The sequence below is a fragment of the Nostoc sp. NMS2 genome (assembly GCF_017115105.1).
In the GTDB taxonomy this organism is placed as follows: domain Bacteria; phylum Cyanobacteriota; class Cyanobacteriia; order Cyanobacteriales; family Nostocaceae; genus Nostoc.
This window is the reverse complement of the sequence record NZ_JABXKH010000035.1, coordinates 1-50,659: the sequence shown is the minus strand read 5'-3', so window position 1 is coordinate 50,659 and position 50,659 is coordinate 1. Positions and strand designations below refer to the sequence as shown.

Genomic DNA, 50,659 nt, shown 5'->3' with positions numbered 1-50,659 from the left:
TCCCACCACCAAACTGAGTACAGTTTTGGTGGGGTCTCCTGGAGGTTTAGGATGAGTGTTGAGCAAAAACGACGCGCCCTGATTACTGGGGCCAGTAGTGGAATTGGGAAAGCAACGGCTTTAGCCTTTGCGAAAGCGGGAATAGATGTCGCCTTAGTCAGCCGTTCTTTGAATAAGTTAGAGGCGGTGGCAGAAGCTGTACAGCATACTGGGGTGGAAGCAAAAGCTTACGCTGTAGATTTAGCGCGGATCTTGGAAGTAAAAGAAAAGATCCAAGCGATCGCCCTTGACTTTGGTGATATAGACATTCTGGTAAACAGTGCGGGCCTTGCCTATACAGCCACTTTGAGCGAAACTCCCCTAGAAGGTTGGCAGCAGGTAATTGACTTGAATCTGACCAGCGTGTTTCAGTGCATTTTAGGAATTTTACCCTCAATGCGCGATCGGGGCACAGGCACAATTATCAACATCGCTTCAATTGCCGCCAAGCAACCGTTTGCCGGTTGGGGAGCATACAGCGTCAGCAAAGCTGGTTTGATAGCCCTCTCTCAAACCCTGGCACAAGAAGAGCGCACCCACGGCATTCGTGTCACAGCCATCTCCCCCGGTGCAGTCAATACCGAACTTTGGGACACAGAAACAGTCCATGTCAACTTAGACCGTTCCAAGATGTTAACCCCGGAAATAGTGGCTCAGTCAATTCTCCACACAGTTCTGTTACCACAACAGGCAGTTATTGACGAATTGACCCTAATGCCCAGTGCTGGCGCACTTTAATTTATCCTTTGTCATTAGTCCTTTGCAAATGACCAATGACTAATGACTAATGACCAATGACTAAACCATAACCAAGACTGAATCATGACTATTGCTAGTTCCAACGGTTCCAATTACTCTCAATCGCCTCTGATTACCGACTTGGCAGAAGCCATAATTCCTAGACCCGATCGCAATACAAATAACGGGCGACAAGCTGATGTGTTCCCACCAAAAGAGGAACAGATAGAGGAAATGAAGGATGCAGTGCGGAAAATAATATTGGGCGTTGGCGAAGATCCTGAACGCGAAGGACTCCTCAAAACACCAAAGCGAGTGGCCGAGGCAATGCAGTTTCTTACCAGTGGCTACAACCAATCCCTTGAAGAACTCGTTAACGATGCCATCTTTGATGAAGGACATAACGAGATGGTACTAGTGCGAGATATTAATTTTTTTAGTCTGTGCGAACACCACATGCTGCCATTTATGGGTAGAGCGCACGTTGCTTATATCCCCAACCAAAAAGTTGTAGGACTGAGCAAACTGGCCCGCATTGTTGAGATGTATTCCCGTCGCTTGCAAGTCCAGGAAAGGTTAACCCGCCAAATTGCCGAAGCAATTCAGACCATTCTAGAACCTCGAGGCGTAGCCGTTGTGATGGAAGCTAGCCACATGTGTATGGTAATGCGGGGCGTACAGAAACCAGGTTCTTGGACTGTCACTAGCGCAATGGTTGGCGTATTCCAAGAGGAGCATAAAACCCGCGAAGAATTTTTTAACTTGATTCGCCACCAAGCAGCGTTCTTTTAACAAGTGGGGAGTGGGGAATGGGGCATTGGGCACTTGTACTGAGCGACTTGTGCCGAGCGAAGTCGAGGTAAGTCGAAGTATTGGGCATTGGGCATTGGGCATGAAGAAAAGACAAGGGGGACAAGGATGAGGGGGGAGACAAGGAAGAGACTTATTCAATAATTCCCCCTTGTCCCCCTTGTCCCCCTTGTCCCCCTCATCTCCCTCGTCTCCTCTGCTTCCCCTGCTTCCCCTGCTCCCCCTGCTTCCCCTACTCCCTCATGCCCCTCATCTCCCCAATTTCTCAAACAACTTGGTTACTTTATCTAAATCCTTATCTCCAGGTGCGCGTTCCACACCACTAGATAAATCAACGCCACTAGGACTAACCTGACTTAAAGCTTCCACAATATTATCTGCTGTTAATCCCCCAGCTAAAAACCAAGGGCAATTGGGGTTAAATTGCTCTAATATTTTCCAATCTAAGGTTTTACCTGTACCACCAAGTTGTTCGGGATGGTAGGCATCCAGTAGTAAAGTATCTACGTATTTTGTATAATCAGCCGCCGTGTCCAGATGCTCAAGACTACGAATTCTAAGTGCTTTAATAATCTCGACATTTGGTAAAGCTTCACGTAATTGGTAGCAAAAATCTGGTAACTCGTCTCCGTGTAACTGAACACCCGTCAACCCAGAATCAACAACTATCTGGCTGATTTCAGAGATACTAGCGTTGGCAAAAACTCCAATTGTGTCAACATTTGCCGGGAGTTCTGCCACGGCTGCCCGAATTTGAGATGTAGTCACGTAGCGAGGTGAGTTTCGTACACAAATAAATCCTAGTGCCGTTGCGCCCAGAGAAGCGATCGCTATAGACTGCTGTGGTTGAGTGATACCGCAAATTTTAACGCGCATGAAAATATAACAAAAAATTTAGAATAATCATTTGAAAAGTCTAAACTATCTCAAAAACTTTTGGGCCGTGTAATTTTATAATCTTGAGGTCTACGTTAACTTTTCCATTCAGGAGACAAAAGCTTGATTTCCTCTATTTTACTAGCAGTAGCTGCATCTGTTCCCGCCACCCCTGCGTGGAATCCTACAGTAGGAATCATCATCAGCATTAGCAGCTTAGTAATGGTTTTACTAAGTACTAGGATTGAAAAACCCCTAGTTGGACCCAAGTTCCCTATCCTGCCGATTAGTATTCCAACATTCGTTGGTGCGATGGCTTTTGGTCATATTATTGGCGTTGGCATCGTTTTAGGACTGACTAACATCGGTCGTCTATAACTTTGTATTTATCACGGCGTTACAAATAACGCCGTGATAAATACAAAATTAGTGAATTTGGTTTTTTCCATTTCACACACTCAAAAGGGGGAGTAGGGAGTAAAAGAGGAAATAAGGGAGACGTGGTTCGACTTCGCTCACCAACCGGGAGATGAGGGAGATGAGGGGGACAAGGGGGACAAAGGGGACAAGGGGGACAAGGGGGAATTATTGAATAAGTCTCTTCCTTGTCTCCCCCCTCATCCTTGTCCCCCTTGTCTTTTCTTCATGCCCAATGCCCAATGCCCAATACTTCGACTTACCTCGACTTCGCTCGGCACAAGTCGCTCAGTACTAGTGCCCAATTCCCAATTCCCAATTTCAGAGTTTTGCTCGCAGGCATTAATTGTCTATTCTAGAAATAAGAGCATTTCGGAACTCGGCACTACCGAATTGATGCTCAGAAATATACGTATAAGTATATACGCAAGTATTTCTGTATAGGAACTACTAGCGATATCTAGTTTTAGGACAATGTGATGCAAACAAATTGGAAAATTGGGTCTTTATTTGGAATTCCCCTGTTTTTAGACCCGTTATGGTTTGTGATTTTAGGGTTGGCAACCCTTAACTTTGGGGTAGCTTACCAGGAATGGGGGACTGCTATAGCTTGGAGTGCTGGAATAATTATGGCACTGCTGTTATTTGGTTCGGTGTTGCTACATGAATTGGGGCATAGCTTGGTAGCCCGATCGCAAGGTATTAAAGTTAATTCAATTACTCTGTTTCTGTTTGGCGGGATTGCTGCTATTGAAGAAGAATCTAAAACTCCTTTCAAAGCTTTTCAAGTAGCGATCGCTGGCCCATTGGTGAGTATCATCCTATTTTTCCTGCTCAGTCTCGGAGTTCTCGTAATCCCTGATACTAGCCCACTCAGTGTCATGGTTGGAGATTTGGCGAGAATTAACTTAGTGGTGGCACTATTTAACCTGATTCCTGGCTTACCTCTAGATGGAGGGCAAGTGTTAAAAGCAGCACTATGGCAAATAACAGGTAATCGTTTTCAAGCCGTACACTGGGCTGCTAGGGCTGGGCAAATTTTGGGTTATAGTGCGATCGCTTTAGGATTTGTTGTAGATTTCTTGACAAGGGAGTTAGCACTTGGTTTGTGGATTGCGCTGTTAGGTTGGTTTGCTGTCCGCAACGCTAACACTTATGACAACATGACTACGTTGCAAGAAAGCCTACTTAAAGTGGTGGCGGCTGATGCCATGACTCGTGATTTTCGGGTTATCGATGCTGACCAGACACTGCGCTCCTTTGCCGATTTATACTTGTTGGAAACCGCACCCTTACAGGTTTATTTTGCTGCTTCTGATGGACGTTACCGGGGTTTGGTTTCCATTGACGATTTTCGTGTAACCCAAAGAAGTGAATGGGAAACCCAAACCTTACACAGCATTGTGCATCCCCTAACAGAAATACCCACTGTTACTGAAGCAACAACCATAGCTGAGGTCATTAACAAGCTGGAAAATGAGCAGTTACCTCGAATTACCGTACTTTCTCCTGCTGGTGCTGTAGCGGGTGTAATTGACCGGGGTGATATTGTGCGAACATTGGCACAAAAGTTAAATTTGCGGCTCACAGACGCAGAAATCAAGCGGATAAAAGAAGAAGGTAGCTATCCGCCTGGGTTGCAACTGGGAGTAATCGCGAAGTCAATTGCAAATTAAACGTCATATCCTCGTCATAGTTTTGCAATAGATTTGTCAAAAGCTTGTGTGATATTGAATTTGGTATTTGGTTACAAAATGCTTTTTTTGGGTAAGAGGTAGGATTTCCTACCTTTTTTATTTTTTAAAATATGGCGTTATATTTGACATCCTCCTCAGCCTGAAGGCGTGAGGATTCCAATCTAATCAATTAGTTAAAATAACACATTCATTATTGTCGGGTCTTTTTGGTAGATTTACGTAAAGTTTTGCAAAAAAATCAAATTTATCGTGGGAATATTGTAGTTAACCTGTATTACTACGGAATAAATGACGGTTGAAGAAGCGATCGCACTCGTTGAGCAATTATTGGAACGAGGACGCTTAACAAAAGCCCAAGAGCTTGTATTTCGCCACAGTTGGCAAGGGAAAACTTACCTAGAAATGGCCGATGAAGTCATATACGACCCCGGACACATCAAAGATGTTGGTTCGCAACTATGGCGATCGCTTTCTCAAGCTTTGGGTGAAAAAGTTACCAAGAATAATCTCCACGGTGTCCTGAAACGAACTGTACAGCAGCACAATGGTGCAAACAAATCTCCAACCTCCACGCCTCACATCGATTGGGGAGAAGCGATCGACGTTTCCCGTTTCTATGGACGTAGCACTGAATTAGAAACCTTGAGTGAATGGATTGTGGGCAATCGCACTCGTATAGTCACACTGTTAGGTATGGGTGGCATGGGTAAAACCGCGCTTTCGGTGAAGTTAGCAGAACAATTGCAGGGAGAATTTCAGTATGTCATTTGGCGATCGCTCCGGCACGCACCTTTTTTTGATGACAAGCTGACGGACTGCATAAAAATCCTTTCCAATCAACAAGCGATCGCATTGCCCCCTGACCCTCACGAGCAAATCACCTGTTTAATCGAGTACCTTCGGAAATTTCGCTGCTTACTGATTTTGGATAATTTTGACACGCTGCTGCAACATGGCAAGCAGACAGGTTGTTACCGTGAGGGTTATGAATCCTATGGTGAACTTTTGTGGCGATTAGGAGAAACTCAACATCAAAGCTGTATTCTGCTCACCAGTCGGGAAAAACCTACCCAAGTCGCTGCTCTCGAAGGTGATGGTTTGCCAGTTCGGACTCTTGCTCTATCAGGATTAGAAGTTGCAGCCGGAGAAACAATTCTCTCCCTCAAAGGGCTATTAAGTACAAACAACGAAACTCACCAACTAATTGAATGTTACCGTGGTAATCCCCTAGCGTTGAAAATTGCTGCAACTTCAATTCGGGACTTGTATGAAGGCAGCATTTCCCGCTTTTTTAGCGAAGGGACAACGGTCTTTAATGGTATTGGCAATCTCATAAAGCAGCAATTCCAACGACTCTCTGCGTTGGAGCAACAAGTCATGTACTGGCTGGCGATTCATCGGGAAAGTGTTTCTGTGGTAGAATTGCAAACCAATCTTGCAGCACCACTATCTAAACCTAAGTTAATAGAAGTTCTAGAGTCTTTATCCTGGCGTAGCTTGATTGAAAATAACACAGGCGGATTCACACAGCAACCCGTCGTCATGGAATACTTAACAGATTGTTTGATTGAGCAAGTCTGTCAGGAAATTGTCACGGAATCGCCGCGATATCTGCTGAGTCATGCCTTGATGAAAGCCCAGGCAAAAGACTATATCCGCGATAGTCAAATTCACCTGATTGTGCGGCCGATCTTGGAGCAACTGCAAATAACCCTTGGTTCTACTCGTCAGCTTCAGGATAAACTTGGCAGACTGATTAATAAATTACAAGATGAAATTGTAGATACAGTTGGATATGGTGGCGGCAACCTGCTGAATTTGTTGGTTCAATTAGAAACCGATTTGACAAGGTATGATTTTTCTCGTCTCAACATTCGTGACTGCGATTTGCGTAGGCGTAGCCCAACCCAGGCATCGCTCAACTTACATCAAGTTAACTTTACTCAAACAACATTTCGAGAATGTGTTTTTGCTGCGACCTTTAGCGGTATTACTAGCGTTGTCTTTAGTCCAGATGGGTGTTGTCTTGCTACCAGTGATACCAACGGTGAAATTTATATTTGGGATGCCAACAACGGCAAACAACTCTTTAGCTGTAAAGAACATAACAGTTGGGTGTGGAGTGTTGCTTTTAGCCCTGTGCATCCGGTCTTAGCGAGTTGCGGTCAAGATCATACTATCAAGCTTTGGGACACTACCACAGGAAAATATCTTAAAACTCTGTATGGACACACCAGCATCGTCATAGCCTTGGCTTTTAGTCCTGATGGACAATTTCTGGCCAGTGCTAGCGACGATCGCACAGTTAAAATCTGGGATATGACAACAGCAGAATGCGTGCAAACTCTAGAAGGACATGACAAGTGTGTGTGGAGTGTCGCATTTCATCCCACAGGAAAAACCCTAGCAACAGCTGGTGAAGATAACACAATCAAGTTGTGGAATCTAGAAACTGGATACTGCGTACAAACCCTTAAGGGACATCAGCATTGGGTAAAAGCGATCGCTTTTAGTCCAGAAGGGCAAAGGTTAGTTAGTGGCAGTTTTGATCAAACGGTGAAACTTTGGGATCTGCGGACTGGGGTGTGGATGTGTGTGATGACGTTGCTAGGACATACAGGATTTGTCACATCAGTAGCATTCAGCCCCAAAAAAGATCAAGTGGCAAGTAGTAGCTATGACCAAACTGTGAAGATTTGGGATATACATACCGGAAAATGTCTGGATACCCTAAAAAAGCATACAAACCGGATTTGGTCAATTGCTTTTCATCCCCAAGGACACTTAATCGCTAGCGGTGGGGATGACCATGCAGCTAGAGTCTGGGAAGTTTCAACTGGACAGTGTACCAAAACCATCCAAGGACACAGAAATGCGATTTATGGCATCGCCCACAGTTGCCAGCAAAACCTTCTTGCCAGTGGACATGAAGACCAGACAATCAAACTCTGGGATGTCAACCTCAATGCCTCGCAACAGTTAAAGCATGGCCTCCAGCCTTTTCGTGTATTATACGGACACAGCAATCGGGTCTTTTGTGTTGCCTTTAGTCCCAACGGACAATTTCTCGCCAGTGGCAGCGCCGACCGTACTATTAAACTTTGGAGTCCTCATACAGGAAAATGTCAGAATACCTTGCACGGTCACGGGAGTTGGGTTTGGGCAGTTGCTTTCAGTCCAGACAATAACTTACTTGCTAGTGCCAGCCACGACCATACAATCAAGATTTGGGATGTGCATTCTGGCGAATGTTGGCAAACATTGCAGGGGCATCCTGGATCTGTGCTAGCGATCGCTTTTAACCCTGACGGCAAAACTCTCTTCAGTAGTGGCCATGAAAAGATAGTTAAACGGTGGGATGTTGAAACAGGAAAATGTCTGAATACTTGGGAGGCAGACTCAAACCGCGTTTGGGCAATTGCCGTCAGTCCAGATGGTCAATACATTGCCACTGCTGGTGATGAACAGATAGTGAAATTGTGGGACATTCACACCGGAACTTGTCACCGGATATTCCAGGGACATACTGGCCAAATTGTTTGTATTCTCTTCACCGCCGATGGTAGTCGCATGATTAGCGGTAGTAGCGATCGCACCATCAAGATTTGGGATATGGCTACTGGAGACTGCCTTGCTACACTAGAGAATCACCAAAATTGGATATGGTCACTCAGTCTGAGCCACGACGAGCAAACTCTTCTCAGCAGTAGCCTGGATGAAACAATCAACTGTTGGGATATTACTACGGGGCAATGTTGGCAAACTTTCAGACCCGCCCGCCCGTATGAAGGGATGATTATTACTGAAGTGATGGGGTTGACTGAAGCAGAGGTAGCAACTTTAAAAGTTTTGGGGGCGTTAGAAGTGAATTGATGCACGACTACGACACATATCTTAACCTCCAAAATCAAAACGCATGATTTTTTGGGTATTCCCCTATTCAACTTGTTGCCTAAGCGATGGAGTTTGAATCACTAGTACAGCGCGGCGTAAATAAACCACCCATTCCAAATCAATGAAACCCTTACGGTACAGCAATTACGAATTACGAATTACGAATTACGAATTACGAATTACGCCCTGCGGTACTAGTCCTCTAACAATTTCTTCAGGTTGGGAAATTATTAAAACTTTAAGTTTAAAGTGAGTAAAATGTAAGGACGTGATATACTACGTCTCTCACTTACCCTGGTTTTATGGCACTGCCAATTGTTGCAATTATCGGACGCCCAAATGTGGGCAAATCCACCCTGGTTAATCGACTCGCCGGGGAACAAACGGCGATTGTCCATGATGAACCGGGAGTGACACGCGATCGCACTTATCTACCAGCTTTCTGGAATGGTCGCGAATTTTTAGTCGTAGACACTGGTGGTTTAGTCTTTAATGATGATACCGAATTTTTACCACTAATTCGCCAGCAGGCAATGACAGCCCTGGCAGAAGCCTGTGCTGCAATTTTTGTCGTAGATGGTCAAACAGGCCCCACATCGGCAGACCAAGAAATCGCCGAATGGATGCGCCAACAACGCGTACCTGTGCTACTAACTGTAAATAAATGTGAATCCCCAGACCAAGGCTTAATGCAAGCTGCCGAGTTTTGGGAATTGGGTTTGGGCGAACCATACCCCATCTCCGCGATTCATGGCAGTGGCACAGGAGAGTTACTCGACGAGTTAGTTAATCACATCCCTGCTGTTGAAGACATCCCCGAAACTAATGAAATCAAAGTGGCAATTGTGGGCCGCCCCAATGTAGGCAAATCGAGCTTACTCAATTCTTTTGTTGGCGAAGAAAGGGCAATTGTCAGCCCAATTTCCGGCACAACCCGCGATGCTATTGATACCGTCATTGAACGAGACGGACAAACCTATCGCTTAATTGACACCGCCGGGATTCGCAAAAAGAAACACATCGAATACGGCACAGAATTCTTTAGTATTAACCGTGCTTTCAAAGCGATTCGCCGCGCTGATGTGGTTTTATTAGTACTAGATGCTGTAGATGGAGTCACAGAGCAAGACCAAAAATTAGCCGGGCGGATTATCGAAGAAGGCCGAGCTTGCATCATCGTCGTTAATAAGTGGGATGCTGTCGAAAAAGACTCTTACACAATCTACGACTACGAAAAAACTCTGCAATCACGGTTACATTTTACCGAATGGGCAGAAACAATTTTTGTGAGTGCCTTATCAGGACAACGGGTAGAAAAGATTCTTGAATTAGTGAAAACGGCGGCTGAATCACACAAACGGCGTGTCAGCACATCAGTTATTAACGAAGTCTTAACAGATGCCGTAAGTTGGCATTCACCGCCAGCATCCCGTGGTGGTCGTCAGGGCAAGATTTATTATGGTACACAAGTAAGTAGCCAACCACCAACGATCGCACTATTCGTCAATGATTCCAAACGCTTCAACGACAACTACCGTCGCTACATTGAACGCCAATTCCGCCAACAGCTAGGATTTAAAGGCACGCCAATTATATTATTGTGGCGGAGTAAGAAAGTCCGTGATGCCGAAATTGGTAATGTTAATAGAGCAACTCGCGTCAAAATAAGTTAGGAGACGCGATGAATCGCCTCTCTTAACTCTTTGTACAGACGCGATTAATCGCGTCTCAACTCTTAACTCTAAAATGGATTTATTGCGATCGCTGCCACTTGGACTTTATTTAGAACAACCCCAAACTTGGCTGCATAAAATCGATCCGCGAGTCAAGTTCGCCTGGTTGATGAGCTTTTTAACAAGCTATGTTTTCGCTAACAACTTTTGGCGGGTGCTGCTGGTGGTACTATTGATTATTGCCACCTTGATTGCCAGAATTCCCCGGCGAGTATGGCAGCAACAAATGGGCTGGCTATTAATGCTATCGTTTTTTGTCTTAGCGATCGGAGCCATCAGTCCTGATGGAATGGGTGTAGATTATCAGCCACGCCTACCAGCTAATGAACAAATATTAACCCAGCCAGCATTCTCCAAGAATATTGTTCCAGAGCAAGCAAGTAATAACAAAAAATACAGCTATGTCCTATTTCAGAAAGGCCCGGTCAAAGTAACTCGCCGTTCCTTGGATTTGGCAGTACGACTGAGTACAATTATATTTACCGTAATTTATAGCACCAACCTCTATCTGCTAACAACCGCACCAGAAGAAATCACATCTGGTATAGAAAGCTTAATGCAACCCCTACGACGCTTCAAGTTGCCTGTCACAGAAATTGCTTTAACTTTAACTTTGTCCTTGCGCTTTATTCCTCTAGTTTTAGAAGAAGTACAAAACTTATTTCGCTCTGTGATGACAAGAGCAATTAATTGGAAAAAGCTGGGATTGAAAGGAGGGTTCAAAGTTTGGATGACAGTCGCAGAGAGATTGTTAGAAAATCTGCTCTTACGAGCCGATCAAATGGCGAATGCAATGATGGTGCGGGGTTTTACCAGTCCCAACGAGCATCGAGTCCAGTGGCACGACTTACGATTCAAAGGGCGTGACTGGCTTGCTATTGCAACTTTAATTGTATTCTGGGGAATACGGCTAGCTATAGGAACTCAGGTCTAATTTTGCATAGGGAATGGGGAGATGAGGGAGATGTGGTTCGACTTCGCTCACCAACCGGGAGATGAGGGGGACAAGGGGGACAAGGGGGAATTATTGAATAGTCTCTTCCTTGTCTCCCCCCTCTTCCTTGTCTCCCTTGTCTCTTCTTCATGTCCTGTTTGGCCAATTCCCAATGCCCACTTAAGTTAGCTATTTTGTGCCATTTAGCCACAGTTGTGGCAGTATGGAAAGAAGTTGAAAAGTTCGCTGTTGCCGTTGGGAACTTCAAAGGGTGTTTTCCCTTGCCACGTCGAACTTTTAACAACAGGATCGGGACTATCTTGTACCTTATCCCCACAGATTGGTAAATTGAAGTCACCAAAGCAGATGGTGATGTTTCTCAAACAGCCTCTACTCTCTAAATCCACGCTTTGCGGCTTCTGTTGTACCATTTCGCTTCACTACCACTAGCTTCATCTGCCAATTAAAAACTAGATCAAGGTCTTCGTAACCGCAGTTTTGCATTTTAAGCAAATATTCTGACGAATGTTGGTATTATCGTCTGAATGTTTGGAATTCACTGCGAAAAGATATATATACTCCCACCTTGACTACACCTTGACTCTTAAATGAATCCAGAAAACGCAGAAACTTACATAAACCATCCAACTTGGGGTTTACTCTACAAAATCTGTATGGTTGATGAAACCCAGGATTTGTTCACCACACTTTATGCCCAGCGCCTGTTTTTTTTGGTCGCAAATGACGTTAAAGGTGTCAAATTCCAGCCTATAGGACGGACTGAGGCTAGAATGATGTTGGAAAATCGCTTACGTACCCTGCGGCGCAGTGGGCATTCTCAGGAGTACGATCAGCTTCAAAGGGTTTTCCAACGCACCTTCCAATGAACAGTTCGATTTCCGAACGTATTCTTTCCATTCGTTCCTCTCTGCCAACTTCAGTCAAATTGATTGCTGTTAGCAAACAAGTTTCTGCTCAGGCCATTCGGTCTGCATACTCCGCAGGAATTCGTGATTTTGCAGAGAGTCGCATCCAAGAAGCCGCCAGCAAACAAGCCGAGTTGCAAGACTTACCGGATATTACCTGGCACTTTATTGGACATTTGCAAAGCAATAAAGCCAAAAAAGCCATCGAACAATTCCCTTGGATTCACTCTGTGGACAATTTGAAGCTGGCACAGCGCTTAGATCAATTAGCCCAACAGCTAGGAGTGAGTCCCCAGGTTTGCCTGCAAGTGAAAATCCTCCCCGATCCTAACAAGTCTGGTTGGAGTGTGTCAGAACTTTTGGCTGATTTACCCACACTCGATCAATACAAAAGTTTACAAATTCAAGGTTTGATGACAATCCCGCCATCAGGATTAAATGATCCCGAAATTTTGAATGTGTTTAATCTCAATCGTGAGCTAGCAAAGAAAATCCAGGAACAAAACTGGTCGCACATTAAAATGCAGCACCTATCTATGGGTATGTCAGGCGACTACGAACTAGCAGTGCAAGCAGGCGCAACGATGGTACGATTAGGAACAATATTGTTTGGCGATCGCTCTTAGCCCTCGATCGTCAGCTTTGCAGGTCAGTATTAATAAAGATCAGGATTTGATGACAAGAATTTTGTCAGAGACTGGTGCAATTAGAAACAAAGGATATAGTATTGACAAGAGCAATCGCCAAGGGAAAATGGGGTAAAAAGAACTTTCCTTCGGATAAACCTTAGGATATAATCTTGACTCATTATTATGTTTAGGCGATGCACAGACCTTTCCAATAAGTGTCGGTTCATCGCCAAAACCCGTAGTATGGGCTACAAATAGCAATATACTTGCTGAAGTATCCACCGATGTAGCGTATTTTACCACCGTAGGCATCGCTCTTATCTCAATAAATCCTAAGCCAAGTCAATACAGGCTATTCGCACCAGGAGAGTACACAGACAATGAACAACATCTTTTCCAAACTCAGAGACTTTGTAGGTCTAAATGAGCAAGTGGAATACGAATATTACGAAGAAGAACCAGAAACAGATAATAATAATTATCAAAATCTGTATCAGCAAGAAAATCCTCAACCCCCAGCCCCACAAGAGAGCGCAACCGCTCAGAATCGACGCTGGCGGGAACCAGTGCCTACAATGGGAGATGATATCGCAGCAGGTTCAAAGCCAATGGGGAATGTGATTGGTATGCCAGGAGCAATTAACGGAATTTCGGAAGTTTTAGTCCTCGAACCACGCACCTTTGAAGAAATGCCCCAGGCAATTCAAGCGTTGAGAGAACGGAAGTCAGTGGTATTAAATCTGACAATCATGGACCCAGACCAAGCTCAACGAGCAGTAGATTTTGTTGCAGGTGGTACTTACGCACTAGATGGACATCAAGAGCGCATCGGTGAGAGCATCTTCTTGTTTACACCAAGCTGTGTCCAAGTTAGCACCCAAGGTGGCGTTCTTCATGAAGTACCACAACCCCCAGCACGTCCCTCTCGTCCTACAGGTACTCCAAATCAAACCTGGGGCAACGAAACTAACCGGATGGCACAATAAAGTTAAATTAGTAGTTAGTCCTTTGTCCTTTGTCCTTTGTCATTTGTCCTGGGTTTTGCTCATGGTGACAAATGACAAACGACTAATGACCAATGGCTAATAATTAATGACTAATGACTAATGACTATAAAATTTGGGTTAATTGGTGGTGGGGTAATGGGAGAAGCGCTCTTATCCCGCCTTATCGCGCGTGGAATTTATCAATCATCAGAAGTCATAGTTAGCGAACCGCTACCTTCACGGCTAGATTTTTTGAAACAGCAATACGATGTTGCTGTGACGACAGATAATAGTGAGGTTTTCACTCAAGCCAAAGAAGTTGTCTTTTTGGCAGTGAAACCACAGGTGTTTAGCGCGATCGCTCAAGAATTAGCAGATATTGATATTATTAATAGAGAAAACTCACCCCTGATTATTTCCATCTTGGCGGGTGTGCCCTTAAGTCAGCTAGAAGCTGCATTTGTGCAATTGCCAGTTATCAGAGCAATGCCCAACACCCCCGCAACAGTGGGAGCAGGAATTACCGCCATTTGTTCCGGTGCATATACCAATGCCAAGCATCACCAAATAGCACAGCAAGTTTTTTCGGCCGTGGGTGAAGTTGTAGAAGTATCAGAAGGGCTGATGGATGCAGTCACAGGGCTATCTGGTAGCGGCCCAGCTTACGTTGCGCTGTTAGTAGAATCACTTGCTGATGGCGGAGTATCCGCAGGTTTACCTAGAGCAATTGCCAATCAACTAGCATTGCAAACCGTACTGGGAACAGCGAAACTGTTACATGAAACCAAAATGCACCCAGCCGAACTGAAAGATCGCGTTACTAGTCCTGGTGGTACAACCATTGCCGGGATTGCCAAACTAGAACAGGCAGGATTTCGTTCAGCTTTGATTGAAGCAGTAAAAGCTGCCACAGAGCGATCGCAAGAACTGGGAAAATAAAAAAGAGTCATTGGTCATTTGTGAAAAACTAATGACAAATGACAAATGACTAATGACTAATACCCAACGTTAGTATAGTAAACAATCTGGTTGCAAATGTGATTGAGTGAATTATCCTGCGCCGTCTCCAGAACTTGACTTAGGGTCTATATTTCCCTTTGATCTGGATCAGTTTCAAAAAGAAGCGATCGCGTCCCTAAACGCTGGACGCTCAGTAGTCGTGTGTGCGCCCACAGGTTCGGGCAAAACATTAGTCGGGGAATACGCTATTTATCGCGCCCTAGCGAGAGGAAAACGTGTATTTTACACCACTCCCCTAAAAGCACTATCGAATCAAAAATTACGTGACTTTCGAGAAAAATTCGGGTTTGATCAAGTCGGACTGTTAACTGGAGATGCCTCCATTCACAGGGATGCACCGATTTTGGTGATGACCACAGAAATTTTCCGAAATATGCTATACGGCACACCCATCGGGCAAGTCGGCATCTCATTAGTAGACGTGGAAGCAGTCATCCTTGATGAGTGCCACTACATGAACGATCGCCAGCGCGGTACTGTTTGGGAAGAATCCATTATCTATTGTCCCCGGGAAGTGCAACTGGCAGCCCTCTCAGCAACGGTTGCAAATAGCGATCAACTAACCGATTGGTTAAATCGCGTTCACGGCCCAACCGACCTGATTTACTCCGATTTTCGCCCAGTTCCCTTAGAATTTCACTTTTGCAATCCCAAAGGGTTATTTCCCCTGTTGAATGATAGCAAAACCAAAATTAACCCCCGCCTTCAGAAGAAGAAGGGGAAAGGGGGAGAAAGGGACAGGGGAAGAAGTGGTAGACCGGAAGCTCCTGGTATAATTTTTACCTTGAGCCAGTTAGAACAACGGGATATGCTACCAGCCATTTACTTTATCTTCAGTCGCCGGGGATGTGATAAAGCGGTGGCAGAAGTGGGTGATTTATGGCTGGTAAATAATGAAGAATCCCAAATTTTGCGGCAACAAATTGATGAATTTTTAGCCCGCAATCCCGAAGCTGGGCGTTCTGGACAAATTGCCCCCCTATACCGGGGAATTGCTGCCCACCACGCCGGAATTTTGCCTGCTTGGAAAGCACTGGTAGAAGAACTATTTCAGCAAGGGCTGATTAAAGTAGTATTCGCCACGGAAACACTGGCCGCGGGAATTAATATGCCCGCCCGGACAACGGTAATTTCTACCCTTTCCAAGCGGACTGACACCGGACACCGCCTGTTAAATGCTTCCGAATTCTTGCAAATGGCGGGACGAGCAGGCCGCCGGGGCATGGATAAACAAGGTCATGTGGTGACAGTCCAAACTCCCTTTGAAGGAGCCAAAGAAGCGGCGTATTTGGGAACATCCAAGCCAGACCCACTTGTAAGCCAGTTTACGCCCAGTTATGGCATGGTACTCAACTTGCTGCAAACGCATACCCTAGAGCAAACTAGGGAACTGATAGAGCGCAGTTTTGGGCAGTACATGGCGACATTGCATTTAAGACCAGAATACGATGAGATTGCCGAACTGGAAAAACAATTAGCTCAACTACATGAGCAAATCGCCGCAGTTGATGAAAATGAACTGGCTATTTATGAGAAATTGCGGCAACGTCTGAAAGTCGAACGCCAGATATTGAAAACTCTGCAAGAGCAAGCGCAGTCAGATAGACAACAAGAATTGGGGATGATGTTGGACTTTGCAGTGTCAGGAACTCTGTTGAGTCTCAAAGGCAAAAACATCACAGTGTCTTCACCCGTAACCGCAGTATTGGTGGGAAAATCGCCTGGTTCTGGTCAAGCTCCTTATTTGGTATGCTTGGGGCATGATAATCGCTGGTATGTGGCAACCGCAGGGGATGTAGTCGATTTATATGCAGAATTGCCGCGAATTGAGGTGTCACCGGATATACTACCACCGCCAGAGATGCCCTTAAAACCAGGACAGTCACGTCGTGGTAACGAAGAAAGCTTTGCGATCGCAGTGCGTATTCCCAATCCGGTAGAATCTTTGCATCTGGCACCAGAAGTAGCAGAACAACTCAGTCGTACTACTGCTGTCCAAGAGCAATTAGAAGCTCATCCCCTACATCAATCAGGCAATGCTGCCACGCTTTTCAAACGCCGGGCCCGCTATGTCGAACTAGAAGCCGAACTCGAACAGTTGCAAGGGCAAGTAGAGCAACATTCACAACGTCATTGGGAAGAATTTCTCAATTTAATCTTAATTCTGCAACACTTTGGCGCTTTAGATAACTTAGTGCCTACACAATTAGGGCGAATTGCTGCCGCCATTCGGGGTGAGAATGAATTGTGGTTGGGTTTAGTATTCGCTAGTGGTGAATTGGATAACTTAGATCCCCACCATTTAGCCGCCGCCGCCGCCGGTTTGGTGATGGAAACACCCCGTCCAGATAGCAAGGTTAACTTTGAGCTTAGTAATGAAGTTGCAGAAGCCTTAGCAAAATTGCGGGGAATTCGTCGCCAAATGTTTCAACTACAACGGCGGTATAACGTAGCGCTGCCTATATGGTTGGAGTTTGAGTTAATTGCCATAGTAGAACAATGGGCGCTAGGAATGGAGTGGACAGAACTCTGCGAAAACACCACCTTGGATGAAGGCGATGTAGTGAGAATTCTCCGCCGGACGTTGGATTTATTATCACAAATACCCCACGTTCCCCATCTGCCAGACTCTTTCCAGCGTAATGCTTATCGGGCGATGCAGTTGATTGATAGATTCCCTGTAAATGAGGTGGTTGAATAAACAGGACACTTTTAGCTACAGAGTTCTGTGCGTCTTTTTTTTCGGGACTTACGCAAAATTAGACATTGTAGGGGAAATTTATGAATTGCCCCTACAAACTGTGCTGACAATTCAGGTTATGTGGAAAAGTCCACCAAAAACCTAACCCCCTTCCCGACGCGGGAAGCTACGGTGTACACACATCTTTATAGAAAACCAAAATCGTTGGAGATCCCCTTAAATCGATGCCACCTGCTCATGGGGGAAACCACGCCAGATGCTCCACTACAGCGCTTCGCGCATCCTGCGGCGGTGGAGACCCCTGTTCCCGCAGTGGCTCCCCGATAAATTGGGGGACTTTGATTCTAGTTCCCCCTTTTTTTAAGGGGGGTTAGGGGGGATCAAAACGATATGGAATCAGGTGAGCAGACTTATGTGTACACCGTAGGACGCGGGAAGGGGGAAATTCAAAGTCTCTCTCCTTTTAGGAGAGAGATTTAGAGAGAGGTTTTCCAGATGACCTGAATTGCCCTACAAACCGCCCCAAGAATGAATTTAGATTTAATAGTAGTGGTACGTAGTTAAAAATGCTTTTTTGGTTTCGTATATCTTCTATACGTAATTAATCACATCTATTTAACAGAAGTTGTAGTCGCTATAAGCGCTATTCAACCCTAATACACCAAGTTTCCAGTACCGCGCAACTGACGCAAAGAGTTTATGCACAATGGACAGTCGCAGCCAAATGTCTTAATTGCAGCATCACTTTCTTCGTCAGTAAAATTCAACATGGCAATATTCTGATCTGATACTGATGTGACAATGGTCGAGGAACGTGCAGATGATGTATACGGTTGCTTTCTCTCTGAATCTCGAATGCACACAAAGTCTTTTCCACCATGTGGGTTAGTGATACAGGTACGACCATCTTCTGTGTGCATCAATCGCTGTGTAATACTACCACTAGCATGGGCAGGATGAAATGCCACCAGCGTAGACATCATCGACACAAAGATTGAGGAAGTGGAAAGCAAATTCAGAAGAATTTTTTTGTTCATAGATTTCCTTGAGAAAATTGTCTACTAGCTTAGGGTATTCGATTCACTTTCAAACTTCAAGTGGGTTTCACTAAGAATAGCTAGCTTGACACTTGTTATTCAAGAAAGTTCCATATACTACCCAGTTTGATCGCAAAGTAGTTGTCATAGCAGAATTAAGCAGTCAAACAGGTTTGAAGTTTGTAGATCAAGACCTTTGAAATCTTATGCAGAGTGATAAATTGCTCACTACGAACAAAAATTATATCTTAGATTATTCTACAAAATTGATAACTGCCATATAGCAATCTTAAATGAGTTATGAAAATGTGCGATGTCCAGATCCCCGACTTCTCGAAGAAGTCGGGGATCTAATTTTTCATGAATGATTTAGGATTGCTATAGCTATCCTGACAAAATTATAAATCTTAATTTGAACCAAAAGATAGCATAAGTATTTAACAAAAAATCTGATATAGATTCTCATTCTTAAATGTTCAACTTGTAAAAAGCTCTTTTTTTTATTACATTTGTAAAAAGGCTCATACACGAATTAATTTACTAGCCTCAACACAAAAGATGAAGCAAAAAATACATTCCGAATCTTCAGGTTGTTGCAACTGTGAACACGAGCGTCATGAGACTCATAACCATACTCATGATGAGAATCATAACCATAACCACAATCACGATCGCGGTGGAGAATTCAATCTAAAAAATGAGGTATTGCCTTTAATAGCAATTTTAAGTTTATATGTGCCTGGTGTAATTTTTGAAAATCAATTACACAATACATTCTACTCAATAGGTGAATATCTGCTTTTCATCCCTGCCTATTTATTGAGCGGATGGAGTGTTTTAAAAACTGCTGGACGCAATATACTTAGAGGTAGAGTATTTGATGAAACTTTTTTGATGACAGTAGCGACAGTAGGGGCGATCGCAATTCATAAATTACCCGAAGCTGTCGGAGTCATGCTATTTTATAAAATTGGCGAATTGTTCCAGGATATTGCTGTTAGTCGTTCCCGTAGTTCCATCAAAGCCTTATTGGAAGTCCGTCCAGACTATGCAAATATCCAAATAGAGGGGGAACTAAAAAAAGTCAGCCCAGAAACAGTAAATATTGGAGATATTATCGTCGTCAAACCTGGGGAAAAGATTCCCTTAGATGGTGAAATTATAGATGGAAATTCGCAAGTTGATACATCTGCATTAACTGGAGAATCTGTACCGCGAACAGTGAGGCTGGGTGAAATAGTTTTGGCTGGAACGATCAATAAAATGGGTGTTCTCAGCATTAGAGTAACAAAACGATTTGATGAATCTTCTATTGCCAAGATTTTAGACTTAGTGCAAAATGCCAAAAGCAAAAAAGCAGAGACAGAAAAATTTATTACTAAATTTGCCCGATATTATACGCCAATAGTAGTTTTTACATCTCTAGCAGTGGCAATATTACCGCCTTTATTAATTTCTGGTGCAAGTACTTCAGAATGGGTTTATCGTGCCTTAATTTTGCTAGTTATCTCCTGTCCATGTGGACTTGTTATCAGTATTCCATTAGGTTACTTTGGAGGTGTGGGAGGTGCAGCTAGAAGGGGTATTTTAGTTAAAGGCTCTACTTTTTTAGATACTCTAAATGCAGTCAATACAGTTGTGTTTGATAAAACTGGAACGTTAACTCAAGGCGTATTTAAAGTAGTAAGAATAGTAGCACATAATGGCTATAATGAAGCAGAATTGCTGCAATTAGCGGCCAAAGTAGAATCACACTCCAATCATCCCATCGCTCAATCTATCCTTAAGGCTTATGGTGGGAAGATTGATGAATTTGAGGTGAGAGATTATGAAGAGATTGCAGGCTATGGAATTAAAGCCAAGGTTGAAAATAGGTTAGTGATAGCGGGAAGCGATCGCCTACTCCACAGAGAGAATATTGCTTATGATAATTGCCAGCTACAGGGAACAGTTGTTCATTTAGCAGTGGATAATATTTACGCTGGTTATATTGTCATTGCTGATGAACTGAAAGAAGATGCGAGACACGCTATTCAAGCACTCAAGCGAATGGGTGTAGAGAGAACAGTAATGTTGACAGGAGATAATCAAGCGATCGCTTCCCAGATTGCCCAACAGATAGGCATAGATGCTTACGAAGCAGAGTTATTACCAGAAGAAAAAGTCAATGCCATTGAGAAATTACTCAGCACCGCCGGCAAGCATGGTAAAGTTATCTTTGTTGGGGATGGTATTAATGATGCGCCAGTGATTGCTAGAGCCGATGTTGGGATGGCAATGGGTGGTTTAGGTTCAGATGCAGCCATCGAAACTGCTGATGTTGTCATCATGACAGATGCGCCATCAAAAGTAGCAGAAGCAATACAAATTGCCAGAAAAACCCGCAAAATTGTTTGGCAAAATATTGGCTTTGCTTTAGCAATTAAAGCTGTGTTTATTGGATTGGGCATTTTAGGTATAGCGACAATGTGGGAAGCTGTCTTTGCTGATGTTGGAGTAGCATTGCTGGCAATTTTAAATGCAACTAGAGCGATGAAATAAAAATTTTGGAAAATCGGGAATCGGGAAATTGTATTGGAAAACCCGATCGCATTCTTAGGAACGAAACTTAACCTTCGTCAGGGTTTGTAGTTATAGCGTAGAAAATGCGATCGCATTCTTCACCCACCGGATGACGAACCAAAGGTTTACCAACGGTTACACATACTCATTGGCGTAAGTGCAGATTTAGCTGTCACAGTCAAAAATGCAACGTCTATAGGAAATATACTGATTGATAGCGATCGCGCTGCCTATCCACCAGAAAAAGTTACACTTAAGTCTGCATTGTAATCATGAGACTTATGTAAATATACAGTTATTTGGCGCATCGAAATCACAATTTCCTCACCCAGAAAACAAGGAAAATACAGATATTCAGCTAATTGGTGTTTATTTATACTATTTCAAATTTTTGTAGTCGTTATACTCATAACTTAGGTTCTACCTGGGAATTAGGAAGTGGCTTTGCCACTTCTTTTTATTAATAGCTAACTGGCTAAGGCTGTCATTGGTCATTGGTAAGAGTTTTAAGCCATTTACGTTTCGTAAGATATTTGGGTTTTTTCGCGCAAACTTACTTATCATGTCCGTTTTATTAACCATAAAATAATCATCCTGTCAAGCTACGGCTTTATAAGCTTCAACATAATTTTGGTCAATTTATAGACACACATGATACTAACCCAAGTTGCTAGTTATAGATTCAAGCGATCGCAACGGGGTCATTTAAGCAATAAAATTCTCCCCAGAGTCAAAAGAGGAGGGATATCTGCTAAACGAAATAATTACGATCTCTTAAAATGAGTATCTCAGTTTTGGGAAAATATCTCTTAAAGAATCCGAAAAGCAGCAAAATCAGTTTGGAGATTAAGTATACACCTAGCAAAATGAGATGAACTCATTGATAAGTCATGGTAAATACAAATTTAAAACTGAGATTTAAACCCGTTTCTCACAGTTGGGTTGCTCTGCATCCACAGCCTAAAGGGGTAATTCAATTTATTGCAGGGGCTTTCTTTGGTACATTTGGCCCCATGCTTTTTTATCGCTATCTACTTCAATCTTTATTTAATCAGGGATACACGATTATTCTTCTACCGTTTAATTTTACTTTTAACCATTATGTAGAAGCTGGTTTTCTGATGAGAGAGCAGTATGAGATTTTGCCAGAGCTTGTGAGGATGGCAAGTGTTGAGGGATATGATTATGAAGCCTATCTAGATGATAAAAACTTTTCTTGGATTGGACATAGCCTTGGCTGTAAATATATTTCCCTGTTAGAAGGATTTACTGCTCTGCCAGATGATCTTCCAAATAGGGAAAAGTTTATTCGGAATCTCTTATCTCATACTTCGGATAAGTCACAAATAGAAAGTATCATTAAAGATATTAACATTCTTGTTGAGGAACTTAAACGCAAAATTGTCGAAGTTCGGAAACTAATTTACACTTACGTAGGTCGGGAAATTAAAATTAATAGTGTCTTTATTAGAGGGCAAGTTTCTATCCTATTAGCACCTGATATTAGCGATACAGCCAGCGCAATTCGCCCTCAATTTTTAGCCGATATCATCGATAATATTGGTTGGGGTGTGAAACCAAACCCTGAAGAAACCAAGAATTTAATCAAGGATAGTGGGTTATTTAATATCATGGGTTTAGTCTGTTTTCAGTCTGATAAGATTGCTAAATTAACCTGTGAATGGTTTACTAATATTTTGAAAAGACCGCCCCAAGAATTTGTGGAGACTTTAGATGGTGGGCATTTAAAACCTTTAGGTATTCAATTAGGTAATAATGTCATTAATCTTTTTGATAAACCGTTGATTGAATCAGTTCAAGATCGAAATAGAGGCTTTGAGCATCATGTAATTCAATTGCTTGAGGCGCTGAAAGAAGAATCAAGATAATGGGCATTGGGAAGAGGCAGAGGGGCGGGGGGCAAGGGGAAAACTCTTAAAACTCTTCTCCCTTGCTCCCTGCTCCCTGCTCCCCCTCATCTCCCGGTTGGTGAGCGAAGTCGAACCACATCTCCCTCATCCCCATTCCCTAATGCTTTTCATGACAATCCCAATTCTTCTGGAAAGCCCAGCATGATGTTTAGGTTTTGGATGGCTGCTCCTGATGCGCCTTTGCCCAAGTTGTCGAGACGAGCAACTAGCAATGCTTCTTTGCTGGTGTCATTGGCGAATACAAAAACCTGAACAACATTGGTACCGTTCATGGCGATCGCATCCAAAAATATTCCGTCTCGCAGCAGAGTAGAATCTTGGAATGGAGCAACCTGCACAAATTTTTCATCTTGGTAGTAATCAGCGATCGCTTCATAGATTACCTCACCTGATGGTGGATTATCCAAAGTTCCTAACAGCAAAGGCACTTGAACTAGCATCCCTTGCTCAAAATCTCCTACTGAAGGTACGAATAGTGGCGGCGATGCTAACCCTGAATAATAATGCATTTCCTTAACGTGCTTATGCCCAAACTGCAAACCGTAGATGCCGTATGGATGTAGTGACTCGGCCCCGGTTTGCTGTTCATGAAATGTATGGTATTCTTTGATGAGATTCTTTCCGCCACCAGAGTAACCTGATACTGCATTAACAGTGATGGGAAAATTACTTTTTAAAAGTCCCTTAGCAATCAAAGGACGGATACAGGCTAAAAATCCTGTGGGATAACAGCCTGGATTGCTAACAAACTGGGCGCTGGCGATTTTCTCTCGCTGTCCTGGATTTAGTTCAGGAAAACCATATACCCAGCTATCAGCTGTGCGATGGGCACTACTAGCATCAAGGATCTTAACCCTAGTATTACTAACTAAGCTAACAGCTTCGCGGGCTGCATCATCAGGTAGACAGAGAATAACAACATCGACGGCATTAATTAGTTTAGCTCGCTCACTTGCATCCCTACGTTTAGATGCCTCAATGCTAACTAACTCGATATCATCCCGTTGATTAAGGCGTGAGTAAATTTGTAAGCCTGTGGTTCCCGATTCTCCATCAATAAAAATCTTCGGTTTAGTAGTCATGCGGTTTTTATATGTGAATGATATTTTGACTGATTAATACTTACAAGTTTCTGTCTCCTGCCTTCTGCCTCCTGCCTCCTTCACCCTGCTTTCACCATCCACACCAAAAAGCTCAGAATTGGTTCGATAGGAGGAAGATAATAATCCATTAAATCAATTGTGACTGTTTGCCCCTCTAGTCTGAGAAAGCGCCATTGGGTTCCACTGCTGACAGTGCCATAGACAGCTGTTAAGGGTTGTTCCCTGGCTTGATTGAATCGCTGTGCAGCTACCATTTCTGCAATGCATTGTCCCAATCCAGATTTTAAATCTGATTTTTTCGCTTCAACAATGACAATTGCAGGTGCTTCCACCGTTAATTGTTCAGATGAACGGCAAAGCAGGAAGTCACACACACCGTTGAGTCCAATACTCGCATCAACGTTAAACTCTTCCCCTGAAAACACACTAATTGAGGAATTGAAGATGCGTCGTACTTCTAGCAATACAGGATTAATTATCGCCTCTGAACGAGCTTTTTCTGTATCAACTGCGATCGCCCACGGTAAATCCTCTAAAATACCTTGTAGTCTGAAACTTGGAGTAATGGGTTCAATCGAGTCTGGGAAAAAGCGGACTCCTTCTACAGTAGTCAGGTGAAAATCTTGTTTCACTTTGTCAATGGTGAATTGACTGTAAGGCATGATAATTAACACTCTCTATCAATTTGCTTGATTGTAATAAATTGTTATTTTTTTCTTTGCTTTCCCCCTCTTATGCTAAAGTCCTTTACTTCAATGGCTAATCTTCCCAAGTGAGAGTGCGTTTCACTGCTTTTTGCCAAGTACCAAAGTTAGATAATGGCCTATCGCTCCTCGGCTCAAACACACGCTCAATTTGCCGTTGCTGCACCAGTGCTTCATAGCTCTCCCAAAATCCTACAGCTAAACCTGCTGCAAATGCTGCACCCTGAACGGTCGTATGGCGCATTATCGGTCGTTCAACTGGAATACCTAATACATCAGCCTGGAACTGCATCAAAAAATTATTCTCACAAGCTCCGCCATCCACGGTTAATCGACCAACTGGATTACTGCTAGATGAATTAATTGCTTGCACTACTTCCAAAACTTGATATGCGATCGCTTCCAACACGGCACGGACTAGATGCTCTGCTTGGACACTGGCGGTAATGCCGAAAAAGGCTCCCCTAGCGCTCATATCCCAATAAGGTGCGCCTAACCCACTAAATGCAGGCACAAAGTAGACTCCGCCATTATCTGTTACCTGATTTGCCATCATTTCACTTTCAGCAGCAGTTTTAATCAGCTTCAGGCGATCGCGCAACCATTGAATACAAGCTCCACTAGTAAACATACTACCTTCTAAGGCATAGCCTACATCTAATTCTCCGCTTGGATTTGCTTTTGTCCATGCCACCGTAGAAATAAGTTGATGGTGCGATCGCACAATTCGATCGCCTGTGTGAGCCACCAAAAAGCTACCAGTTCCGTAAGTACATTTCATCAAACCTGGGCGATCGCAGCCATGACCAAATAAAGCCGCTTGTTGATCCCCCAATATCGCAGTAATGGGAATTTCAGCGCCCAACAAAGTAGCATCAGTAACTCCAAATACTCCTAAACTAGACTGAATTTGGGGCAGAATATGAGCCGGAATTTGAAACAAATTTAGTAAATTCTCATCCCACTCACAGGTTTTGAGATTCATCAACATTGTCCGGCTGGCGTTGCTGTGGTCAGTAGCATGGACTTTTCCACCTGTGAGATTCCACAGCACCCAGGTATCAATAGTGCCTGCTAAGACATTCTTCAGGTCAACATCTGTAAACTGATCTAATAGCCACCTGAGTTTGGTAGCAGAAAAATAGGCATCAATAATTAATCCGGTGCGATCGTAAATTTCATCAGCATAGCCTTGCTCTTGTAACTGGTGGCAAAGGGGAGCAGTGCGGCGATCTTGCCAGACGATCGCTCTATGGAGTGGCTTACCAGTAGTTTTGTCCCAAATCAAGCAGGTTTCACGCTGTACAGTTAGTCCCAAAGCTGCGATCGTAGATGGAACAATCTGGGCATTCTTAATGGCGGTTTCTATCACCCAACACGTATCCTGCCAAATTTGTTGAGGATCATGTTCTAACCAACCGGGCTGAGGATAATACTGAGTTAGTTCTTTGTATGCCTGCCCAACAATCTTACCATCTGCGTTAAACACAAAAGCGCGGTTGCCTGTTGTACCTAAGTCCAGTGCTAAGATGTAGCCCGATGATAGAGTTGTGTTGCCAAGTGTATGCATAGCTCCTTTGACATACTGCGTAGGTGTAGCCCAAACTAGGCATCGCAATTTTAGCAATACGCATTAAATCACATATACATTATTTTGTGTACATTTAGGTCATATTTCCTCACCAGATACCCATCTGTAATTAATGGAAATCTTTCAAAATAATGTGTTTCTTTGAGTCAAAACTGATAATACCTTCTTCTTGTAATTTGCCCATCAATCGTGTAATTGTTACCCTGGTAGTACAACAGGCGCTAGCAATATCTTCGTGAGTAAAGCGAACACTGAGGCGAGTTCCTTCCGGCACAGTTTCACCCACTTCTCGTTTCAAAAGTTCTAATAGATAGTGCAAGCGCTCTTGTACTCGTCGCCTTCCAGAAATAACTAAAAAAGATTCTGTTTGCCGTAACCTCTGATTGATTTTTGGTAAAAGCGTGTGGCTCAGATTTGGAGAAGCCTCTATCTCTGCCGCATAAATTGATACCAACTTAACATCAGAGAAGGCTGTTGCTTGGTAGATATTTAGAGAAGTCAAACTAGAACCAAAAACCATTCCTGCCGTTGCCAATCCTATCAACACTTCTTCACCCGTTTCACAGTAGGTACTGAGTTTGACCAAACCCTGAGAAACATACCAAATTACTAATGGATTGAGGAGAATAGTCTCTCCTTTAGAATGTTGATGCACGTGACGATCGTTGAATAAGTCGCCGTCATTCTTAACTATTCCTGATTCTAAGTACTGACGCTCACTAATATTACGCACCATCCAACGCAGAGAGATTGCCTTACCCTGCTGATTGCGAACAACTGTCACTGTCAAAGCTGCATCAAAGGACTCACCATAACGTTTTTGCAAGCGTAGCAATAACTCTCTAACTCTGTCTGATTGAGATAACTGGATAAGTTCGCTGCCAACCTGTTGACGTTCTTCTAGAGGAACAAAGTTAATCATTGGTTTGCCCACCAAAAAATGCTTTGAAACATTGAGCAACTTCGCTGCGGTATGGTTAGCTTCTTGAATGATTCCTTCTGTATTAGTCACTAAATAGCCGTCTGGCGCAAACTCAAATAAATCCTGGTAGTGTTGGCGTTCTGCTTCTATCCAATTCCGTGTTTGTAATAGTTCTTCATTTTGCTGATACAGTTCTTGTGCCGCTAACTGTACTATCTTTAAGGTATTATAGAGTTCCTTTAAAGCTTGCGGCAGTAGATCCGGTGGAATCCAAGGTAATACACTAGCAGTTTGGTATAAATCTGCTAAACGCTTGTGCAATATTTCTGCGCGTTGGATAAATTGTTCTATGTTCACCTTAAATTCCCGCTACTTGTTTGCAGAGGTTGAGCAAAAAAAATCTATTAGTAGGAAATTACAGAGTGTCCATTAATGACTGTAGCCACCCAGATGCTTTGTTACAATAAAGCCTACGGTATTTTGCTAATTATTACTTCTACCTTTGGTGGGACAATTTGGTAAACTCAGCCAATACGAGAGCCAAATTTGCTGACCTAAGATTATGCTCATTTATAACCAAACTAATAAGCCAGTAAAAATTATTACTAGGAAACAAATTAGATAGGACAGCATAACCTGAAAAACCCCGATCTCAAACTTAATTTCTCACTATTTTTAACCCACTTTGTCATTCCCCCAATGAATGATTTAGCACTAATGATAATTATTTTCAATACTATCTAGAATAACTGATAATATTTTCTCCAACTTCCATCACAGGAATCAAGCGACTACTACCAAAGATATATAATCTAAGTTAACTTTCTTTGTGATTATGAACACATTAATTAGTAATAAATTTCACAATAACATTCCCAACTTCTTTAAAAAGTAGTAAATCAGAGCCTTTCAATTTTCAAATCCATTATGGAACTCTCTAACAGAGGCAACAATAAAACTTAAGTCTGCCAGTGGTACAAAATACCAAACAGAATTCTGGTTACTGAATTCTGTTTGGTAAGTTAAAAATATTTGTATAGAAAACAACATAACAACTTAACAATTATCCGCCTCTTTAGTTAGAGGATAAATGAAGCAGTAAGCTGATGTAATTTAACAATGCGTAACAGCTAATCAACGCGCAAATTATAAGGAGTGATGGGTGAGGTGTCAATACTATAAAATCTCGTCACTCCCTTTTATTTACTTCAATTTACAGCGCTTTTAAAGTAATTGAACTGCACTGTGCTACTCAGTGTAAATATTTAAACTCTGCTGTATTAACTTAACGGATGCCATCATTATCAATAGCGCTGTAGCTATCGCTGGGGAAAAGCCCCAACCAAGGGTCAGAACTAGGAGTTAAAAATAGTTGGGCGTATACTTGCTCATTGAGCGCTTCCACACTGCTTGTTTGCTTCCCTTGCATAAACCATTGATGAATTTGGCTGTGTAGCATATATTCATTTCTGACTGTATCTAAAGCCATTGTGGTTTCAAATTTTTTCACTATGATCGGCAAATTATCTTCTTTAGTGTTGACAGACTGAGACTTTTTAGCTCTGATTAAAGAGATGCTATTTTGATCTAGCTTGACATCGGCAGCATAGAGTTGAGCGATTTTGTTCCAAACTTCCTGGTCGGTAATTTCAGTTAAAGCGTTTTGATTCCGTTCAGCATCAGATTGAAAAGCACTTAGCATTGGCGTTTCAACTCTCATCTTAGAAACTGCTAGAGAACTTGCTCTTTCTGCTGTAGGTGGCTGACTGGGATTGCTCGGAACTTTCACCAACTTAGGGGGAGACTGGATACCCAGGCGGGATAAATCTGCAACCCATTGGGCTTGGATAGAATTTAGGCGATCGCTGTGGTATTTTATTAAAAAAGCCTTGCGATCGCTTTTTGCAAGTTTGCTATAATTTTTTACCGCTACTTCAGCCTGCTGTAACTGACGTAAAAATGCCTTGGGACTATATAACCCTGGAATTGCATCAATTGGACGACCCGACCCATCTAATATATAATGAATGCTATTGCCTGTAATTGTCCGCTCCAACTTGCGTCCATCGCCAAAATCAATAGTTACTTTGGGTACAGGGCGTACTGATTGCCAGTGCAAAATAAAGTGGTCTTGAAGCAGCTTAGAAATTTCACCGTTCGGATACAGCGCTACCCTGAAAAACCTACTATTGGCACAACTCAAATCCTGATCCAGTCTACCCAGCAACCGCAGAGATAAAATAGGTTTACCACTGGTTCTAGCAGCAGCCTTGGCTTGTTCTATGTCAGTGTACCAGTACAGACCAGAGGCATAACAATCTCGTTGTTGACAGAGTTCGTCTAAAGCTACCCGGAGTGCAGGGGAAGGTAGAACTGCATCTGAAGAATTAATATTTAGCGTATTCGCATGAGATTTGAGAAATAGTTGTAACCCGCTTGGGCCTTGTTTCCGAAGTACAGAAACTTCTTGAGATAGCTTGGAGATTTCAGCTACAGTAGTTTGAGCATCAGCTGTCTGCAAAAAACTGAAGCTGACTAGCATGAGTGCGAAAGGATATTTGAAGGTTCTAAATTTCATATATTTTCAGAAAAATAGGGCGTGGATGTCGCCATTCCTAACTAGAGAAGTCTAGTCTAACTTGTAAGAATCCCCAGATGCTCTGAAAGTTTCAGGTGGTGATTGTAAAGCTTAAAATATCGACATAAGATCAAAAAATTATCACTTGATTGCTGGCTGGTTCGTCTGATAAAAACGGGATGCTGCTTTAGGATGTCTAGAAATAAACCAATAGTATGTATAGCGGTTCCCAGTTGAGTGAGGTACAAAAACCCCACCCCAACCCCCTCCCCGCTCTTCGATAGCAGGGTGGTTTCATACAACCAGAGAAAAACTGAAACTAGCTTTCAAAGCCTCTCTCCGCTTCGGGGAGAGGTTTGGAGAGGGGTCAAAATCTATGGTTATACATGAAAAATCAAGACTTATGTATTTTTCTTTTTTCGTATGAAACCACCCTGCTCCCCGCTCTTCGATAGGGGCCTATGATGTACCTTGTATGATTAGGAAACGCCATATATTTATTTACAGAAGCTACTTCATAAAGCTCAGGTTTTATTAAAAATTTATATACTTTCTACTTTAGTTACTTAAATATGCGAGTTAAGAGTTGATTCTCTATAAACTAACTTTATCAAAAAATCCGTAGTATTCCTATTTTAATAATAAGTGAAAAACAACTAAAGTATGAATAGTTGTGCTGGCTTAGTTGATAAAAAAACGTCAGCTTTTCAGGTGTATCTATTTGCTAACTATCTACCAGACTGATTCAGCAGTCTTGAAATAACCACTCTCTTTTTATTAAAGAGAAATTTACATTACCCTTAAATTATAGGGTATTTGATTTGGTACGCTTAAGCTTTTTCAGCTAATTAATGTACTAGCAAGTGCTAGTATCCATTTACTTATAAAACCCGAAAAGCAGGTTTTATAGGCTAACATTGCCATGCTTTACAACATACTAAAGCTACGGTTTATTTATAACTAAGAATAAGCACAACTACTTGAAAGTTTGAATATTTACCAACCCATTTTGTAAATCTTTATGCAACAATATTTTTCTCATTTGCTTATACTGGCATTAGGAACAACTTCGATTTTCATCATTACTCCATGTCAAGGTCAAACTTCGGTAAAGCCCAACAGTCAAAATACTGATAATATTAGTTCCGTATCTTCAAATTCACCTTCGGCTATTCCATTGAGTGATTCTGCCAATTCTACTAATAACAAACAAACTATCGTGTCTGAGGCAAGTAATAACTCTTCTGCTGCTAATGCCAATATAACTGCAACGAAGCCAGAGCCACGGCTTCCTATATTCAGCAGAATTTTTCCCACACCTTCGATGCAGCAATAATCAATGGCTAATATTTACAGGATGTTCAACTTTATTTAGTGAAAATATCACTCCAGCAACAGAGACTCTAATTGTTCTCTTTTGCTGGGGTGAGAAGAATATAAACTTTTAGGCGTTGCTGAATTCAGCTATTGTGGAAGGTAGTGATAATTTTTGGGAAAGTACCAAATACCTTCCTTGATGCGGTAAAGTTGGCTTTACAGATAGTTTGGCTGCCACGGAATGATCTGGAAATGGGGCTTTAGACTATTAATTTTATTATTGGGGCTGTGGCTACTGTTGGATCTCGCTTCCCGCATGGGAGCAGATATTTTTTGGTTTCAGGAAGTCGGCTACCTCCAAGTATTTCTGTTAAAGGTAGTGACTCGTGGTGTTTTGTGGGTAGTGGTGGCTGGGGTAACTGCTGCCTATCTACTGCTAAACCTGGCTTTAGCACAACGGCTCAAATATTCTCAGTCTCTGAAGATTGAGGAAGTCAGGCGTGAGGAAGCAGAACTCACCAGTGAATTAACAAATTTTCTCAGTCCTCATTATCCAAGACGCAACGAAACCCGGACATTTGCGCCGCAATTTAAAAAATTGAGATTGCGCGGGTTATTACCCCTAATTCTGATACTGAGCTTGTTGATCGGGTTAATGCTGGCTCACTATGGCCAAATTGCTCTTTCTTACTGGCATTCTCCAGTTAATCAGGGTATTTTACCCATTCCTGCCCTATTTCGACTAGAGACAATCTGGCAACTCTTGAGGCAAATTGTCTCTCAAGTCTGGTATATCGGCTTAATTGTGGGAATAGCGATCGCAATTTTAATCTATCCTCAATTTTTATTAACTGCGATCGCGGTTATATTCAGTCCCATTTTTGCATTCATCCTATTCCAACACTGGCCAAAGGTGCTGCAATATTTCCACCCCACCCCTTTCAACAGCACTGACCCTTTATTTGGTCGAGATATCAGCTTTTATGTATTTTCCTTACCCGTTTGGGAATTGCTAGAACTCTGGCTGATGGGATTATGTTTATATGGTTTCGTCGCCGTTACCCTCACTTATCTTTTGTCGGCTGACAGTTTGAGTCAGGGGATTTTCCCTGGTTTTTCGCCCCAGCAGCAGCGTCATTTATTCGGTATGGGTGGTTTATTGATGTTGGTAGTGGCTTTGAGTTATTGGCAAAGCCGCTATGAACTCGTGTATTCTAGCCGTGGTGTAAGTTATGGTGCTAGCTATACAGATGTGACAGCCCAGTTGCCAGCTTATACTGTCTTGTGCGTTGTGGCTGTAGCGATCGCCTTTTACCTACTTTGGCGAACGTTTTTCTGGAAACCCAAATCTCAGTATCGTCACTTGGTATTTTCCGGGTTGGGGATTTATTTAGTATTAGTTGTAGCGGCTGACGTTGTTTTACCTACGGTGGTGCAATATTTAATTGTCGAACCTAATGAGTTGCAGCGAGAGCAACCCTACATTCAACGGACTATCGCCTTGACTCGTCAAGCGTTCGATTTAGAAGCAATCGATGCCAGAGGCTTCAATCCTCAAGGAAGACTGACTGAAGCTGATATTCAAAAGAATGACTTGACAATTCGGAATATTCGCCTTTGGGATCAGCGACCACTTTTAGAAACTAACCGTCAGCTACAACAAATTCGGCCATATTATCGGTTTCCCGATGCTGATATCGATCGATATACCCTAAAAACAGATGTAACTTCACCCCAAGCATCAGCCCCCCAAAAGCCATCAGAACCTAAGCAGGAAGCAACAGAACGGCAGCAAGTACTGATTGCCGCGCGAGAATTAGACTACAATGCTGTACCACAAGAAGCTCAAACATGGGTTAACCGCCATTTAATTTATACCCACGGTTTCGGGTTTACTGTTAGCCCAGTTAATAAAGTTGGGCCTGGTGGACTACCAGAATATTTTGTCAAAGATATTAGTGATGATAGTAGCGCCCTCACAACTTCTAGTGCAGCCATTCGTAAAAGCATTCCCATTGGTCAACCCCGAATTTATTACGGTGAAATAGCCAATACCTACGTCATGACTGGCACAAGAGTTAGAGAGTTAGACTACCCGAGTGGTAGTGACAATGTTTACAACTCTTATGATGGTCTGGGTGGCGTTGAAATCGGTTCAGCATGGCGACGGTGGTTATTTGCCATGTATTTGAAAGATTGGCAGATGGTGCTGACGCAGGACTTTTCGCCAGAGACAAAATTGTTACTGCGGCGAAATGTCAAGCAAAGAATTCAAGCGATCGCACCTTTTTTGAAATTTGATAGCGACCCCTATTTAGTTGCTGCTGCTGCTAATCAAGATTTCCCCAGTAATCCCAGTTATCTTTACTGGATTATTGATGCCTACACGACGAGCGATCGCTATCCTTATTCAGACACTGGTAGCGATGGGATCAACTACATTCGTAATTCTATCAAAGTAGTAGTTGATGCCTACAACGGCAGTGTGAATTTTTATATTGCCGATAAGAGCGATCCAATCATTGCCACTTGGTCAGGGATATTTCCCCAAATGTTTAAACCGCTCAGTACAATGCCTGTTAATCTCCGCAGTCATACCCGCTATCCGGTGGACTTTTTCAAAATTCAATCTGAGCGGTTGATGACCTATCACATGACCGATCCCCAGGTATTTTACAATCGGGAAGACCAGTGGCAGATTCCTAATGAAATCTATGGCAGTGAACCCCGTCCTGTAGAGCCATACTACTTGATTACTACTCTACCCACTGCACCTTTTGTTGGCGAAGCTTCTCGTAGAGAAGAGTTTATTTTGTTTCTACCGTATACTCCCAGACAACGAACTAATTTAATCGCTTGGTTAGCGGCGCGATCGGATGGTGTTAATTACGGTAAGTTATTGTTATATACTTTTCCAAAAGAAAGGCTGGTCTATGGTACAGAACAAATCGAGGCGCGGATTAACCAAGACCCGGTAATTTCTCAGCAAATTTCCCTGTGGAATCGCCAAGGGTCGAAAGCCATTCAAGGCAATCTATTAGTAATTCCCATTGAGCAATCGCTGCTTTATGTCGAGCCAATCTATTTAGAAGCCACACAGAATAGTCTGCCAACTTTGGTGCGGGTAGTTGTGGCTTACGAAAACCGGATTGTCATGGCCCAAACTTTAGAACAAGCTTTACAGGGAATTTTTAAACCAGAAGTTACACCAGCCCCAGCAATTATTCGTCCCTTTGAAGAAGCAGCCCCACCTGGTTAAGAGATTATTTATAAAATAAAAATAAAATTTCTGTAGGGTGTTAAATAATTCGTAATTCGTAATTCGTAATTCGTAATTAAGTTTTGTGACGGGGATTTAGACCCCGACCCAAAACGCGCTGTCTGTAGAGACAGGGGACTTAAACCCCCAAAGTTCGTTAAGCTGAAAAGCATCTAAGTTGAATAATCAAATTAAATAAAAATCTTGTGGGGTGGGCAATATCTCTTTTGTTAGTGTAATAAATTATTTCTAGGAATTATTCATTAGCAGAACGTTCAAACACTACTGAAAGATTATTTGCTGGCATTTGGTAAATCTGTTTCAAGATGAAATGTTCTGCCCTAGCTGCTGCCACTACATCATCCAAGTTCCGCACACCCCATTCTTGGTTTTGGGTGCGTAAATATTCGTCGAAAGCTGCATTACTCGCTGCTGTATGTCCTCCATCTTGTTTGAAGGGCCCATACAAATAGAGGATACCTCCTGCCTTTAGGATACGGCCTGCCCCTGCCATTAGCCCCACACACGCTGACCACGGTGAAATGTGAATCATATTAATGTTGACGATGGCGACAATTGGCTCCCTATCAAGCCACTGAGTTACTTCCCCTTTCTCCACTGCCCAAACTGGCTCTCTAACATCTAGCTCAAGCGGTGGATAAACGTTATCACAGGCATTGTGTTCAGTCCATGCACTAATGCTGGCTCGTAACTCTAAATTTGCATCTGTTGGTAGCCACAGACGAGGACTTAGCCTGGACGCAAAAAAGACTGCGTGTTCACCAGTACCACTTGCTATTTCTAAAATAGTGCCACTTTCCGGCAATACCTGCAAAAGTATTTCTAGAATTGGTTCTCGGTTGCGCTCAGTTGCTGGTGCGTATTGTCGTGCGTCTTTTGGTGTCATTTTTATCGTGATATTTTATAATTTTTCTGGCATGGTACGCTTCCCAAGCGTAACAATCTAGATTGTCTTACCTATGTCCATTACAGTAATTCTTGACAAAAAAAGCAGTCACAGTTCATGTATCATCACTAGATACGTTCTTTTCGCATTGACCCAACTACTTTGACAGTTATATTTTAAACCTTAAACTTATATACGTGTTTCATGGCTCGAAAAAAATCACCTCCATTACAATCAACTAAAGTAACTCCATTAGCCCTCTCTCAATTACATATCCGCTTGGAGTTTTTAGAAACAGAACACAAATCGCTACTTAAACAGATTAAGAGAAAGCGAACGGAATTGAACAACTTTGTCGAGCAAATGCGAAGTTTTGCCACACAAATATTTCATCAAGCTAGTCCCCACTTCCAAAAGATGGCTGAGTTAGACCAGGATATTCATGCTCTATTTGAGGAAATTTTTACTACTAGAAAGTTTGGGAAACAAACCATCAAAAATATAGAGGCAGTTTACCTTCAACTCCAGTTGACAGGCATTATTAGTCCCAAAGCTCGTAAACAATTCAATACAGAGCTAAACGAACCATTTAATAATTCCGAATCCGAATCAGATTTTTCAGAGGAAGCCGCTGAAGGTCGCCATCAATATTGGCAAGCACAACAATCTGTAGAATCTCCCTCTGTAGCTAGAACAGAGGATAAGAGAAAAATTCGGGAAACATTTCTCAAATTAGCTGAAATCTTTCACCCTGATAAGGCAAGAGACAGCGAGACACAGATATATCATACAGAAATCATGAAATCAATCAATAAAGCCTACCAAGAAGGAGATTTGGCAAAACTTCTAGAAATTGAGCGAATTCAGCAAGTGGGAGAAGTTATTGATTGTAATAGCGAGGATGATTTAACTCGAAAATGTCGAACTATTGAACAGCAAAATCAAATTCTCCTCACTCAATATGAAAACTTGAAACGGGAACTACGTTTAGCAAAAAATACTCCAGAGGGAAGTATGGTAAGCGATTCTCGTAAAGCTGCTAAAAAAGGCATTGACTCTATGGCTTTGATGGTAGAAACAATAGAATCTCAAATAAATGCTATTTCTCAAATTCGGGATTTTGTTAAGGATTTTAGAGAGCAGAAGATCACTATCAAAGAATTTCTCGGTGGCCCACCAACTTTGCACTCCTTAGACGACGAAATTATGGAAGATATTCTTGAGCAAATGTTGTCAGAATTAATGAGATAGTAATTGATTATTATTAAATAATGGATTTTTTTGAACAGTATCTTACAAAAATAACTGAAAAATTAAGCTTCAATTGTGGCTCAGATGCGTCCACAGGGCGAACTCACGGCAGGGATATTGATGAAAAAATAGCCTAATACCAATTTTTTATGAAGCTGCATATAATTCGATCCCCCCTAGCCCCCCTTAATAAGGGGGGAACCGGAAAAACATCTATCAAAGTCCCCCATTTTAAGGGGAGCCACTGTGGTCTTGGGGTCTCCCCAAATGAAGCAAGTGGCGTGGATTTAGGGGGATCAATATATATATATGCAACTTCACATTAAATTGGTATAAATTATAAAACAATACGCTTGGGTTAGCGCCAAAACTTTAAACTGCGTAGGTTGGGTTGAGGAACGAAACCCAACATTTCTGCGGCTTTGTTGGGTTGCGCTTTGCTTAACCCAACCTACAATTTTTCATAAAACCAAGCATATTGAATGATAAAATGCCCAAATTCTTGCTATTAAAAATGATTATTCAAAAACTTCGCCTCTTTCAATAATAAACCATTCATGATACAAAACTGCTAGAAAAAATTTTTCACCTTTCAAGCGATCGCATACTGCCATAAATCCAGAGAAGAAAGGGTCATCATCATAGGTAGTATCAGACAAAAAAAGCGTTATAGAATTTTTGTCCGCGCTCCAAATACAACGTATTATGGTGATATTAGGATGATGTGATTTATCTACAGGTAATAATATTGGACATCCTTCCAATTCAATAAATTCTGGTTCTTCATATCTTAAAACAGACTCCCAATTTTCTGGGCCTTCATGTTTCTCAATAATCCTATCCCATCTAACTAACTTAATTTTTTCTAGACTTTCTGCTGATAAATCTGATAATTTCATTACTTCTACCTACTACAGCAAATTTAACTCAACTGACTCCGAAACTTCTGAACACTAATAGTTAATAAAACAACAGCAAAACCAAGCAATGCTAGAACATTCAACCACAGCACATCTAAACCAACTCCTTTGAGTAAAATACCTCTAACAATAGTAATGTAATGACGAAGTGGATTAAATAGAGAGAGGAATTGAAATAAAGGAGGCATGGCTTCAATAGGAGAGATTGCTCCAGAAGTTTGGATCATTGGTAAATTTATAAAAAAAGATGTGAGTAATACTTGTTGTTGAGAACCGCAAATAGTTGCCAACATAATGCCTAAACTAATTCCCACAAATACATATATACTTGATAAAGCGAGAAATAGCAGGAAACTTCCACGAAAGGGCAGGCTAAATACGATTGTTCCCAAGGTTAAAGCTAGTAGCACATCTCCCATGAGCAGGAATGCCAACGGTATAATTTTAGCTAATAAAATTTCCCAGTTACTAGAGGGAGTCATTAACAATTGCTCTAAAGTTCCTGTATCTTTCTCGCGCACAACGGTTACTGCTGATACTAATGTGCCGATTAATGTCAGGACTAAACCCATAACTCCCGGTACGAAAAACCAACTACTTGTGAGTCCAGGATTGTAAAGAAAAACGACTTCGGTTGAAACTGGCGGACTGACTTGACCCTGTACTAAGTTGAAATTATATTGTTGGATAATCTGATTAACATAGTTAGCAGCAATTCCAGCTGTATTTGCATTCACTCCATCGATGAATACTTGAATTTCTGCTGATTTTTTGGCTAGTTGGCGGGGAAAATCTGGTGGAATTATTAGCCCTACATCTAGCTTACCTTCTTCTACTTGGCAGCTTAAATCTTTTTCACTGGTTGGTACAGTTTCTATATTAAAAGTGTGATTGGATGTCATTGCTGAAACTAGTTCTCGACTGGCGGAGATATTGGCATAGTCAATTACACCCAGTCGTAAATTATGGACATCCGGGTTAAGTGCAAATCCGTAAAGCAATAATTGTACTGTTGGTGGCACAATTAATAAAACAACCAATTGCCTGTTTCGCAGAATTTGATTAATTTCTTTACGCACTAATGACCAAAATGGACTATCAAATAATTGCCAAATATATTTCATATATGGTTAATAACTAATGACTATTGACTAATTTGCATTCGACTTAAAAGCCGACGCGCGACGTTGAAAAATACAAATCCTAAAATTGCGAGCATGAGTAAGTCAAACCAAACTCCCGTCCATCCTGTACCACGCACAAAAGCATCACGAGTGATATCAATGTAATAACGGGCGGGAAATACGTTAGGCATTAGTGAAAGGGGAAAAGGAATATTACTCAGGGGATAAATAAAACCAGATAGCAATAAAGATGTAATAAAACCGACAAGAGAAACAATTTGCACTGCGGAATTTTGATTACTGGTGCGTACACCTATAAGTAAACCAAAGGAAACACTATCTATTAAAAATAGTAGAGTTCCCAGTAATAAAGTAATGGGGTTACTAATTACGCCGACATGAAAAATTATTGACCCTAATCCCATGACTATTAAAGCTTCTGTGATAGCAATTAGCAGGTAAGCCAGTCCTTTGCCAAGTAACAGTTCAGTTGCACTAATGCTAGAAGCATAGACTTGTAAAATTGTACCTTTTTCTTTTTCACGCACCATTGCGATCGCTGTTAGCAATGAGGGAAAAATCCACAACACGACACCGTATGTTCCCGGCACAATATACAGCGACTCCAATCTACCAGGGTTAAACCACAAGCGGATTCGCGGTGTAATAATATTTGTATCTGGTTGTAGTCCTTGGTCTTGCATGAAGAAATTAGTTACTCTTTGAATACTACCTCTCATTACACGAGCATTATTAACATCTGTGGCATCGATTAATACTTGCACCCTAGCATTTCTACCTGCTTGAATATCTCGGCTAAATTGGGGAGGAATAACCACTGCCGCTTTCGCAATACCCCTGTCAATTGCATCTCGTACTGGATTACCACCTGACCATTGCTTAGGTACAAATTGATTGGTGGCATACAACCGCTCAATATAACTGCTACTCAAATTTGTACGGTCAAAATCCTGGACAATCAGAGGAATATCCTTACTTTCTAAACGAATCGCAAACCCAAAAATCAATAGAGTTAAAAATGGCAATAAAAATGCTAAACCTAAAGTTAAGCGATCGCGCCGAAATTGCGCTATTTCCTTCACACATTGGGAAAAAATTCTTTTCATGTTCCTAATCTCCTACCGCACGTTCAACGATACCAATAAAAGCATCTTCCAAAGAGAAGGGAATCGGACGCAGAGATTCAATCGTAAGGTGTGCGGATTTTAAAAGCTGAGTTATTTGGGGAATTTCTGCTTCCGGGTTATCAAGAACAACGTGTAAACTATCGGCAAAAATGGAGACACGCCACGAATCAAGACGTTGTTTAAGTATCTTGGAAGCAGCTTGATTTTGGTTAACGATAATTTCTATAAGTTGTCCTGGTTGAGAAGCTTTGATAGAACTAGGTGAACCTTCGGCGGCGATTTCCCCGGCTACCATAAAACTCATGCGGTTACACTGTTCAGCTTCTTCTAAGTAGTGTGTTGTCACCAAAATAGCTGTACCATTGCGGGCAAAGTCATTAATCAGCTTCCAAAACTGACGACGAGCTAAAGGATCTACCCCGGATGTCGGTTCATCTAGAAATAAAATATCTGGTTCGTGCATGACAGAAGCGCCAAAAGCTACTCGCTGCTTCCAACCACCTGGTAATTGTCCGGTAAGCATCCGTTCTTGTCCCTCTAACCCACAGGTAGCAATTACCCAATCAATCTTTTCTCGCCTAAGTTTGCGGGGTACGCTGTAAATACCGCTATAAAACTCTAAGTTTTGCAGAATTGTCAGATCGTCGTAGAGGGTGAATTTTTGGCTCATATAACCGATGCGTCGCCGTAAGTCACGGCTACGCAGATTTCCTGTTTCACCACCAAGGGAAATGTCACCGCCACTAGCTGCTAGTAATCCACACAGCATTTTGATGGTAGTCGTTTTTCCGGCTCCATTCGCACCTAAAAGCCCGAATATTTCGCCATAGCGGACTTCGACATTAACGTTTTTGACTGCTTGGAAGTTACCAAATACACGGTTGAGATTGTGGGCGTAAATAGCGATTTGAGAAGAATAATTTTGAGGTTTGAATTGTTCCCTATTTCCTCCACGAGAACGAGGAAAGGACAAAAATGCTGGTGCTGAACCTTGTTGTCGTAGACGGGTGACAAAGACGTTCTCTAGGGTGGGTTCGCCACGTTCAATGCTGGGGTGATGCTGTTGTAATAGTTGATTCACTTGGGTTTCACCGAGAGTCACATCTTGAACGAGAACATCTAAGCGATCGCCAAATGTCTGCACATCGACTATATTTGTCTGCATATTCTGCAAGAGAAGTTTCTCGGCTATCTCTAGATTTGCTGTTCTGACTTCTAAGCGATGTAAGCCTAAATTGGCGCGTAATGCTGCGGGTGTACCAATTTCGTGAATTTGACCACTATACATCAGTGCGACGCGATCGCAGCGTTCAGCTTCATCTAGATAGGGTGTGGCGACAACAATTGTCATCCCGTCGGCAGAAAGTTCTGCTAATACATCCCAAAATTCCCGTCGGGAAACTGGATCGACCCCTGTGGTAGGTTCATCTAATAACAGCACTTCCGGTTGGGAAACCAAGGCACAACACAGCGCCAGCTTTTGTTTCATACCGCCGGAAAGTTGACCGACTAAGCGATCGCCAAACTGCTCCAAACTCATTAATTTTAAGTATTTCTGGCGGCGTTCCCGCAATAAATTATCGCTCACTTGGCGCAATCCCGCCGCATAACGCAAGTTTTCATCAATGCTGAGATCCAAGTATAAGGAAAACTGTTGTGTGAGATATCCCGTCCTTAAACGTGCGTCCCTTGCAGGCTGGCCAAATACTTGCACTTCTCCCGCCGTCGCTTCCATCACCCCACCTAAGATGTGAAAGGTAGTAGTTTTACCAGCACCATCAGGGCCAATTAACCCAAACATCTCACCCTGATTGACAGTAAAATCAATTCCCCGGACAGCAACTAGTTGTCCATAATGTTTATGTAAATTACTAACTTTAATAGTAGTGGTTGAGTGACTAGATAATTGCAGTGGGTTGGGAGTCGATAATTTCATCTGCTCACCTCTTTACCCTGGAACATAATTTCTGCATCTGCTGGCATTCCAATTTTGGCACAGGGCAAATCTGAACCAGAGTAGGGGTTTTCTGGGTGAAAGCAGCCAGAAGGGTTTTCTAACTGAATCCGCACGCCTACTACTTGCCTGACTCGATCTTTTTGGAAGTAGATATTTTCTGGAGTAAAAGAGGCTTGAGGATCGACAGCAATAACTTTGCCTATGAGGGGTTTTTCTGGCGCAGAATCAAGAAAGATTTTGGTTGTTTGTCCTAAGCGCACTTTCCCAATATCGCCTTCGGGAATAAAACCTCGCAAATATACTGTCTTGGGGTCAACTACTGTCAAAATCTTGGTTTGACTGCTAACTACAGTCCCGATCTCTGCACTGCGGGCAGTTACGACCCCATCTAAAGGACTAACAACATTTAAGTCTTTTTTTGAATCTTCTATTTGGGTAAGAATTTGCTGCTTTGATGCTAAGGCATCTTTTACTTTGGCGTGAGCAGATTTTACCTTTGATTGGGCAGATTTTAGTTGAGCAAAACTCTGATCTTTTTTTCTGTTTAACCCTTCTATTTGAGCATTGCGAATACCAGGATTGAAACTTGTAGTTTTAGCTTGAGTTAATGCCCCGACAACAGCGCGTAATTGTTCCTGTCCAGCATTTACTGCTGCTTTTCGTGCTTCTAATGTGGCTACTGCTGTGTCAAAGGTGGTTTGTGCTTGGTCAAATTGTTGTTGATCAATAGCACCTTCTGTTACCAGTTTGGCATAGCGATCGCGGTTCATTTTCGCTAATTTTACTTCCGCCTGTGCCTGCTTTGTTTGTGCTTGCGCTTGTAATAATTGTGCTTTGGCTGCCGCTACGTTAGATAGTGCCTGTTGAACTCTTCCTTGGGTATCTCCTTGAGATTGGTGAAAATTAAGTTTTGCTTCACTGATTTGGCTATCAATTTGTTCTATCCCACTTTCCACTTGAGTAGCATCGGAAATTGCTTGCTGTTCATCAGATTGAGCAGATGCAACCCTAGCCTCAGCACCCCGCAGTTGTTCTTGTAGCAGTTGGTCGTTACTGTCATCCAACTTGATTAATTCTTGCCCCTTTTTTACTGCTGCCCCTTCCCGGACTGCAATTGAAACAATTCTTCCCGAACGCTTCACCCCAATCTCAGTTTCGTAACCCTCAATCCTGCCACTCACTTTCAGTACATTTGCTGCACCTTGTTGTTGACTATGCCACAGGAAATAAATAATACCACCTGCTATAATTAGCAACCCTAGTAACAAAAAAATCAGTTTTTTCCGTTTCTGCTTAGATGCTGGCACTGGAACATTTATAATCCCTTCTGGAGATGTCGAGGCAGTCTGAGACATGGTATCACCGAATATTTTTATTATTAAATACTTACTGCGAATATCATACTAGACTGTATGGTATGATTTTCCAGAGATATACCAAAAAATTTACGATTCATATATGCCCAAACCCTCTGGTTCCCAACCTGAAACTTTATCTCGTTTAAGAGCCATGACTCAAAAACAGGAGCAAATTTTGCAAGGAGCCATGCAGATATTCTTGAGGGATGGCTATGCTGGAACTAGTATGGATCGGGTAAGTGCGGAAGCTAGAGTATCTAAGCAGACAATATACAGCCACTTTCAAGATAAAGAAGGATTATTCAAGGCGTTGATCGAAAGGGTAACAATTGCTAGTTTTCAGGGGATTTTTTGTGCAGAAGATTTGCATGGTGAGCCAGCAATTTTGTTACGTGAAATTGCTGAAATTTATCTGACAAAAGTTGCCGAAAATCCTGAATACTTAGCACTATTCCGCTTGATTATCACCGAGTCGCAACGCTTTCCAGAACTAGCAAAATTATATACTCAAACCGTGATTCAGCGTGGACGGAAAATGCTGAGTCAGTATTTTGCTTCTCACCCAGAATTAGGCATTACTGACCCAGAAGCAACAGCACAAATCTTTTTTGGTTCACTGGTATCCTATGTGATGGTGCAGGAAATGCTATATGGTAAAGAAATGATGTCATTGTCACGCGATCGCATTATAGATAGTTTAATGAGTTTGGTACTCGCCCATACAAGCAAAGATTACTAAAAGAATTGAAATTGAACTTAATTTTGAAGTGGTGCAACCCATTTAACAAAGAAAACTGGGAGCTATGGGAGCAACCGTTTGGGTTGAAGAAAGTAAAGTTTAGTGTCAAAGCAACTCCCCTTTAACAGGAGATTAGTTAGTTGATTATTATTGGTATTAATAGTTCTTATTCGGTTTACCGAACCGAGAAATTAGAGTAAACCGTAATATCTTTTTTACTGCCTAATTTGGTACGGCAATCATCAATTATTTTGTGATAATAACCGAATTTACAGAGTTGTTAGTTCATAATACTATAGAAATCAAAGCAAGGATTTAAATCCAAAGTTGATTGAGCAAAAAACTACTACGAGGGATAAATCAATATGTTATTTCGTTACAACTCTGCACAAGAATTGAACACTTTAGAAAGTTACATCAATGGCTTATTGGGAGATACTAAAGTCCCATCTACACGGTTTGAAAAAGGCTCGATCAAAGCTCCATCTGCTGAACTACAAGAAACTGATGATGCGATTTATCTGAAGCTAGAACTACCAGGACTGGAAGCTAAAGACTTAGATATTCAAGTCACTGAAGATGCTGTTCACATTAGCGGTGAACGCAAGTCTGAAACCAAAACCCAAAACAATGGCACTACCAAGAGCGAATTCTACTATGGTAAATTCCAACGTGTAATTCCTCTATCTGCTCGGATTCAAAATACTAATGTCACCGCAGATTATAAAGATGGTATTTTGAATTTGACATTGCCTAAGTCCGAGCAAGAAAAGAACAAAGTTGTCAAGGTTAATCTAGATCAACTTGCTGCTTAATTGATTGTGATAGAACTGCTCTACCTCCAATAATTGATTGAGATAGCTAAAAGCCCAGTTATAAGATGACTGGGCTTTTTTGTAAAAATTGTCTGTGAGGGAGCGATGCCGAACGCGAATGCTTGAATGGGTGGGGTGATTAGATTTATTTCACGAATAAATACTTATACTTTGTCTGATTTTTTGGGAAAACTCCTCAGTTAACAGTAAACTTATAGCCATGACAATTTCAGATGCACTACCAGCAAGTGTACCTACTGCATCTGAGGGCAAAGCATTACCAAAAAAGGAAAGCAACGTTCCCAAAAATAACCAAGGCCATTTCAATCGGAACCAAATACCAATGCCAATTAGTAGGACAAATATATTAACTACAATCGTGATAATTGGCGGGCCACTCAAGTTGGCAACATGATAGCGTAGAATTCCCGCAAACTCTATTGGAACTAGTTCCAGCCCTATATAATGGGTGGCAACATCTATTGTTGCAAGTCCCAATGCAGCGATCGCAGATAAAACCCGCACTACCCTATTAGCCCAACTAGCTCCGGCACGGTGAGCGAGTTCAACACCAATCACAATGAATAGCGGTACAACCAAATAATGTAATAGAAAGCGCAGCATACTGAGAGTTTTCAAAAGCTCTCCTTCACCAATCAGACTTCCTATTGAAAGAATGAGATTGTCATAGCTAATGCTCACCAGCACTATAGGCAACACAATCATGGCAAGGCTGGTTGATTGCTGCCACAGACGAATTGCCCAGCCTATTAACACCCATTCGATCAAGGCAAGACTTAGATGTGTTAGTGGATAAATGATTGACATAACTAATGTATTTACGTAGCTTCATGTATTCAAAGCACAAATATTGAGTGCTGAAGCTGATAAAGATAATTTGTACCTGGAATAAAACCTAGAGCGACTTATTCACCAGACTTGTGGCTGTAATTACGCTTGAACCTGTAATTTTTAATGCTAGTTAGAGGAAAGATTGCCTCCATCGCTGTATTTCAAAGCTACGATATCAACTAAAAAATGTATTTAATAGTACCCTTGAGGGTACTATTGAGTTGAGTTGTCATTTCATAACAGCTTCGATTTTTTCTCTCTTCTCTATGAGAGGCTTCCTTACGAGATACATATTCGCTTGAATGCAGTCATCAGTGCGATCGCTTTTGTCTAAAGTTCAAACAAGTTGGAATACTGTCTCCAAACGACTGGTAGATTCTGAAGAGCGATGCGCGAAGCGTCGGTCGGAGGCGATCGCACAAATAGATAACTCATAAAGGTTAGCTTTTTTCTGGTGGATCTACTTATAATAATTCCAGCATTCACCAATTACTCCCCATCACCTATGGCAATACTTCAACTGATTGAACCTGAAGTTAAAGATTTGGGTGGGTTTGTTGCTCGCCGCAGTTTGCCATATTCTCATCGTCAAATGGTTGGACCGTTTATCTTCTTCGATCATGTTGGCCCGTCTGTTTTGCCACCCAACAAAGGCATCGATGTTCGACCACATCCTCATATCAATCTCGCCACCGTAACTTACCTCTTTGATGGTGCTTTGATGCACCGCGATAGTTTAGGCACTGTGCAGGAAATTCAACAGGGTGCTGTAAACTGGATGACGGCGGGAAAAGGGATTGTACATTCAGAGCGATCGCCCGACATCGCTCGTCAAAATGAAGCTACCATTCATGGCATTCAAACCTGGGTCGCCTTGCCTGTAGAATACGAAGAAATCGATCCAAGGTTCACTCACTATCCTGCTGAAACCCTTCCTACCTGGGAAGAGAATGGCGCTATCATCAAACTCATTGCAGGAGTTGCACTTGGGTACACCTCACCAGTCAAAGTTTTCTCACCTATTCTCTATTTAGATGTAATACTGTCTGCCAATGCTCACTTTACTATCCCCACTGGTTATTCAGAGATGGCAGTATACAGCGTTACAGAAGGTTTGAGCATTAATGAGCAACCGCTAGAGCCATATCGCCTTGCCATCCTAGAACCAGTCGATGAAATCAGGGTTTCTGCTGCTGCTCCTGCTCGGTGTGTTGTTATTGGTGGTGAACCATTGGGTACACGCTACAAATGGTGGAATTTTGTTTCTAGCCGACCAGAGCGGATAGAGCAAGCAAAAGCCGATTGGCGAGATCGCCGCTTTGCTAACGTGTCAGATGAAACAGAGTTTATTCCACTTCCAGAAGTGATGATAGAGGCTAATCCTTTTTAGATTCAATTCGAGAACGCTTTCTCAGCAGTATTCCCAAAAAAGGTTTACCCGTGGTTGAATTATATGAAGATTAACATCAAATAAGGCATCACCGGGCCAGAAAAGGTTTGTAGTGGGGACTTTAGTCCTCATAATCAAGTTTCACGCCTCAGTCCAGAACTTTTACCCAACAAAGTGGGCTACTAGTACAGCACGGCGGAAATAAACCACCCATTCCAAATCAACGAAACGCTTACGCTGTATTCATTTTTAATTTTTAATTTTTAATTCCGCCTTGCGGTACTAGTACAGTACGGCGGAAATAAACAGACCATTCAAAATGTCTAAAACCCTTACGCAACGGTAATTACGAATTACGAATTACGAATTACGCGAAGCGGTACTAGTCTGTCAATAAATAATTGATGGATAAATTCCCTGTAGAGACGGCGATTTATCGCGTCTCTCTAACCGTCAAAATGAATTTGACAGACTACTACTTCCCTTAATTAGATGAAGTCGAACTAAGCTGTCGAAGAAACTCAATATTCAAATCTAACTTTTCTCCTAACCATAGAGAATAAACCGCGTGGTCTGCGACAGCATCGCCTGTCTCAGGGTGGACGAGAATATCTAATCCCTCACGATTAAGCATTAACCAAGGAACGACTTTATCAAACTGATTCGGTAAGAAAGCAACTTGATACATCCCTTTTGGATGGGGCCCAATGGGTTTATCAAACCAACGTCCGAGTTGCACGTCAAACCTAGCGCCCAATCCTTCACGTACACGCGCAGCTACATCCCGACTCGCAGCATCGAAGTAAACATGAGCATGAAAACCAGCGATCTCAATGGTATCTTCTTTCATAGAGCCACTTTTTGCTCTCAACTGTAATTTTGGGTAGCGGACTTTTTCTTTTTCACTGAAAAAGCGATGTCTACGACGGGCTACGCCTACGCTCAATTTTAGCCTAATACCGTGCAGTTAAGGATAGTCTGTGGAGATTTGACTCACAGAGGTCATTGATTGAGGTAACTGGGTAGATGAAAATAAACCACATAGTCAAGTTTAAATTGATAGGTAATACCAATTTAATGTGAAGTTGCACATATCTTGATCCCCCTAAATCCACGCCACTTGCTTCATTTGGGGAGACCCCAAGTGGAGCGACTGGCGTGGGCTAGGGGGGATCGAATTCTATGCAGCTTCATAAAAAATTGGTATAAGCAAGTTCGTAGTAAGGACTTTAGTCCTTCTTTTCTAAGCACTAAAGTCCTTACTACGAATGTCCAAAACTAGCTTGACAAAGTAGTAGTTAGTTAACGCTTAAATTACTTGTAGTTTTTTTGACAACTTCATCTTTTTTAACAGCAACTGAAAGATGCACAACATGAACCGAACAGGGAGCATGGTGAAGAACGTAGTTACTCACACTACCGAGAAATAGTTCCATTAGTCCAGAATGACCCCGCCGCCCCATAACAATTAGGTCAGCGCCATAACTATGGGCTAAATCACAAACAATCCGGCCAGGATTACCAACATTTTGTGTAAATTCTGCACTTACACCTGCTGTGTTAGCTTGGGCACAGAAAGATTGCAACATCTGGATTCCCAACTTTTTAAAGGTATCCCACTGCTTTTGGTATAACTCAAAGCTTTGACTGCTCAATCCTGGATAATAGTCAAAATTAGACATCATAGGTACGTAAGGGCTACCCTCTTCTTCTGGAGATAGGACATGCACTAGCATTAAGCTAGCTTGTGTTAATTTTGCTAAACTTAATGCTTCTTCAAAAACCTGTTGTCCTATTTCTGAGCGATCTAATGCAACTAGAATCTTTTTAAACATCATAATAGACCTCCTATTTCATTGGTAATTGGTCTTTACTGTTTCAGATTTCCAAATGCTGGATTGTCAAAAATGACTAATCCTTCAACTCTGTTTAGCGACTTTTGAATTTTAAATTTCTTAAAAGTTTTCACTCTATATTTATATTTATAGCAAAAAAATTTGAGGAACTTGTGAAGAAAGCAAATCTTTATCTTTGATTACGACGGATTGTCCTGTTGTATAATGTATAGCTTTATCTTGAGTAATATTTAATTTTGGTTGGCAAATATTAACGATCAAAAACTAGCTACTTCCACAGGACGTTCAACAGCTAATTTTTTACGATTGGTTTTGATTTGTTCAATTTTGTGAAGAGTTTCAGCAGTTAAATAACTTTCGCCACAATGATTACAGGTTATCACTGGAATGTTTTCTATTACTAGCAGGTCTTTACCCTTACCATAGGTTCTAGTAATTTGGCGGATTTTGACACCTTCACTTCCACAAATATCACACAGCATTTGCCGCTTTCCTGGTCTTAGGGTATGTATACAGCAATGTTAACAAGTGTTCCAGTTGGACTTAGCTTGGCAATTATTTCGACTTCTTCTACATCAAGAGTTAAACCTCTAATGTGATATTTCGATTCTGTGGTCACTTTATCTTTTTGACGTTCCAGTATTTCGTCTGTGAGCATACCTTGTTCAATGTCATAGATTGTTAGATTGTCATCACTCATTTCTTCTTCAGCGTGTAGCGTCATTAAATACTGACGAGAAGAAACTTTATCCCGCATTTGTTGCAAAATTTCATTGAACAAGGTGGTAATCTCAGACGAATTGGACTTTAACAGTTTACAGCGATCGCATGGATTGACCTCTCCCCCAACCCCTCTCCGAAGCGGAGAGGGGAGCCGGATTTCTCCCCCTTCCCTTGTAGGGAAGGGGGTTGGGGGGTTAGGTCTGTGTGCGAAGTGCAAAGGTGCGATCGCATACAATTTCTTTTATCGAGGCCATACTTTAATCGCAATCTTAGCTAAAGATTCAGCGCGACTTTTGATTTCCTCTTCATTCCAAACATTTACCTTATGAAAATATTGGTTCAAAGTCACATTACTAGTCCTTAAAATCTTCAATTTCTCCTCAAAGGATTTGTTAGATAATTCAGAGTTATATTGTGTTAACGTGAGATTACCCAAAGTGTGAAGCCATTCCTTATGAGCCTTGTTATAATTTTCGCCTAGCATTTCTTGCCATTCTTTACGTAAAGGTGACTTTTGGGGCATAATATGCTCAAGACTCATAGGCTGAGTATCAACACGCTCCTTGCTCAGAGATTGTTCTATACTTTCTAATAAAAACTTCACACGTTCATTTGCTGTCGAGCTTTTAGGATTATATAGAGCTTCATTGATGATATGCTGACAGAATAAGTTGTCATCAGGAAATACTTGAGCTTTATCGAAACTAATTAGAACTTGACGTAACCCATTTACTAAATCTTCAGGATTTGTTTCCTTTACTTGCTTATACAGATTGTTAAATGTTATTCCTAAAGCTCTAGTAGGAATCCCAACAATCCAACGGCGTACAAAGTAAGATTCTAAATATTGTAGGATTTTCTCAAAATCTTGAATAGATAAGTGTTGTGCCTCATATTCATAATAAATATTCAGGAGAAATATATGACAAGTAGTGAAATCCAATTTTTTTAATCGCTGAAACCAATGCCTTAGTTTTAGTTCTTGTTCTTCATCATCAAAATTAAGACGTAGATAGTAATTGGTAAATTTTATAAGGTTATGCAACTCAGCCTTGATACCTAATTCTGGTTTTTCAAAGCGTTTAGCCGATTCATCAAAGCGTTGTTTAATCAGGGTTAGCGCGTCTCAAAGCCTATTGACAAGAGGACTTGCCTGATCAGCAATCTTTGTTGGAAACAAAGTGACACCATCCGAGGTAGGGTAAGATTTAATTC

41 protein-coding genes are annotated in these 50,659 nt (G+C 41.9%); 20 read left to right on the top strand and 21 right to left on the bottom strand.

Features of this window, described 5'->3' with window-relative positions; translation table 11 throughout:
- The first annotated feature begins 51 nt into the window (after positions 1–51).
- Both HWQ36_RS03920 and folE read left to right on the top strand, forming a co-directional pair.
- Positions 52–777: an SDR family oxidoreductase gene (locus HWQ36_RS03920; RefSeq protein ID WP_292698292.1), complete on the top strand. Its 726-nt coding sequence runs from the start codon at positions 52–54 to the stop codon at positions 775–777.
- Positions 778–861: 84 nt separating this feature from the next.
- Complete coding sequence (folE, locus tag HWQ36_RS03915; RefSeq protein WP_292698290.1) at positions 862–1,569, top strand: GTP cyclohydrolase I FolE; 708 nt, start codon at positions 862–864, stop codon at positions 1,567–1,569.
- Between the two features lie 267 nt (positions 1,570–1,836).
- Here the strand turns inward: folE and HWQ36_RS03910 are convergent, their stop codons facing one another.
- Positions 1,837–2,463: a phosphoribosylanthranilate isomerase gene (locus HWQ36_RS03910; RefSeq protein ID WP_292698288.1), complete on the bottom strand. Its 627-nt coding sequence runs from the start codon at positions 2,461–2,463 to the stop codon at positions 1,837–1,839.
- 123 nt (positions 2,464–2,586) lie between these two features.
- Between HWQ36_RS03910 and psaK the strand changes: the two genes are divergently transcribed.
- From psaK to HWQ36_RS03885, 5 genes are all read left to right on the top strand, one after another.
- The gene (gene psaK / locus HWQ36_RS03905; RefSeq protein WP_292698286.1) at positions 2,587–2,841 is read left to right on the top strand and encodes a photosystem I reaction center subunit PsaK; all 255 of its coding nucleotides are present in this window, start codon (positions 2,587–2,589) and stop codon (positions 2,839–2,841) included.
- Positions 2,842–3,359: 518 nt separating this feature from the next.
- The gene (locus tag HWQ36_RS03900; RefSeq protein ID WP_292698284.1) at positions 3,360–4,556 is read left to right on the top strand and encodes a site-2 protease family protein; all 1,197 of its coding nucleotides are present in this window, start codon (positions 3,360–3,362) and stop codon (positions 4,554–4,556) included.
- 309 nt (positions 4,557–4,865) lie between these two features.
- Positions 4,866–8,450 (top strand): NB-ARC domain-containing protein, encoded by a 3,585-nt coding sequence (locus HWQ36_RS03895; protein ID WP_292698282.1) that lies wholly within the window; start codon positions 4,866–4,868, stop codon positions 8,448–8,450.
- Between the two features lie 323 nt (positions 8,451–8,773).
- The gene (gene der, locus HWQ36_RS03890; RefSeq protein ID WP_292698280.1) at positions 8,774–10,144 is read left to right on the top strand and encodes a ribosome biogenesis GTPase Der; all 1,371 of its coding nucleotides are present in this window, start codon (positions 8,774–8,776) and stop codon (positions 10,142–10,144) included.
- Between the two features lie 73 nt (positions 10,145–10,217).
- Positions 10,218–11,138 (top strand): energy-coupling factor transporter transmembrane protein EcfT, encoded by a 921-nt coding sequence (locus HWQ36_RS03885; protein ID WP_292698278.1) that lies wholly within the window; start codon positions 10,218–10,220, stop codon positions 11,136–11,138.
- A 203-nt stretch (positions 11,139–11,341) separates the two neighbouring features.
- On the opposite strand, the gene HWQ36_RS03880 is transcribed toward HWQ36_RS03885, so the two are convergent.
- Complete coding sequence (locus HWQ36_RS03880) at positions 11,342–11,569, bottom strand: hypothetical protein (protein ID WP_292698276.1); 228 nt, start codon at positions 11,567–11,569, stop codon at positions 11,342–11,344.
- Positions 11,570–11,746: 177 nt separating this feature from the next.
- Between HWQ36_RS03880 and pipX the strand changes: the two genes are divergently transcribed.
- The 5 genes from pipX to HWQ36_RS03855 all read left to right on the top strand — a co-directional run bounded on the left by pipX (position 11,747) and on the right by HWQ36_RS03855 (position 17,400).
- Positions 11,747–12,025, top strand: a complete 279-nt coding sequence (pipX, locus tag HWQ36_RS03875; protein ID WP_292698274.1) for a transcriptional coactivator PipX — start codon at positions 11,747–11,749, stop codon at positions 12,023–12,025.
- A complete protein-coding gene (locus tag HWQ36_RS03870; RefSeq protein WP_292698272.1) occupies positions 12,022–12,690 on the top strand; it encodes a YggS family pyridoxal phosphate-dependent enzyme in 669 nt (222 codons plus the stop codon). Before pipX ends, HWQ36_RS03870 begins: the two co-directional genes overlap by 4 nt.
- Positions 12,691–13,073: 383 nt before the next feature.
- Entirely contained in the window at positions 13,074–13,679 is a 606-nt protein-coding gene (locus HWQ36_RS03865; protein WP_292698270.1) for a cell division protein SepF, read from the top strand.
- A 120-nt stretch (positions 13,680–13,799) separates the two neighbouring features.
- On the top strand, positions 13,800–14,618 hold the full coding sequence (gene proC / locus HWQ36_RS03860; RefSeq protein WP_292698269.1) for a pyrroline-5-carboxylate reductase: 819 nt from the start codon (positions 13,800–13,802) through the stop codon (positions 14,616–14,618).
- A 106-nt stretch (positions 14,619–14,724) separates the two neighbouring features.
- Positions 14,725–17,400 carry an RNA helicase gene (locus HWQ36_RS03855; RefSeq protein ID WP_292698267.1) on the top strand — a complete coding sequence of 892 codons (2,676 nt, stop codon included), beginning with the start codon at positions 14,725–14,727 and terminating at the stop codon, positions 17,398–17,400.
- Between the two features lie 653 nt (positions 17,401–18,053).
- On the opposite strand, the gene HWQ36_RS03850 is transcribed toward HWQ36_RS03855, so the two are convergent.
- Complete coding sequence (locus HWQ36_RS03850; protein ID WP_292698265.1) at positions 18,054–18,437, bottom strand: hypothetical protein; 384 nt, start codon at positions 18,435–18,437, stop codon at positions 18,054–18,056.
- A 558-nt stretch (positions 18,438–18,995) separates the two neighbouring features.
- On the opposite strand from HWQ36_RS03850, the gene HWQ36_RS03845 reads away from it, so the two are divergent.
- Both HWQ36_RS03845 and HWQ36_RS03840 read left to right on the top strand, forming a co-directional pair.
- A complete protein-coding gene (locus HWQ36_RS03845; RefSeq protein ID WP_292698263.1) occupies positions 18,996–20,978 on the top strand; it encodes a heavy metal translocating P-type ATPase in 1,983 nt (660 codons plus the stop codon).
- A gap of 911 nt (positions 20,979–21,889) precedes the next feature.
- A complete protein-coding gene (locus HWQ36_RS03840; protein ID WP_292698261.1) occupies positions 21,890–22,888 on the top strand; it encodes a DUF1350 family protein in 999 nt (332 codons plus the stop codon).
- A 149-nt stretch (positions 22,889–23,037) separates the two neighbouring features.
- On the opposite strand, the gene argC is transcribed toward HWQ36_RS03840, so the two are convergent.
- The 6 genes from argC to HWQ36_RS03810 form a co-directional block, all read right to left on the bottom strand.
- Complete coding sequence (gene argC, locus HWQ36_RS03835) at positions 23,038–24,012, bottom strand: N-acetyl-gamma-glutamyl-phosphate reductase (RefSeq protein WP_292698259.1); 975 nt, start codon at positions 24,010–24,012, stop codon at positions 23,038–23,040.
- Positions 24,013–24,092: 80 nt separating this feature from the next.
- Positions 24,093–24,695: a hypothetical protein gene (locus HWQ36_RS03830; RefSeq protein WP_292698257.1), complete on the bottom strand. Its 603-nt coding sequence runs from the start codon at positions 24,693–24,695 to the stop codon at positions 24,093–24,095.
- Between the two features lie 97 nt (positions 24,696–24,792).
- Entirely contained in the window at positions 24,793–26,307 is a 1,515-nt protein-coding gene (gene glpK, locus HWQ36_RS03825) for a glycerol kinase GlpK (RefSeq protein ID WP_292698255.1), read from the bottom strand.
- Between the two features lie 130 nt (positions 26,308–26,437).
- A complete protein-coding gene (locus tag HWQ36_RS03820; RefSeq protein WP_292698253.1) occupies positions 26,438–27,607 on the bottom strand; it encodes a helix-turn-helix domain-containing protein in 1,170 nt (389 codons plus the stop codon).
- A gap of 928 nt (positions 27,608–28,535) precedes the next feature.
- The gene (locus tag HWQ36_RS03815) at positions 28,536–29,828 is read right to left on the bottom strand and encodes a hypothetical protein (RefSeq protein WP_292698251.1); all 1,293 of its coding nucleotides are present in this window, start codon (positions 29,826–29,828) and stop codon (positions 28,536–28,538) included.
- Between the two features lie 1,122 nt (positions 29,829–30,950).
- The gene (locus HWQ36_RS03810; RefSeq protein WP_292698249.1) at positions 30,951–31,145 is read right to left on the bottom strand and encodes a hypothetical protein; all 195 of its coding nucleotides are present in this window, start codon (positions 31,143–31,145) and stop codon (positions 30,951–30,953) included.
- A 241-nt stretch (positions 31,146–31,386) separates the two neighbouring features.
- Between HWQ36_RS03810 and HWQ36_RS03805 the strand changes: the two genes are divergently transcribed.
- Positions 31,387–34,404 carry a UPF0182 family protein gene (locus HWQ36_RS03805; RefSeq protein WP_292698248.1) on the top strand — a complete coding sequence of 1,006 codons (3,018 nt, stop codon included), beginning with the start codon at positions 31,387–31,389 and terminating at the stop codon, positions 34,402–34,404.
- 256 nt (positions 34,405–34,660) lie between these two features.
- Here the strand turns inward: HWQ36_RS03805 and HWQ36_RS03800 are convergent, their stop codons facing one another.
- Positions 34,661–35,311: a DUF938 domain-containing protein gene (locus tag HWQ36_RS03800; protein WP_292698246.1), complete on the bottom strand. Its 651-nt coding sequence runs from the start codon at positions 35,309–35,311 to the stop codon at positions 34,661–34,663.
- A gap of 204 nt (positions 35,312–35,515) precedes the next feature.
- Here HWQ36_RS03800 and HWQ36_RS03795 point away from each other — a divergent pair, with 204 nt between their 5' ends.
- The gene (locus HWQ36_RS03795; RefSeq protein ID WP_292698243.1) at positions 35,516–36,562 is read left to right on the top strand and encodes a J domain-containing protein; all 1,047 of its coding nucleotides are present in this window, start codon (positions 35,516–35,518) and stop codon (positions 36,560–36,562) included.
- 518 nt (positions 36,563–37,080) lie between these two features.
- Here HWQ36_RS03795 and HWQ36_RS03790 read toward each other — a convergent pair.
- The 5 genes from HWQ36_RS03790 to HWQ36_RS03770 are packed head-to-tail and all read right to left on the bottom strand — an operon-like array spanning position 37,081 to position 43,066.
- Positions 37,081–37,461, bottom strand: coding sequence for a hypothetical protein (locus HWQ36_RS03790; protein ID WP_292698241.1), 381 nt, complete (start codon positions 37,459–37,461; stop codon positions 37,081–37,083).
- Positions 37,462–37,484: 23 nt separating this feature from the next.
- Complete coding sequence (locus tag HWQ36_RS03785) at positions 37,485–38,606, bottom strand: ABC transporter permease (protein WP_292698239.1); 1,122 nt, start codon at positions 38,604–38,606, stop codon at positions 37,485–37,487.
- A 20-nt stretch (positions 38,607–38,626) separates the two neighbouring features.
- Positions 38,627–39,733, bottom strand: a complete 1,107-nt coding sequence (locus tag HWQ36_RS03780) for an ABC transporter permease (protein WP_292698237.1) — start codon at positions 39,731–39,733, stop codon at positions 38,627–38,629.
- A 4-nt stretch (positions 39,734–39,737) separates the two neighbouring features.
- Positions 39,738–41,690, bottom strand: a complete 1,953-nt coding sequence (locus HWQ36_RS03775) for an ATP-binding cassette domain-containing protein (protein ID WP_292698235.1) — start codon at positions 41,688–41,690, stop codon at positions 39,738–39,740.
- The gene (locus HWQ36_RS03770) at positions 41,687–43,066 is read right to left on the bottom strand and encodes an HlyD family efflux transporter periplasmic adaptor subunit (protein ID WP_292698233.1); all 1,380 of its coding nucleotides are present in this window, start codon (positions 43,064–43,066) and stop codon (positions 41,687–41,689) included. Before HWQ36_RS03770 ends, HWQ36_RS03775 begins: the two co-directional genes overlap by 4 nt.
- Positions 43,067–43,169: 103 nt before the next feature.
- On the opposite strand from HWQ36_RS03770, the gene HWQ36_RS03765 reads away from it, so the two are divergent.
- Both HWQ36_RS03765 and HWQ36_RS03760 read left to right on the top strand, forming a co-directional pair.
- The gene (locus HWQ36_RS03765; RefSeq protein WP_292698231.1) at positions 43,170–43,808 is read left to right on the top strand and encodes a TetR/AcrR family transcriptional regulator; all 639 of its coding nucleotides are present in this window, start codon (positions 43,170–43,172) and stop codon (positions 43,806–43,808) included.
- Positions 43,809–44,173: 365 nt separating this feature from the next.
- Positions 44,174–44,623, top strand: a complete 450-nt coding sequence (locus HWQ36_RS03760) for an Hsp20/alpha crystallin family protein (protein WP_292698229.1) — start codon at positions 44,174–44,176, stop codon at positions 44,621–44,623.
- 150 nt (positions 44,624–44,773) lie between these two features.
- On the opposite strand, the gene HWQ36_RS03755 is transcribed toward HWQ36_RS03760, so the two are convergent.
- Positions 44,774–45,451 (bottom strand): hypothetical protein, encoded by a 678-nt coding sequence (locus tag HWQ36_RS03755; RefSeq protein ID WP_292698227.1) that lies wholly within the window; start codon positions 45,449–45,451, stop codon positions 44,774–44,776.
- Positions 45,452–45,777: 326 nt separating this feature from the next.
- Here HWQ36_RS03755 and HWQ36_RS03750 point away from each other — a divergent pair, with 326 nt between their 5' ends.
- A complete protein-coding gene (locus tag HWQ36_RS03750) occupies positions 45,778–45,912 on the top strand; it encodes a hypothetical protein (protein ID WP_292698225.1) in 135 nt (44 codons plus the stop codon).
- Positions 45,913–45,980: 68 nt separating this feature from the next.
- Positions 45,981–46,865, top strand: coding sequence for a pirin family protein (locus HWQ36_RS03745; protein ID WP_292698223.1), 885 nt, complete (start codon positions 45,981–45,983; stop codon positions 46,863–46,865).
- Positions 46,866–47,349: 484 nt separating this feature from the next.
- On the opposite strand, the gene HWQ36_RS03740 is transcribed toward HWQ36_RS03745, so the two are convergent.
- The 5 genes from HWQ36_RS03740 to HWQ36_RS03720 form a co-directional block, all read right to left on the bottom strand.
- Positions 47,350–47,715: a DOPA 4,5-dioxygenase family protein gene (locus tag HWQ36_RS03740; RefSeq protein ID WP_292698296.1), complete on the bottom strand. Its 366-nt coding sequence runs from the start codon at positions 47,713–47,715 to the stop codon at positions 47,350–47,352.
- A gap of 448 nt (positions 47,716–48,163) precedes the next feature.
- Positions 48,164–48,700 carry a universal stress protein gene (locus tag HWQ36_RS03735; RefSeq protein WP_292698294.1) on the bottom strand — a complete coding sequence of 179 codons (537 nt, stop codon included), beginning with the start codon at positions 48,698–48,700 and terminating at the stop codon, positions 48,164–48,166.
- Positions 48,701–48,978: 278 nt separating this feature from the next.
- On the bottom strand, positions 48,979–49,203 hold the full coding sequence (locus tag HWQ36_RS03730; RefSeq protein ID WP_292698221.1) for a type II toxin-antitoxin system MqsA family antitoxin: 225 nt from the start codon (positions 49,201–49,203) through the stop codon (positions 48,979–48,981).
- 17 nt (positions 49,204–49,220) lie between these two features.
- Complete coding sequence (locus HWQ36_RS03725) at positions 49,221–49,502, bottom strand: DUF4258 domain-containing protein (protein ID WP_292698219.1); 282 nt, start codon at positions 49,500–49,502, stop codon at positions 49,221–49,223.
- A 183-nt stretch (positions 49,503–49,685) separates the two neighbouring features.
- Positions 49,686–50,489, bottom strand: a complete 804-nt coding sequence (locus tag HWQ36_RS03720; RefSeq protein ID WP_292698217.1) for an HNH endonuclease family protein — start codon at positions 50,487–50,489, stop codon at positions 49,686–49,688.
- Positions 50,490–50,659: the final 170 nt, after the last annotated feature.

Coding starts and splice junctions, on each gene's coding strand:
- HWQ36_RS03795 (WP_292698243.1), top strand. CDS start 35,516: ATGGCTCGAAAAAAATCACCTCCATTACAATCAACTAAAGTAACTCCA.
- HWQ36_RS03765 (WP_292698231.1), top strand. CDS start 43,170: ATGCCCAAACCCTCTGGTTCCCAACCTGAAACTTTATCTCGTTTAAGA.
- HWQ36_RS03845 (WP_292698263.1), top strand. CDS start 18,996: ATGAAGCAAAAAATACATTCCGAATCTTCAGGTTGTTGCAACTGTGAA.
- glpK (WP_292698255.1), bottom strand. CDS start 26,307: ATGCATACACTTGGCAACACAACTCTATCATCGGGCTACATCTTAGCA.
- HWQ36_RS03800 (WP_292698246.1), bottom strand. CDS start 35,311: ATGACACCAAAAGACGCACGACAATACGCACCAGCAACTGAGCGCAAC.
- HWQ36_RS03840 (WP_292698261.1), top strand. CDS start 21,890: ATGGTAAATACAAATTTAAAACTGAGATTTAAACCCGTTTCTCACAGT.
- HWQ36_RS03910 (WP_292698288.1), bottom strand. CDS start 2,463: ATGCGCGTTAAAATTTGCGGTATCACTCAACCACAGCAGTCTATAGCG.
- HWQ36_RS03815 (WP_292698251.1), bottom strand. CDS start 29,828: ATGAAATTTAGAACCTTCAAATATCCTTTCGCACTCATGCTAGTCAGC.
- HWQ36_RS03760 (WP_292698229.1), top strand. CDS start 44,174: ATGTTATTTCGTTACAACTCTGCACAAGAATTGAACACTTTAGAAAGT.
- HWQ36_RS03805 (WP_292698248.1), top strand. CDS start 31,387: ATGATCTGGAAATGGGGCTTTAGACTATTAATTTTATTATTGGGGCTG.
- HWQ36_RS03770 (WP_292698233.1), bottom strand. CDS start 43,066: ATGTCTCAGACTGCCTCGACATCTCCAGAAGGGATTATAAATGTTCCA.
- HWQ36_RS03895 (WP_292698282.1), top strand. CDS start 4,866: ATGACGGTTGAAGAAGCGATCGCACTCGTTGAGCAATTATTGGAACGA.
- HWQ36_RS03870 (WP_292698272.1), top strand. CDS start 12,022: ATGAACAGTTCGATTTCCGAACGTATTCTTTCCATTCGTTCCTCTCTG.
- HWQ36_RS03775 (WP_292698235.1), bottom strand. CDS start 41,690: ATGAAATTATCGACTCCCAACCCACTGCAATTATCTAGTCACTCAACC.
- HWQ36_RS03830 (WP_292698257.1), bottom strand. CDS start 24,695: ATGCCTTACAGTCAATTCACCATTGACAAAGTGAAACAAGATTTTCAC.
- HWQ36_RS03780 (WP_292698237.1), bottom strand. CDS start 39,733: ATGAAAAGAATTTTTTCCCAATGTGTGAAGGAAATAGCGCAATTTCGG.
- HWQ36_RS03920 (WP_292698292.1), top strand. CDS start 52: ATGAGTGTTGAGCAAAAACGACGCGCCCTGATTACTGGGGCCAGTAGT.
- HWQ36_RS03740 (WP_292698296.1), bottom strand. CDS start 47,715: ATGAAAGAAGATACCATTGAGATCGCTGGTTTTCATGCTCATGTTTAC.
- argC (WP_292698259.1), bottom strand. CDS start 24,012: ATGACTACTAAACCGAAGATTTTTATTGATGGAGAATCGGGAACCACA.
- HWQ36_RS03745 (WP_292698223.1), top strand. CDS start 45,981: ATGGCAATACTTCAACTGATTGAACCTGAAGTTAAAGATTTGGGTGGG.
- HWQ36_RS03885 (WP_292698278.1), top strand. CDS start 10,218: ATGGATTTATTGCGATCGCTGCCACTTGGACTTTATTTAGAACAACCC.
- folE (WP_292698290.1), top strand. CDS start 862: ATGACTATTGCTAGTTCCAACGGTTCCAATTACTCTCAATCGCCTCTG.
- HWQ36_RS03730 (WP_292698221.1), bottom strand. CDS start 49,203: ATGCTGTGTGATATTTGTGGAAGTGAAGGTGTCAAAATCCGCCAAATT.
- HWQ36_RS03750 (WP_292698225.1), top strand. CDS start 45,778: ATGCAGTCATCAGTGCGATCGCTTTTGTCTAAAGTTCAAACAAGTTGG.
- HWQ36_RS03850 (WP_292698265.1), bottom strand. CDS start 18,437: ATGAACAAAAAAATTCTTCTGAATTTGCTTTCCACTTCCTCAATCTTT.
- HWQ36_RS03790 (WP_292698241.1), bottom strand. CDS start 37,461: ATGAAATTATCAGATTTATCAGCAGAAAGTCTAGAAAAAATTAAGTTA.
- HWQ36_RS03880 (WP_292698276.1), bottom strand. CDS start 11,569: ATGGTACAACAGAAGCCGCAAAGCGTGGATTTAGAGAGTAGAGGCTGT.
- der (WP_292698280.1), top strand. CDS start 8,774: ATGGCACTGCCAATTGTTGCAATTATCGGACGCCCAAATGTGGGCAAA.
- HWQ36_RS03900 (WP_292698284.1), top strand. CDS start 3,360: ATGCAAACAAATTGGAAAATTGGGTCTTTATTTGGAATTCCCCTGTTT.
- pipX (WP_292698274.1), top strand. CDS start 11,747: ATGAATCCAGAAAACGCAGAAACTTACATAAACCATCCAACTTGGGGT.
- HWQ36_RS03865 (WP_292698270.1), top strand. CDS start 13,074: ATGAACAACATCTTTTCCAAACTCAGAGACTTTGTAGGTCTAAATGAG.
- HWQ36_RS03735 (WP_292698294.1), bottom strand. CDS start 48,700: ATGTTTAAAAAGATTCTAGTTGCATTAGATCGCTCAGAAATAGGACAA.
- HWQ36_RS03755 (WP_292698227.1), bottom strand. CDS start 45,451: ATGTCAATCATTTATCCACTAACACATCTAAGTCTTGCCTTGATCGAA.
- HWQ36_RS03785 (WP_292698239.1), bottom strand. CDS start 38,606: ATGAAATATATTTGGCAATTATTTGATAGTCCATTTTGGTCATTAGTG.
- proC (WP_292698269.1), top strand. CDS start 13,800: ATGACTATAAAATTTGGGTTAATTGGTGGTGGGGTAATGGGAGAAGCG.